Origin of the sequence: Oharaeibacter diazotrophicus (assembly GCF_004362745.1) — a bacterium.
GTDB lineage: Bacteria > Pseudomonadota > Alphaproteobacteria > Rhizobiales > Pleomorphomonadaceae > Oharaeibacter > Oharaeibacter diazotrophicus.
This window is the reverse complement of record NZ_SNXY01000012.1, coordinates 111,027-154,639: the sequence shown is the minus strand read 5'-3', so window position 1 is coordinate 154,639 and position 43,613 is coordinate 111,027. Positions and strand designations below refer to the sequence as shown.

The 43,613-nt window shown below is 73.2% G+C and carries 22 protein-coding genes and 1 pseudogene; 7 read left to right on the top strand and 16 right to left on the bottom strand.

The features are described 5' to 3' along the window. The 3 genes and pseudogenes from EDD54_RS23585 to EDD54_RS22020 form a co-directional block, all read right to left on the bottom strand. Positions 1–113 (bottom strand): annotated as a pseudogene (locus EDD54_RS23585) (ABC transporter ATP-binding protein); the annotation flags it as partial. 123 nt (positions 114–236) lie between these two features. Further along, positions 237–1,754, bottom strand: coding sequence for a glycerol-3-phosphate dehydrogenase (gene glpD / locus EDD54_RS22025; protein WP_126540729.1), 1,518 nt, complete (start codon positions 1,752–1,754; stop codon positions 237–239). Positions 1,755–2,045: 291 nt separating this feature from the next. Beyond that, entirely contained in the window at positions 2,046–3,401 is a 1,356-nt protein-coding gene (locus EDD54_RS22020) for a GH1 family beta-glucosidase (protein WP_126540728.1), read from the bottom strand. A 290-nt stretch (positions 3,402–3,691) separates the two neighbouring features. Between EDD54_RS22020 and modA the strand changes: the two genes are divergently transcribed. The 3 genes from modA (at position 3,692) to modC (ending at position 6,434) form a co-directional block, all read left to right on the top strand. Then, positions 3,692–4,471 (top strand): molybdate ABC transporter substrate-binding protein, encoded by a 780-nt coding sequence (modA, locus tag EDD54_RS22015; protein WP_126540727.1) that lies wholly within the window; start codon positions 3,692–3,694, stop codon positions 4,469–4,471. A 194-nt stretch (positions 4,472–4,665) separates the two neighbouring features. Next, entirely contained in the window at positions 4,666–5,355 is a 690-nt protein-coding gene (modB, locus tag EDD54_RS22010; RefSeq protein ID WP_126540726.1) for a molybdate ABC transporter permease subunit, read from the top strand. Further along, a complete protein-coding gene (gene modC / locus EDD54_RS22005) occupies positions 5,352–6,434 on the top strand; it encodes a molybdenum ABC transporter ATP-binding protein (RefSeq protein WP_126540725.1) in 1,083 nt (360 codons plus the stop codon). The genes modB and modC overlap by 4 nt, the downstream gene beginning before the upstream one ends. A gap of 27 nt (positions 6,435–6,461) precedes the next feature. Here the strand turns inward: modC and EDD54_RS22000 are convergent, their stop codons facing one another. From EDD54_RS22000 to EDD54_RS21980, 5 genes are all read right to left on the bottom strand, one after another. Next, positions 6,462–6,905, bottom strand: a complete 444-nt coding sequence (locus EDD54_RS22000) for a winged helix-turn-helix domain-containing protein (protein WP_126540724.1) — start codon at positions 6,903–6,905, stop codon at positions 6,462–6,464. A 23-nt stretch (positions 6,906–6,928) separates the two neighbouring features. Next, on the bottom strand, positions 6,929–7,450 hold the full coding sequence (gene mog / locus EDD54_RS21995; protein WP_126540723.1) for a molybdopterin adenylyltransferase: 522 nt from the start codon (positions 7,448–7,450) through the stop codon (positions 6,929–6,931). Positions 7,451–7,520: 70 nt separating this feature from the next. Then, on the bottom strand, positions 7,521–8,609 hold the full coding sequence (locus tag EDD54_RS21990; RefSeq protein ID WP_166653479.1) for an NAD(P)/FAD-dependent oxidoreductase: 1,089 nt from the start codon (positions 8,607–8,609) through the stop codon (positions 7,521–7,523). Next, positions 8,606–9,340: a methyltransferase domain-containing protein gene (locus EDD54_RS21985; protein ID WP_245515867.1), complete on the bottom strand. Its 735-nt coding sequence runs from the start codon at positions 9,338–9,340 to the stop codon at positions 8,606–8,608. Before EDD54_RS21985 ends, EDD54_RS21990 begins: the two co-directional genes overlap by 4 nt. After that, a complete protein-coding gene (locus tag EDD54_RS21980; protein ID WP_126540722.1) occupies positions 9,337–10,416 on the bottom strand; it encodes a type III polyketide synthase in 1,080 nt (359 codons plus the stop codon). The genes EDD54_RS21985 and EDD54_RS21980 overlap by 4 nt, the downstream gene beginning before the upstream one ends. Positions 10,417–10,635: 219 nt before the next feature. On the opposite strand from EDD54_RS21980, the gene EDD54_RS21975 reads away from it, so the two are divergent. After that, complete coding sequence (locus EDD54_RS21975) at positions 10,636–11,985, top strand: NAD(P)/FAD-dependent oxidoreductase (protein WP_126540721.1); 1,350 nt, start codon at positions 10,636–10,638, stop codon at positions 11,983–11,985. A gap of 17 nt (positions 11,986–12,002) precedes the next feature. Here the strand turns inward: EDD54_RS21975 and EDD54_RS21970 are convergent, their stop codons facing one another. Together EDD54_RS21970 and EDD54_RS21965 are read right to left on the bottom strand one after the other, a co-directional pair. Continuing rightward, entirely contained in the window at positions 12,003–16,616 is a 4,614-nt protein-coding gene (locus EDD54_RS21970) for a translocation/assembly module TamB domain-containing protein (RefSeq protein WP_126540720.1), read from the bottom strand. Between the two features lie 10 nt (positions 16,617–16,626). Then, entirely contained in the window at positions 16,627–18,561 is a 1,935-nt protein-coding gene (locus tag EDD54_RS21965) for an autotransporter assembly complex protein TamA (RefSeq protein WP_165644773.1), read from the bottom strand. 205 nt (positions 18,562–18,766) lie between these two features. On the opposite strand from EDD54_RS21965, the gene EDD54_RS21960 reads away from it, so the two are divergent. Together EDD54_RS21960 and EDD54_RS21955 are read left to right on the top strand one after the other, a co-directional pair. Next, positions 18,767–20,494 (top strand): alpha/beta hydrolase family protein, encoded by a 1,728-nt coding sequence (locus EDD54_RS21960; protein WP_126540718.1) that lies wholly within the window; start codon positions 18,767–18,769, stop codon positions 20,492–20,494. A 201-nt stretch (positions 20,495–20,695) separates the two neighbouring features. Further along, the gene (locus EDD54_RS21955) at positions 20,696–21,973 is read left to right on the top strand and encodes a vWA domain-containing protein (protein WP_165645088.1); all 1,278 of its coding nucleotides are present in this window, start codon (positions 20,696–20,698) and stop codon (positions 21,971–21,973) included. 16 nt (positions 21,974–21,989) lie between these two features. On the opposite strand, the gene EDD54_RS21950 is transcribed toward EDD54_RS21955, so the two are convergent. The 3 genes from EDD54_RS21950 to EDD54_RS21940 are packed head-to-tail and all read right to left on the bottom strand — an operon-like array spanning position 21,990 to position 26,918. After that, positions 21,990–23,429 carry a tetratricopeptide repeat protein gene (locus tag EDD54_RS21950; protein ID WP_126540716.1) on the bottom strand — a complete coding sequence of 480 codons (1,440 nt, stop codon included), beginning with the start codon at positions 23,427–23,429 and terminating at the stop codon, positions 21,990–21,992. Continuing rightward, positions 23,426–24,775, bottom strand: a complete 1,350-nt coding sequence (locus EDD54_RS21945; protein WP_126540715.1) for an HlyD family type I secretion periplasmic adaptor subunit — start codon at positions 24,773–24,775, stop codon at positions 23,426–23,428. Before EDD54_RS21945 ends, EDD54_RS21950 begins: the two co-directional genes overlap by 4 nt. Continuing rightward, the gene (locus EDD54_RS21940; protein ID WP_245515865.1) at positions 24,738–26,918 is read right to left on the bottom strand and encodes a peptidase domain-containing ABC transporter; all 2,181 of its coding nucleotides are present in this window, start codon (positions 26,916–26,918) and stop codon (positions 24,738–24,740) included. Before EDD54_RS21940 ends, EDD54_RS21945 begins: the two co-directional genes overlap by 38 nt. A 245-nt stretch (positions 26,919–27,163) precedes the next feature. Here EDD54_RS21940 and EDD54_RS21935 point away from each other — a divergent pair, with 245 nt between their 5' ends. After that, complete coding sequence (locus EDD54_RS21935) at positions 27,164–28,348, top strand: glycosyltransferase family 4 protein (protein WP_126540713.1); 1,185 nt, start codon at positions 27,164–27,166, stop codon at positions 28,346–28,348. 9 nt (positions 28,349–28,357) lie between these two features. Here EDD54_RS21935 and EDD54_RS21930 read toward each other — a convergent pair whose 3' ends face one another. The 3 genes from EDD54_RS21930 to EDD54_RS21920 form a co-directional block, all read right to left on the bottom strand. Then, positions 28,358–29,836 (bottom strand): tetratricopeptide repeat protein, encoded by a 1,479-nt coding sequence (locus EDD54_RS21930; RefSeq protein ID WP_126540712.1) that lies wholly within the window; start codon positions 29,834–29,836, stop codon positions 28,358–28,360. Positions 29,837–29,885: 49 nt separating this feature from the next. Then, on the bottom strand, positions 29,886–34,922 hold the full coding sequence (locus EDD54_RS21925; protein ID WP_166653478.1) for a tetratricopeptide repeat protein: 5,037 nt from the start codon (positions 34,920–34,922) through the stop codon (positions 29,886–29,888). A 184-nt stretch (positions 34,923–35,106) separates the two neighbouring features. After that, on the bottom strand, positions 35,107–43,386 hold the full coding sequence (locus tag EDD54_RS21920; RefSeq protein WP_126540710.1) for a M10 family metallopeptidase C-terminal domain-containing protein: 8,280 nt from the start codon (positions 43,384–43,386) through the stop codon (positions 35,107–35,109). Positions 43,387–43,613 lie beyond the last annotated feature (227 nt).

Here is a 43,613-nt window from a genome sequence, read left to right as displayed (position 1 = left end):
GACAGCGTCGGACCCAGCAGCACGTTGAGGCTCCCCGCCCGGAGCGTCATCGACACCCCCGATACGTGATCCTCTCCACCCACCGTCCGTCCGACTTCGATCAGCTCGAGCATATAGGTCTCCTCCATGCCGGAACGCCCCGCGTCCTGCGCGGGCCCGCTCCGACCGTCCGCCCGGACTCCTCCCCGGCGGCCTGCCATCCCCTCGGCGACTTAACCCCAGCCGCCCGTCGTATTCTACTGCGCCGCCACGCCGAGACGGGCGTCGCCCAGGAATTCCTCCAGCGCCGCCCGCCCCTCGGCCGGCAGCGTCAGGCCGAGCTTGGAGCGGCGCCACAGCACGTCGTCCGCCGTGCGCGCCCATTCGCGCTCGACGAGATGGCGCACCTCCGCCTCCGTCAGGCCGGCGCCGAAGCCGCGGCCGAGGTCGGCGTCGGCGCGCGCGCCGGCGAGGATGCGGCGGGCCTCGGTACCGTAGGCCCGCGCCAGCCGACGCACCAGCGCCGGCGTCACGCCCGGATGGGCCGCGCCGAGTTCGGCCACCAGCGCCTCGAAACCCTCGACCAGGAAGTCGCCGCCGGGCAGCGCGGCGCCGCCGGTCCAGGATCCCTTGCCGCGGCGCCCGAGCGCCTCCTCGATCTTCTCCAGCACGCTCTCGGCGAGCCGGCGATAGGTGGTGATCTTGCCGCCGAAAACGTTGACGAGACGCGGCGCGCCGTCGGCGCCGTCGACCTTCAGCACGTAGTCGCGCGTCGCCTCCTGCGCCTTCGAGGCGCCGTCGTCGTAGAGCGGCCGCACGCCGGAATAGGACCAGACGATGTCGGACCGGCCGATCGGCTTGGCGAAATATTCACCGGCCGCCGCGAGCAGATAGTCGATCTCGCCGTCGGTGATCGCGACGTCGGCGGGGTCGCCGGTCCAGTCGCGGTCGGTGGTGCCGATCAGCGTGAAGCTGCCCTCGTAGGGGATCGCGAAGATGATGCGACCGTCGGCGTTCTGGAAGATGTAGGCGCGGTCGTGATCGAACACGCGCTTCACCACGATGTGCGAGCCCTGGACGAGGCGCACGTTGCGGGCGTCGTTGCGGCCGAGCGGACCGCGCAACACCTCGTCGACCCACGGTCCGGCGGCGTTGACCACCATCTTCGCGGTCACGACGCGGCGGGCACCGGTGGCGCGGTCCTCGAGCACGGCGCGCCAGACGTCGCCTTCGCGCGCCAGCGTGGCGACGCGGGTGCGGGTCAGGATGGTCGCGCCGCGGTCGGCCGCGTCGCGGGCGTTGAGCACCACGAGTCGGGTGTCCTCGACCCAGCAGTCGGAGTATTCGAAGCCCCGGGTGAAGAAGCCCGGCTTCAGCGGCCGGCCGGTCTCGTCGCGCGAAAGGTCGAGCGTGCGCGTCGGCGGCAGCAGCTTGCGACCGCCGAGGTGGTCGTAGAGGAAGAGGCCGAGGCGCAGCAGCCAGGCCGGCCGAAGGCCGCGGTGGTGCGGCAGCACGAAACGCAGGGGACGGATGATGTGCGGGGCGAGCCGCCACAGCACCTCGCGCTCCTGCAGCGCCTCGCGCACCAGACGGAACTCGTAGTGCTCGAGGTAGCGCAGGCCGCCGTGGATCAGCTTGGTCGACCACGACGAGGTGCCGGAGGCGAGGTCGTTCTGCTCGGCCAGCAGCACGCTGTAGCCGCGGCCGACGGCGTCGCGCGCGACGCCGCATCCGTTGATCCCGCCCCCGACGATGAGAACGTCCACGTCCGCCATCGGCGCCCGACTCCCCACCTTTCGCAATGCAGCAAAAGGATTTCGTTTTTCTGTTGAAGCGCAGGCTAAACGAATGTTGACGCCGGTCAAGCGAAAATTCAATCGAATGAACCGCACGCGGCGGCGACGCCCGGCGCGGGTCGCCGCGGCGTGCGAAAATCGGCGGGGACGATGTCGGGAGACGGCGGGGCGGCGCCCAGCCGACGCGAACGCATGCGGCGCGCGGGGACGCGAGGGGCCGGCTCGGACGGTAGGGAGCGGGCGTCCGGCCGGGGCGCCGGACGCCGCGGATCAGCCGCGACGGGCGCGGACCGCGTTCGCGAGGTCACGGAACCAGAGCGCGCTCGCCTTCGGCGTGCGGACCTGGGTGTCGTAGTCGACGTGGACGATGCCGAAGCGCTTGGCGTAGCCCTCGGCCCACTCGTAGTTGTCCATCAGGCTCCACGCGAAGTAGCCGCGGACGTCGACCCCGGCGTCGATCGCGTCGGCGAGGGTGTGGAGATGGGCCTCGACATAGGCGAGCCGGTCCGGGTCGTCGACGCGGCCGTCGACCACCGCGTCGTCGAAGGCGGCGCCGTTCTCGGTGACGTAGACCGGCGGCAGCCGCCAGCGCCGCGCCATGTCGGCGAGGAGATGGGTCAGGCCCTCGGGCGCGATCTCCCAGCCCATCGCGGTACGCGGCACCTTGGGCGGATGCCACTGCGCCGCCGCCGGGAAGGCCAGCGTCGGGTCGGCGTGGACGCGGTCGGGCGTGTAGTAGTTGATGCCGAGGAAGTCGAGCGGCGCGGCGATCGCGGCGAGGTCGCCGTCGCGGATCTCCGGCATCGCCGGCCCGAGCGCCTCGACCACCGCCGCCGGGTAGCGGCCGGCGAAGATCGGTTCGGCGAAGACGCCGTTGTGGAAGGCGTCGTAGCGCTCGGCCGCGGCCCGGTCGGCCTCGGTGTCGCTCGAGGGGTAGATCGACTTGGCGTTCAGCACGATGCCGACCGGCACGCCCGGGGCCGCCGCGCGCACGGCGGCGGTGGCGAGGCCGTGGGCGAGGTTCAGCGTGTGGACGGCGGCGAGCGTCGCCGGCAGGCTGCGCTCGCCCGGGGCGTGGACGCCGTAGAGATGGCCGAGGAAGGCGGCGCACCACGGCTCGTTCAGCGTCATCACGCCGGCGAGCCGGTCGCCGAGCCGGCGCGCGACCACGTCGGCGTAGTCGGCGAAGGCGTGGGCGGTGTCGCGGGCGCACCAGCCGCCGCGGCCGAACTGCGCGATCGGCAGGTCCCAGTGGTAGAGCGTGGCGTAGGGACGGACGCCCTTCTCGAGCAGGGCGTCGACCAGCCGGTCGTAGAAGGCGAGCCCGGCCTCGGCGACGGCGCCGCGACCGTCCGGCACCACCCGCGGCCACGCGACCGAGAAGCGGTAGGCGTCGACGCCGAGCGAGGCGATCAGGTCGACGTCGCCGCGCCAGCGTCGGTAGTGGTCGCAGGCGACGTCGCCGGTGTCGCCGTTCACGACGCGCCCGGGGATCCGCGAGAAGGCGTCCCAGATCGACGGCGCACGGCCGTCGGCGTCGACGGATCCCTCGATCTGATAGGCCGCGGTGGCGACGCCGAACACGAAGTCGGCGGGCAGGCGGGCGGCGAGGTCGGGTCGGGTCATCGGATCGTCCTCGGCTCGTGAGGTTTCCGGCGCGCGCAGGCGGTTTCTGCAATCGATTACAGATCGGATGCTAGCATGTTGAACCGATACAAGACAATCGTGAAACGATCCAATCGGACATCGTCCCTGCTCGCCGGAGGCGCCGCCTACGGTCCGACTGGGACTTTCGCCCTTCGCCGCTCCGGCGACGTGGTTGCACCGCCCCCGTATTCGCTATATCCGTTCGGACATAGCGCCGAGACCGTCACGCCCGGCGCCGTTCCATCCGATCGATGCCCGGGGGTGTCCGCATGCTGTTCCGCCGCCAGTTCCTCGCCGTCGCCGCCGCCTCGCTCACGCTCGTCGGGGCGGTGAACGCCGCCCTCGCCGAGGGCACCGTCACCGTCTTCGCCGCGGCGTCGCTGAAGAACGTGCTCGACGCCGCCAAGCCCGGCTTCGAGCAGGAGAGCGGCAAGACGCTGGTGATCAGCTACGCCGCCTCCGGCCCGCTCGCCAAGCAGATCGAATCGGGCGCGCCGGCGGACGTCTTCGTCTCGGCGGACCTGAAGTGGATGGACTACCTGGACAAGGCCGGCCAGATCGACCCGGCGAGCCGCACCGTGCTCGCCGGCAATTCCCTCGTCCTGATCGCTCCGGTCGATTCGACCGCCGCGATCGACCTCGCCGAGGGCGCCGACCTCGCCGGCCTCCTCGGCGACGGCCGCCTCGCCGTCGGCGAGCCGAAGTCGGTGCCGGCCGGCGCCTATGCCGTCGAGGCGCTGACCGCGCTCGGCATCCTCGGCACGGTCGAGGCGAAGTTCGCGCCGGTCGAGAGCGTGCGCGCCGCCCTCGCCCTGGTCGCCACCGGCGAGGCCGCCGCCGGCATCGTCTACGCCACCGACGCGAAGGTCGAGCCGAAGGTGAAGGTGCTCGCCACCTTCCCCGCGGACAGCCACAAGCCGATCGTCTACCCGGCCGCGGTGACGAAGTCGTCCGCCGACCCGGCCGGCGCGGCCGCGTTCCTCGCCTACGTCGAGACCGGCCCGGGCCACGCGATCCTGCTCGACCAGGGCTTCACGGACGCGAAGTGACGGCCCCGTCGATCGCGGTTTCACAGGCGGCGGGCGGTGTTCCGGAGCATTATCCGACCACTTTGCACGATCTGGTCGGAGAATGCTCCGGCTTTTGAAGCTGGAGCGGTTTCCCATCGACCTGACGATTCCATCAGGTCGGAAAGCGCTCTAGGCTCGACGCCTGACCTCGCCCGCCGGATCCCGCCCGCCCGATGACCGCCCTCTCGCCAGAAGCCTGGACCGCGATCGCGCTGTCCTTCCGGATCGCCGCCGTGTCGACGCTGGTCAGCCTGCCGGTGGCGATCGCGGTGGCCTTCGCGCTGTCGCGCGGGACCTTCCGCGGCCGGACGCTGGTCGAGGGGCTGGTCCAGCTGCCGTTGGTGCTGCCGCCGGTGGTGACCGGCTACGTCCTTCTGCTGCTGTTCGGCCGGCGCGGCCCGATCGGCGGCTTCCTGGAGAGCGCCTTCGGCGTCGTGCTCGCCTTCCGCTGGACCGGCGCCGTGCTCGCCGCCGCGGTGATGGCCTTCCCGCTGATGGTGCGCGCGATCCGCCTCTCGATGGAGGCGGTCGACGTCCGCCTCGAGCGCGCCGCCGGCACGCTCGGCGCCGGCCCGCTCGCCACCTTCGCGCTCGTCACCCTGCCGCTGTCGCTGCCGGGCATCCTGGTCGGTGCCACCCTCGCCTTCGCCAAGGCGCTCGGCGAATTCGGCGCCACCATCACCTTCGTCTCCAACATCCCCGGCGAGACCCGCACCATCGCCGCCGCGATCTACACCGCCACCCAGACGCCGGACGGCGACGGCGAGGCGATGGCGTTGACGCTGGTGGCCGTACTGATCGGCCTGTCCGCCCTGGTCGTCTCCGAATGGATCGCCCGCCGCGCCCCGGGGGGCGGCCGGTGATCGCGGTCGACGTCGCGCACGCCCAGGGCGACTTCCGCCTCGAGGCCGCCTTCGCCGGCGGCGCCGGCATCACCGCGCTGTTCGGACCGTCCGGCTCGGGCAAGTCGACGGTGATCGGCCTTGTCGCCGGCCTCGTCCGGCCCGACCGCGGCCGGATCGCCCTCGGCGAGCGCGTGCTGGTCGACACCGCGGCCGGCATCCACGTCCCGCGCCACCGCCGCCGGGTCGGCGTGGTGTTCCAGGATTCGCTGCTGTTCCCGCATTTCAGCGTCCGGTCGAACCTCCTGTTCGGCCGCTGGTTCGCGCCGCCCGCCGAACGCCGGGTCGAACTCGGCCCAGTCGTGGACACCCTCGGCATCGGCGCCCTGCTGGGCCGCCGCCCGGCGACGCTGTCCGGCGGCGAGCGCCAGCGCGTCGCGATCGGCCGCGCCCTGATGGCCTCGCCGCGGCTGCTCCTGATGGACGAGCCGCTCGCCGCCCTCGACCTCGAGCGCCGCCTCGAGATCCTGCCGCTGATCGAGCGCCTGCGCGACGAATTCGCGATCCCGATCCTCTACGTCTCCCACGCCGTCGAGGAGGTCGCCCGTCTCGCCGACCGCGTCGTCGTGCTCGACCGCGGCCGCGTCGCCGCCGTCGGCGCGCCGGACGACGTGCTGAAGCCGAGCCGCGGCGTCGCCGGCGACCGCTTCGCCGTCGCTTCGGTGCTGACCGGCCGGATCGGCGAGGTCGACGCCGCCTACGGCCTCACGCCGGTCCGCCACCCCGCCGGCACGATCTGGCTGTCGGGCGCCATCGACGCCCCCGGCCGCGCCGTCCGCGTCGTCGTCCGCGGCACCGACGTCGCGCTCGCCACCAGCCTGCCGCGCAACGTCACCATCCGCACCGCCCTCGCCGGCACGGTCGACGCGGTCGCGACCGGCGCCGGACCGAACGCCACCGTCGACGTCCGCCTCGACGGCGGCGACGTGCTCACCGCCGTCGTCACCCGCAAAGCGGTCGACGACCTAGGCCTCGACGCCGGCGACCGCGTCCACGCCCTGGTCAAGGCCGTCGCCCTCGACGAGCGCTTTCAGGTCTGACGGGGGCGTGCCGGCGCGCGCGGGTCGTCAATCCCCGCCGAGGGCGTCGGTCGTGGGCGCGTCCGGCGCGAGGCGGGCCGCGTAGACGCCGAAGCGCGCCGCCGCCAGCGCGGCGCAGTCGGCCTGGAGCGCGCGATAGGCCGCGATCAACTCGAGGCCGAAGGGCGTGACCTCGGCGCCGCCGCCGCCCGCCCCGCCGGCGGCGGTCGCGACGACCGGGGTGTCGAAGGTGCGGTTCAGCGCGTCGAGCAGCAGCCAGGCGCGGCGGTAGGACATGCCGAGCGCACGGCCCGCCGCCGTGATCGAGCCGGTGCGCGCCACCGCCTCCAGGAGGTCGATCTTGCCCGGCCCGATACGCGCGCCGCCGGCAAAGTCGATCCGGAGCTTGAGGCCGGGCGCGTCCAAGGGGCCGGCCGCGTCCGCGCCGTCACGGGCCTCCGCCGTCGCCGTCCGTCGCGCCTCGCGGGTCATCGGCGGTCGATCTCCCGTTGGAATCAGGCCGGCCGGAAGGCGGCACAGACCGACGGATCGGTCTCGATCCGGCCGGCGCCGATCAGGTCGAGGCAGTAGGGCACGGCCGGGAACACCGCGTCGAGGCAGACCCGGATCGAGCCCGGCTTGCCCGGCAGGTTGACGATCAGCGTGCTGCCGCGGATCCCGGCGGTCTGCCGCGACAGGATCGCGGTCGGCACCTTCTCGAGGCTGATCCGCCGCATCAGCTCGCCGAAGCCCGGCAGTTCCTTCTCGACCACCGCCGCCATCGCCTCCGGCGTCAGGTCGCGCGGCGACGGACCGGTGCCGCCGGTGGTCAGCACGAGGTCGCAGCCGTCCTCGTCGGCGAGGGCCACCAGCGTGTCGCCGACGCTGGCGACGCCGTCCGGCACCACCCGCACCAGCGTCTCGTAGGGGCTCGTCACCGCCCGCGCGAGCCAGGCCGCGATCGCCGGGCCGCTCTCGTCGGCGTACTCGCCGCGGCTCGCCCGATCCGACACCGTGACGATCCCGATCCTGACCATGGCGATCCTCCGCTCCCGCGCGCACCGTCGAGCCATAGGCCGGGGACCCCGCCGAGGCAAGCGGCGGCGCTCACACCGCCACCGGCAGGCGCGTGGTCCGTGCCAGCGCCCGAGCGAGACCCGGAAGCCGGGCGGCGGCGGTCGCGGCCAGCGTCTGGAACCACGGCCGCACCATCAGCCGCGACACCGCGGCGGCGCGGCCGACCTGCCCGGCGAGCGTCGCCGCCACCCGGGCCTGGAAAGCGTCGGTGGTCTCGCCGGCGAGGATCGAGGCCGCCGCCTCGGTGCCGGTCCAGAGCGCGATCGCCATGCCGTCACCGGTGAAGCTCGGGATCACCGCCGCCTGATCGCCGACCCAGCGGACCCCGTCGGCCCGGCGGCGGACGAAGCCGTAGGGCAGCCGCGCGATCGCCAGCGGTCGCGGCAGCACCGGCCGTGCCAGGAGCCCGGCCAGCGCTGGCGTCCGCCGGACGAGGTCGGCGACGACGCCGTCGAAGCCGCCGGCGGCGGCGAGCCGGTCGCGGCCGACCAGCAGGCAGAGGTTGACCAGCCCGTCCTCGATCCGCTGCAGCCCGGCGTAGCCGCCGGGAAGTCCGAGGAGATCGACACGGCCGTCGAGCGCCGACGGATCGGCGGGTGCGTAGTGCATCTTGAAGCCGACGAGGTCGCCCTGCGGCCCCTGCGGCCGGTGGTGGTCGCGCAGGTCGTGCTTGCCGGTGGCGACCACCAGCCGCCGCGCCGCCAGCACCCGGCCGCCGTCGAGCGTCACCGTGGCGCCGTCCGCGTCGACGGCGAAGCCGCGCACCGCGCCGCCGCGCAGGATCTCCGCTCCCGCGGCCGCGGCGCGGGCGAGCAGCGCCTCGTCGAGGCGCCGGCGCGACAGCCCGGCGGCCGCGAAGGGCAGCGCGACCGAGCGCACCGCCGCCCCGCCGGGCACGCCGACCCGGCCGATCGGCCGCGCCCCGAGGCCGGCGACGTCGACGCCGAGCCGGGCGGCGAGCGTCATGGTCTCCCCGCTCAGGAACTCGCCGCAGACCTTGTCCTCGGGCCCCGTGCTCCGCTCGACCACGACGACCCGGCACCCCGCGGCGGCGAGGCCGATCGCCGCCGCCGCCCCGGCCGGCCCCCCGCCGGCGACGATCACGTCGGCCGCGCTCACGGATTCACCCGGGAGACGCAGAGCCGGAACGGCATCCACCAGGTCACCGACGCACCCTCGACGCCGGCGGCGGCGAGGAGGCGGTGCCAGTCGGCGGCGACGAAGCCGCGGGCGATCGACACGGTGCCGTCGTGGACGACGAAGCGGTGCATGCGCAAGAGCCGCGAGAGCAGTGCGAAGCCGTGGTAGCTGACCGCGTGGCGGTGGAGGTCGTTGACGAACCAGCCGAGCGCCGCGTGCCGCTCCATCGCCGCCAGGAAACGCACCAGCGCGGCGTCGTCGAGGTGATGGGTGAAGAGGCCGGACACCACCACGTCCGGCGGCTCGGCCATCGCCGCCATGTGGGCGAAGGCGTCGGCGGTGACGAAGTCGATCCCTTCCCCGGCCGGATCGGCGGCGGCCGCCTCCCGAGCAGCCCTGGTCGACCAGGGACTGAGGTCGACGCCGGTGAGCCGCACCGCCACCCCGCGCCGGGCCGCCCAGCGCGCGATCGCCCGGAGGCCGTCGCCGCGGCCCGAACCGATGTCGAGCACCGCGAGCGGCCGGCCGGCCGGCAGCCTGCCGGCGCGGGCGAGGCGGTCGAGGAAAGCGAGCGTCGGCCGGTAGCCGAGGCTCAGCCGGTTGACGCGCTCGAGGTCGGCGAGGAGGGCGCGGAACACCTCGTAGGGCACCGTGCCGTCGTCCATCCACTCCGGCTCGTTCGAGCGCGCCGCCGCGGAGAAGCCGGTCATGCGTGCCCTCCCGCGACGCGGAAGTGCATCGTCTCGGCGGTGAGGCCCGGCCCGAAGGCGCAGGCGAAGCCAGCCTCCCCCGCCGCCGGGCGCGCCGCGAGCACGTCGGCGAGCACGAACAGCACGCTCGCCGACGACATGTTGCCGTAGCGCCGGAGCACCCCGCGCGAGGCGGCGAGCCGGTCCGCCGGCAGCGCGAAGGCGGCCTCGACGGCGTCGAGCACCGAGCGTCCGCCCGGGTGGACGGCCCACAGCGGCACGTCCTCCGGCGCGGCATTGCCGAAGAGGTCGCGGCCGTGGGCGGCGAGCGCCCGCGACACCGCCGCCGGCACCTTGCCGGACAGCACCATCTCGAAGCCGCCGTCGCCGATCGTCCAGGTGATCAGACCGGGGTCCTCGGGCGACAGCAGGGTGCGGAAGCGGTCGAGCGCGATGCCGGTCGGCTCCGCCGAGACCAGCGCGGCGGCGCAGCCGTCGCCGAAGACGAGGAAGGACAGCACCTGCTCGAGGTCGTCGGTCTCCTGGAGATGCAGCGTGCAGAGCTCGAGGCAGACCACCAACACCCGCGCGGCCGCGTCGGACCGGACGATGTGGCGGGCGAGCCGGAGCGCGTTGATCCCGGCGTAGCAGCCCATGAAGCCGACGATGGTGCGCTCGACGCCGGGATCGAGCCCGAGCCGGGCGACCAGTTCGAGATCCAGCCCCGGCGCGGTGAAGCCGGTGCAGCTGACGACGATCAGGTGGGTGACGCCGGAAAGGTCCTCCTCGGGCCCGAGCGCCGCGACCGCCTCGACGGCGAGGTCCGGCGCAGACGCGGCGTAGAGGCGCATCCGTTCGCCCGTCGAGGGAAAGGAGCCGCGGCGGTAGAACGCCTCGGCCTCGATGGCGGCACCGGCCGCGCCGGTCGGCTTCAGCGGCGAGCGCCGGTGTTCGATGCCGGATCGCTCGGCCATGCGGGCGAACACGGCCTGCTTGCGCGGCTCGCCGAGCAGGCCTGCGGCGAAGTCGACGAAGGTGCCGTGGACGTCGTGGGACGGGACCGCGGTCCCGATCCGGTTGAGGTGGGCGGTGGTCATGACGCGAACTCCTCGCGGCCCGGGGGGGGAGGGACGGCCGCGGTCTCCGAGCGAGACCGGCGGACGCTAGACCCGCGAAGCTGACGCGGTGCTGATGCGGCGGCGCCGACGACACGGCCCCGATGCGGTCCCCTTGTCCGCGACCGGTTCCGTCGGCGCTGTTACCCGGGTAATACGTGCGAACCGCCGCAAGGTTTCGCCCGCGCAAAGGTATCGCCCGTGACCACCGTCTACCACCCGGACGTCCATCGTACCGACCGCACGCCGCGTTCCTGGTGGCAGGCGAGCGCGTCGGTGCGGCCGGCGCCGGCCCTCGCCGGCGACGTCGAGGCCGACGTCGCGATCGTCGGCGGCGGTTACGCCGGCCTTTCCGCCGCGCTCCACCTCGCCCGCGACCACGGCATCGGCGCCGTTGTGCTCGACGCCGGCGCGATCGGTTGGGGCGCCTCGGGCCGCAGCGGCGGCTTCGCCACCTATCCCGCCGCCAAGATCGGCGCCGGCGCGATGATCCGCCGCTGGGGCGAGGCCGAGACGCTGGCGTGGTACGCCAGCCAGCGCGAGGGCGTCGACCTCGTCCGCGCCCTGCTCGCCGAGGAGGCGATCGCCGCCGACCCGCAGGGCGACGCCACCTTCGAGGTCGCCCACCACCCGGCCTATGTCGAGGAGCTGCGCGAGGCCGCCGCCTTCTGGCGCGAGCGGCTGCACCAGCCGGCGAGCTTCCTGTCGCGCGAGGCCTTCGCCGAGGTCGGCCACGGCGGCACCGAGCAGTTCGGCGCCATGCGCATCGACGGCCCGTTCGGCCTGCACCCGCTGAAATACGTCGCCGGCCTGCGCGAGGCCGCCGAGCGCCACGGCGCCCGCATCCACGGCGACAGCCGCGTCGTCGCCTGGGAGAAGGACGGCGGCCGCCACCGCCTCGTCACGACCGGCGGCACCGTCCGCGCCCGCGACGTGATCCTCGCCACCAACGGCTACACGCCCGACGACCTCCGCGCCGAGTTCGCCAACCGCACCCTGCCGGCACTGTCGAACATCGTCGTCACCCGGCCGCTGACGGCGGAGGAACTCGCGGCCTGCGGCTGGCGCACCGAATGCGTGCTCTCCAACGCCCGCGACCTCCTGTTCTACTACCGCCTGCTGCCGGACCGTCGCTTCCTGTTCGGCGCCCGCGGCGGCACCTCCGGCTCGCCGACCGAGGACATGCGGATGAAGTCCTGGCTGGTGCGCCGGCTCGGCGAGGTCTTCCCGGCCTGGCGCGACGTCGACGTCGAGTATTTCTGGAACGGCCTCGTCTGCCTGACCGGCCGCCTGACCCCGGCGATCGGCCGGCTGCCCGACGACGCCAGCGTCTCCTACGGCTTCGGCTGGCACGGCAGCGGCGTCGCCGCCGCCACCTGGGCCGGCCGCGCCCTCGCCGACGGCGTCGCCCGCGGCGGCACCGGCCCGCTCGCCGTACCCGCCCCGGTCGCCGGCCTGCCGCCGTCGCTGCTGCACCCGCTGGTGCGCCGCTTCGGCCTGAAGGCCGCCTACGTCTGGTACGGCATCCGCGAGCGGATCCGGGAGCGCTGAACGCCCGGGGCGGGTCCTCAATACTCCCGCTCGTAGAACACGCCGACCTTGCCGCCCGACTGGGGCCCGACCTCGGCGCGGGCCTTGAGATTGTCGGTGATGTCGAGGTTGACCGAGACGTTGGACTGCCCGTTCGCGCCGGCGGTGACGCCGAGATAGACGTTGTCCGAGATGTAGCGCCCCGCCTGCACCGCGGCGTTGCCCTTGGAATCGGTGACGACGTCGAGGTCGTCGAGACCGACCGCGTTCCTGAGCTGGCCGAGCACGTCGGTGCCGCCACCCCCGCCGGCGAGCTGCGCCGCCGCCACCGCCAGCCGCGCGATCTGCACCGGCGACAGGTCGGACAGCGAGCGCCCGAACAGGAAGTGGGCGAGCACCTCGTCCTGCGGCAGTTCCGGCACCGACGACAGCGTCAGCTTCGGGTCCGACGCCTGCCCCGAGATCGACGCCGTCACCGTGATCGTCGACGACGAGGTGGTGGCGACGAGGTCGATGTAGGGGTCGAGGTCGCCGACCAGCGTCACCTCGCCGGAGGTGAAGGTGATGCGCTGGCCGATCACGTCGAGCCGGCCGCGAATCAGCGTCAGGCTGCCGACCGGCTGGATCGCCGCAACCGGCCCGGTCACCGTCACACGTCCGCCGAGTTCGGCGTCGATGCCGCGGCCGCGCACGAACACCGCCCGCGGCGCGTTCACCGTGACGTTCACCGTGATGCCACCGGACGACGCGGCCGCGCCGCCGCCCGCGGCCTTGCCGGACACCGCGATCTGCGCGCGCTCCAGCGTCCGCCGCACGTTGATCGGCGGCAGGCGGTGGCGGACGTCGAGCAGCGTCGCGGCCGAGCCGAGCCGTTCGGGCACCGTGATCTCGGCGCGCACCACGTCGATGCCGCCGCCGACGGCGAGCGCGCCGGCCGCCTGTCCGGACGTGGTCAGCCGGCCGTTCAGCACGGCCGTGACGACCTGCCCGTCGGTGACGCGGGCGCGGTCGAGCGAGACGGTCACGTCGACCGGGAAGCCCGAGCCCGGCCGGATCCCGACGCTGCCCGAGGCCGAAACCGAGCCGCCGCCGACCCGCGCCGACAGCCGCTCGATCACCGCCCGGTCGCCGGCGAGGGCGAGGCGGAGCTCGATGCCGGTGATTTTCATGGTCGTCGCGGGGTCCGAGATGCTCGCCCCCGACACGGTCACCGCGCCGGTGACGCGGGGATCGGTCACGGGCCCGCCGATTCGGAGATCCACCGCCGCGGTGCCGGACACCCGCGTGCCGCGCACCGCCAGCGTCCGGTCGGCGAGCGACAGCGGCACCTGACCGCGCACGCCGACGTCGAGCGCGCCGGCGCCGGTCGGCACCCGCCCGGAGGCGGTGAGCGCGAGGCCGGACGGCCCGGTCACCTTCACGGTCGAAAGGTCGACCGTCTCGCCGGCGAAGCGGCCCTCGGCCGCGACCGCCAGCGCGCCGACGCCGGCCTCGCGCGAGGCCGCCACCGAGATGCCGCTGCCGCGGACCGTGAAGGTCGCCTGCGGCGCCGCCGGCGTGCCGGTCACCTTGGCGGTGGCGTCGACCCGGCCCTGGGCGCCGAGGCCCGGCGAGGCCGCGTCGGCCAGCGCCAGCGGCAGGCCGTCGACGCGCAGATCGACGTCGAGCGCCGATCCCGCCGAGCCGGTGACGCGGACGCGGCCACCGCCGAGGTCGGTGTCGGCGGTGAAACGTGCCGTGCCCTTGTCGTAAGTGCCGTTCGCCGTGACCTTCAGCGCGGCGACGCCCGCGCGTTTCAGCGCCGCCGCGGTGACGCCGTCGCCGCGGACGTCGAAGCGCGCCGACGGGTCGCCCGCGGGGCCGGTCACCGCGACGCTGCCCGACAGCGTGCCGCCGAGGCCGAGGTCGGGTGCCACCGCGTCGGCGAGCGCCAGCGGCAGCCGCGTCACGGTGGCGGCGAGGTCGAGCGTGTCGGCGACCCGCCCGCCGACCACCACCCGGCCGTCGCCGACGGTCAGCGTCGCCTGCGGGATCGTCACGGTCGAGCCGCGCACCGCCACCGTCACCGGCGCCGCGAGCGCGGCCTTGAGCTTCGGTGCCCGGGCCGCGTCGAGGCGGGAAAGGGTGAGGTCGTAGCCGCCCTCGACCGCCGCCAGCGCTCCCGTCACGGCCGCGGTGCCCTCCGCGAGGTCGGCGGAGACGTCGAAGTCGGTGCCGCCGCCGGCCCGCGAGGCCGCCGTGCCGGTGACGCGGTCGACCGCGACCCCGCCGGCGGCGACGTCGCGCACCTCGAAGCGGCCCTGGATCGTCGGCACGCCGAAGAGGTCGCCGATCGCGGCGGAGAGCTCGGCCGAGCGGACCGCGTTGCCCTCGACCGTCAGGCCCGAGGCGGTCGCCGACACCGTCGCGGACTGCTTCGCCTCGGCGGCGGCGAGCGTGACCTCGGCGGCGAGCCGGCCGCTCGCCTCGGTCAGGAACAGCGGCGCCACCACGGCGAGGTCGGGCGCGTCGAGCGAGAGGCCGCCCTCGAACAGGCCGTCCGGCCGGGCCGTCACTGCGCCCGTGAGCCGGTTCGGCCCGGCGGTGACCGCGAGACCCTCGATGCGGCGGCTGCCGTCGGCGGGCGAGGCGACCGTCGCCTTGCCGTCGATCGCGACCTCGTCGAGCCGGCCCGACAGCGTCAGGGCGCCGTCGACGGCCGAACCGGCGATCCGTCCCTGGAAGCGGGCGAGGCCCTGTCGCAGCGTCTTGCCGTCGAGCACCAGCCGATCGGCCGAGAGCGACGCCGTCACCGCCGGCGCGGTGCCCTCGCCGGTGATCGACGCCGACACCGACAGCGGTCCCGCCGCGCCCGCCGCGACCACCGCGAGGTCGGCGAGTTCGGCGCCGAGCGAGAGGTCGGCCCTGTCGAGGTCGTAGGCGCCGTCGAGCCGGGCCTTCAGCCGCGGGTTCTCGATCCTGAGGTCGGAGAAGCGCAGACCGTCGACGCTGCGCGAGGCGCCGCCGGCGATCGTGGTGCGGCCGGCGAGCAGCGCGTCCGCCTGCGGCGACCCGAGCTTCAGGTCGACCGTCTCGGAGGCGATCGTCAGCGCGAAGGCGCCGGTCGCCGCGCCGATCGTGCCGCTGGCGTCGAGGGTCGCCGCGCCCGACACCTCGGCGCCGGCGAGGCCGCCGAAGGGCGCGATGTCGCCGGCGTTGAGCCAGTAGCGGCCGTCGAGGGTGGCGCCGTCGATCCGGCCGGCGAAATGCACGGCGGCGTTGGGATTCTTGACCTCGGCGATCTCCACCGTCACCGGCGCGCCGGCGGTCCAGTCGCCGCGGGCGGTCAGCTCGAAGCCGCCGCCGAGCGCGCGCGACAGGTTCGGGTCTGCGGCGACGAGATCGCGCAGCGCGCCGGCGACCTCGAAGGAGACGTGGCGCCTGGCCGGATCCTGCAGATTCTCCGCCGCGCCGGCCGCGGTCAGCGTGGTGCGCGCGGTCCGGAGCGTGCCGGTGTCGAGGCCGGCGAGGTCGAAGGAGGCCGTCCAACGATCGCTGCCGCCGCCGAAGGCGAGCGTGACATCGGCGCGGTCGACCTTGCCGCCGCCGGGCAGCAGCACCGGCCCGTCCGGATCGGCGAAGCTGCCGGTCAGACCGAGCGCGGTCGGGAAGCCGTCGGCGGCGAAGGCGCCGCTCGCCGTCAGCGCCGCCACGGCGGAGCGGATGTCCGCCTTGTCGAGCCGGACCGTGCCGTCGGCGCCGTAGGTGGCGTCGATCGCCAGCGTCGACGCGCCCTCGACATAGGGCCGGAACGCGTCGTCGACGAGCGGCGCCAGCGTGGCGTCGACATCGGCGAGGAAGCGGTAGGCGCCGGCGCTCTCGGTGATGGTCGCCCGCCCCGAGACCCGGCGCTCGCCCGCCGCCGACAGCGCGACGTCGGCGCCGAAGTCGGTGAGCGGGCCGGACCCGGCGATCGAGAAGGCCACCGCCGGCCGGCCGGGGATGCCGATCAGGCTGGCGACGACGCCGTTCTCCGGCTCCTCGAGCTTCAGGTCGAGGTCGAGCCGGCGGCTCTCGTTCTCGAACTTGGCGACCAGCGCCAGCCGGCCCGGCTTGGCGTCGGTGCGCTGCACCTGCACGTTGGAATCGAGCGTGCCGCCGGCGAGCGACACCGCGCCGTCCACCGACAGCGTCACCGCTTCGCCGATCACCGGCTGGGCGAGCGCGATCACGGGCACCGCGAGCTTGCCGATCCGGACCTCGACCGGCAGCTCCGGCAGCGCGAAGCCCGGGCTGGCCGCCGGATCGACCGTGGTCGACGGCAGCGGCGGCCGCGTCACCGTGATGCTCTCGGCCTCGAGCGATTCGACGTCGAGCCGGCCGCGCAGCAGCGCCAGCCGGCTCCAGACGAGGTGCGGCCGCTCGATCGTCAGCCAGACGCCGTCGCGGTCGGCGATCGTGATCCGGCTGATCGTGACGTCCGACGACAGCGCACCGTCGATGGAGCCGAGCGAGATCTTGCGGTCCGGCGTCGAGATGGTGTCCTCGACGAAGCGCACGAAGGCGCCCTTCTCCGCGCTGTCGTCCTCCTGCGCGCCGGCGACGGCGAACACGGCGAAGGCGGCGGACACGAGCGAGACGAGGCCGAGGAGGACGGCGAGGGGACGGCGCATCGGGATCTCCTCAGAACGACTGGCCGAGGCCGACGTAGACGGCGAAGGCCGGATCGCCCGGACCCGGGTTGAGCGGCACCGCGCCGTCGACGCGGATCGCGCCGAGGCCGGTGTAGTAGCGCAGGCCGATGCCGGCCCCGAGCGCGAGGTCCTCGGAGAAGTCCGGCAGCGAGGAGGCGAAGGCCTGCCCGGCGTCGAGGAAGGGCACGACGCCGATCGTGTCGGTCACCTTGGCGCGCAGTTCCACAGAGGCTTCGACGTAGGACCGTCCGCCGATCGGGTCGCCGGTGGCGTCGCGGGGGCCGACGTTGCGGTAGTCGTAGCCGCGCACCGAACCGCCGCCGCCGACGAAGAACATCCGGCTCGCCGGGAACTCGTCCTGCGGCACCCCCGCGATCGAGCCGACCGCGGCGCGGCCGGCCAGCACGAAGCGGGCGTCGGCGTCGAGGGCGAGATAGGTCGTGCCCTCGAGCTCGGTGACGGCGCCGGTGTTGCCGTAGGAGAATTCGTGGAACGGCTCGAGCTTGCCGGTGAGGGTGAAGCCCTCGGTCGGCTCCAGCGCGTCGTCGCGGGTGTCCCAGGTCAGCGAGGCCGGCAGGCTGGCGATCAGGAAGTCGTCCTCGACGGCGGCATCCTCGATGCGGACCGCCTCGAGATTGGCGGCGACCTCGCCCTTCAGACCCTCGAAGAACGCGTGCGCGAGGCCGACCCGGCCGCGGACGGTGTTCTGGGTGTAGGCGTCGAGCACCTCGCGCTCGCCGTTCACCGCGGCGGTGAGGTCGGTCCAGGGCGTCAGGATGCCCGGCTTCACGAAGCTGGTGCCGAGGAAATAGGAGAAGTCGGTCGGGTCGGTCGAGGCGATGCCGGCGACCCGGCCCTCGAAGCGCAGCCGCTCGGCCTCGCCGAACAGGTTGCGGTGCTCCCAGTAGCCCTCGACGCCGGCGCCCTCGGTGGTCGAGAACGAGCCACCGGCGCCGAACACCCGCGGCAGCCGCTCGGCCACCTTGACGTCGATCGGCAGCGTTCCGTCCGGCCCGACCGCGTCGGCCTCGACGAGGCGCTGCGAGGCGAACACCTGGAGCCGGCGGAGGTTCGCCGCGGCGCGTTCGAGGTCGCGCGGATCGTAGCGGGCGCCGGGCTTCAGGCCGGTCATCCAGGCGGTGAAGGCCGGATCCATCCGCTCCGTGCCGGAGGCCGTCACCGGCCCGTAGACCGCCGCCGGCCCCGACTTCACGTCGATGCCGACGTCGAGCGTCGAGGACGGATGGTCGGCGACCGCGTCGCGCTTCGCGATCTCCGCCTTGGGGAAGCCCTGGCGCCGCCACTCGTCGACCAGCACGCGCTCGGAGCCGAGCACCGCGGTCGAGCGCGCCGTCGCGCCCGGCACCAGACCGAGGCTCTCCGGGGTCGGGGTCTTGCGATCGGCGAGGTCCGGCCGCGGCGGCGCGCGGCCGTCGATGGCGACCTTGCCGAAGGTGAAGCGCGGGCCGGTCGAGACGGAGACCGCGACCTTCACCGGCTTCGGCAGCACGGCATCGGGTTCGATCGTCGCGGGGTCGCGGCCGTCGACGGTGATCGTCACCGCCCCGCCGTAGTAGCCCTCGGCGTAGAGCGCGCCGACGAGACGGGCGTATTCCGCCGACACCCTGGACAGGAAGGCCGCGGTGGAGGGCGGCGGCGTGTCGTCGCGGTCCGCGTAGAGGGCCGAGGCGTCGCGGATCCGTGTCGCGAGGTCGTCGTCGCCGGTGTCGACCGAGACGTCGATCGCGTAGGGCTGCGCGTCCGGCGAGGCCTCCGGGTCAGGCGCCTTCTCGCCGAACAGGTGGACGCCGAAGAGCTCGAACGCCCGCGCCGGGCCGGCGGCCGTCGTCGCGCCGAGGCAGACGGCGAGCGCCGCCACGCCCGCGGAGAGGCCGCGCGCCCTGTCGTTCCGACCCTGTCCCATCCCGTTCGACCCTCGACGCCCGTACACTCGCGAGCCGCCCCACGGGCGCATCCTATCGGATACCGACGCGCCCAGGAACCCGGCCGGGACCGATCCCGGCGATCCCGCGTTCGGACAACGCACGGGATCCCCCGATGGTCTCAACCTCCGGGAAAGGATGTCGGCATACCCTTTCGGAAACCATACCGGCAGGACCTGCGGACCCTTGAATCTCACCGATCAGATCCTGTCCGGCGCCCCGCGGCCCGGCCCGTCCGGCACCGTCGGCCGTCCCGTCGCCTTCGCCGGCTGCGCCGGCCTCTATCATCCGGCCCCCGGCGCCACCGCCGTGCTGATGGTCGGCACCTGGGGCTACGAGGCGTTCTGCCAGGCCAGGGCGCGTCGGATACTCGCCGAACGGCTCGCCGCCGCCGGCTACCCGGTGCTGCGCTACGACCACCCCGGCACCGGCGACAGCCTCGACGACGGCGCCGCCGACCTCGCCGGCTGGAGCGCCGCGCTCGCCGCCGCCCGCGTCCGGCTGGAGGAACTGAGCGGCGCCGAACGGATCGTCGTCGTGGCGGAAGGCGTCGGCGCCGCGCTGGTGCTCGCCGGCCTCGATCCCGATGCGCCCTGGCTCGCCGGCTTCGCGGCGCTGGCGCCCGTGGTCTCCGGCCGTACCCACCTGCGCGAGATCCAGGCGCTCGGCGCCATGGTCGGCGGCACCCTGCCGGACGCCGTGGCCGTCGCGGGCTTCCGCCTGCCGCCCGGCGTCGCCGCCGATCTCGGCCGGATCGACCTCCGGAGCGCCGAGTTCCACGTGCCCGCGGCCTTCGTCGCGGCCCGCCCCGCCCGCAACACCGAGGAGGCGCTCGCCGGCCGGCTGCACACGCCGTCCGGGCCGGCGGAACTCGTCGCCTACGCCGACTACGAGGCCTCGGTCGGCGACCCCACCCGCGCCGAGCCGCCGCGCGCCACCCACGACGCGCTGCTCTCATGGCTCGCCGCCGCGGTGCCCGCCGGCCATGCCCGGCCGCGCCCCGTCGCCGCCGCGCCCGCCTCCGACGAACTCGTCGGCCCCGGCTTCGTGGAGGTCGGCGTCCGTTTCGCCGAGGCCGGCCGGCTCTACGGCGTCCTGACAAGCCCCGCCGCACGCGCGGCACGTACGGCGGTGGTGATCGCCAACGCCGGCCGCGACCCGCACGTCGGCTGGGCCCGATTCGGCGTCGACCTCGCCCGCGGTCTCGCCGCACACGGCGTCGCCGCGCTCCGCGTCGACCTCTCGGCCGTCGGCGAGGGCCTGCCGCCCGCCGGCGCCGAGGACGCGGAACTGCTCTATTCCGTCATTCACCAGGACGACGTCGTCGCCGCCGCCGACTTCCTCGTCGGCGAGGGCTTCGGCGACCTCGTCCTGACCGGTCGCTGCAGCGGCGCCTACGCCGTCCTGCACGCCGCGCCGCGGATCGCGGCGGCGCGCGCGGTGGTGCCGGTCAACATCCTGCGTCTCGTCTGGGACCCCCGCGAATCGGTCGCGGCCGCCATCGCCGGCGACGTCCGCCCGATCGGCGCGGTGGCGAAGCAGGCGCTCGATCCCCGGATCGTGCTGCGCATCCTCAAGGGCGAGGTCGACCCGCGGAACCTCCTGCGCCGCCTCGCCGGCCGAGTGGCGGCGCGGCTGCCGGCCGCCCGGGCGGCGGAACGGGCGCGTCGGCGCGCCGCCCGCGACCTCGTCGCCGGCCTCGCCGCCCGCGGCACCACGGTCGCCTTCGTCTCGGGCAAGACCGACGGCGGCGTCGGCCTGATCGAGGACGCCTTCGGCCCCGGCGGCGCCGAACTCTCGGCCTTCTCCGGCGCCTCGCTCAGACTCGTCGCGGACACCGACCACAATTTGACGCCTGCCGCCGCGCGCGCGAGCGTCGCCGGCATCCTCGCCGCGATCGCCGGCGCGTCCTGATCCCCGATCCGCCCGCTCGGCGCGGATGGCCCCCGGGGAGTCCGCGATCTCGGAAACCTGTCGTCCACCAAGCCGGAACACCGCGGCGGAGATCGATTCAATTTGCATCAATCGCTTTAAGGCCCGGGCATTCTTCCTACCGTATCGTCTATTTTGACAGACGCGGGTCGGAAGCAAGAAATGTTGGATCGCCTGCAATCCATGGTACGCACCGCGCGACGCCTCGTTGCGCACCGGAGCGGCAACGTCGCGGTGACCTTCGCGCTGGCGGTGATGCCCATCGTCCTCGCCTCGGGCGCCGCGGTGGATTTCAGCCGCATGGCCGCGGGCAAGGCGCGCCTTCAGAACGCCTCGGACACCGTGGCCCTGGTCGTCGCCAAGGATATCGAGCGCGGCAAGACCTCGGCGCAGATCACCGCCGACATGAACGCGGTGTTCTCCAACGAGATGAGGACCTCCGACCTCAAGTCCTGGAGCGCGTCCTACGCCTACAACAGCGACACCGGCGTGGTCACCGTCAACGCCAGTGCGACCGTGGACAGCGCGGTGATGGGCATCGTGCGGGTCGACACCCTCGCCTTCAAGGCCAAGTCGACCGCGACCTTCGGCACCGATTACGTCGAGATCGCCTTCGTGCTCGACAACACCGGATCGATGAACGACAACGGCAAGCTGACGGCCCTCAAGACCGCGGCGACGTCGATGATCGACAAGCTGGCCGCCACCCAGGCCGGCAAGGCGGGCCGCGCCTCGGTCGCGATCGTGCCGTTCGGCGTCACGGTCAACGTCGGCACGGGCTACGATACGGCCACTTGGCTCGGGCCGAAGAAGACCTATCAGAACTGCTATTACAGGTGGATATCGACCAGCCGTTGGGGCGGATACTACCAGTACACCTGCGACACTTACACTTATACGTGGACCGGCTGCGTCAGCGACCGCGTCTCGCCCTATACGACCACCAACGAAGCCCCGGTGACCACCAAGCCCGCGTCGCTCTACCCGCGCGACTACGACTACTGCTACAACTCGCAGATGATGCCGCTGACCACCGACTTCACCGCGGCCAAGGCCCGGATCAACGCCCTCGTCGCCAACGGCGCCACCAACATCCCGGTCGGCGCGATGTGGGGCTGGAACATGCTGACGCCCGGCGGCATCGCCTCCAACGCCCAGGTCGCCAGCGGCACCAAGAAGATCTCGCGTTACGCCATCGTCCTGACCGACGGCCTCAACACCGGCAACGTGCTCGGACAGACGTCGAGCCAGATCGACACCAACACGACGACCATCTGCACGGGCATGAAGAGCGCGGGGATAACGGTCTTCACCGTCCGCGTCATCGACGGCAACGAGACCCTGCTCCAGAACTGCGCCACCAGCTCCGACTACTACTACGACGTTTCGAACCCGTCGGCGCTGACCAGCGTGTTCGCCAAGATCCTCAGCAACATCACCAAGCTGCGGCTGTCGTCCTGACCGCGCGGGTGAGGGATCACCCCGTCCGGGCGTCGAGTTCCCCGAGCAGGCCGCGGGCGCGCTCGTCGCCGGTGGCGGCGGCGACCGCGAGGTGGTCGCGGGCACGGGCGAGGTCGCGCGGTTCGGCGAACCAGGCCCAGTATTCCCCGAGTGCGACCGCCGCGGCGGTGTCGCCGGCCGAAAGCGCCCGTTCGAGCAGCGCCACCGCACGGCCGTGGTCGCGCTCGACGCCGAGGCCGCGGATCAGGAAGCGGCCGAGATTGATCATCGACTGGGTGTGGCCGGCCTCGGCGGCGCGCTGCCACCACGACACCGCGGCGGCGGCGTCGGACGTCCGGCCGTTGCCGGTGGCGAAGGCGACGCCGAGTTCGGCCTGGGCCGCGACCTCGCCGGCGGCGGCGCGCTCCTCGAGCGTGCGCGGCGGCGGCGGCGCGGTCTCGCGCGGCTCGCCGCGGCGGACCTTGCCGATCTGGTCGAGCCGGGCACGGGCGCCGGAATGGCCCTTCTCGGCCGCCGCCCGGTACCAACGCGCGGCCTCCTCCTCGTCGATCGGCCGGCCGTTGCCGCGCGAGTGGAGGTCGCCGAGGCTCGCCATCGCGTCGGCGTCGCCGCGCAGCGCGGCCCGGCGCAAGAGCCGCTCGGCGGCGACGAGGTCCTTGCCGACGCCGAAACCCTCGACGAGCAGTTGGCCGAGATGGCGCATCGCCTGGGCGTTGCCGCGCTCGGCCGCGCGGGTCAGCCAGTGCGCCGCCTCCTCGAGGTCGATCGGACAGCCGAGGCCGTAGAGGTGGAGCGCACCGATCGACATGAACGCGGTCGGGTTGCCGGCCGCGGCCGCCTTCTCGAACCACTGCCGGGCCGCGCCGTGGTCGGGCGCGCCGAGATGGCCGCCGGCGAGCAGGGTGCCGAGCCCGAGCGCGGCCTCGACGTGGCCGGCCTCCGCGGCCTTGCGGTACCACGTCGCCGCGCCGGCGGGATCGGCGGGACCGCCGAGACCGGAGGCGAGCACGAAGCCGAGCGTGGCGGCGCCGTCGATGCTGCCCGCCTCCGCCGCCATTCCGGCGTAGCGCCGCGCATCCTCGTGGTCGGGCGCGAGCCCACCGCCGCCGGGGAACAGCTTGGCGATCGAGGGCGGACGGCGCTCGAGACCGGCCGGCGCCGGCGCGCCGGTCACCAGCAGCGCGGCGAGACGGGCCTGGGCGCCGGCGTGGCCGGCATCGGCGGCCCTGCGGTGCCAGGCCGCGGCGTCGGCGGGATTGGTGATCACGCCTTCGCCGGCCTCGTAGGCGCGACCGAGGGCGTGGGCGGCCTCGGCGTCGCCGGCCTCGGCCGCGGCGGCGTAGGCCTTGGCCGCCTCTCCGAAGCGACCGGCGGCGCGGGCGGCGTCGCCGCGCAGGCGCGCCTTGCGGCCGCGGTCGCGCGTGAACAGGCCGGCGAGGACGTCACCGAGGCTCATGGCTCCGAAAAGCCTCCGTCGAGGGTCTTGAAGGTGCTGCCGACGATGGCGCGCAGCAGCGTGTGGGTGCCGACGTCGATGTCCGCGGTCAGCGGCATGCCGGGCACCAGCCGGAAGTCCGCGGGCACGTCGCGCAGTGTCTCGTCGACGATGTCGATCTTGGCGAGGAAGAAGCTGCGGCCGTCGCCTTCCTTCGGCGTGAAGCTGTCGGCGCTGATCGAGCGGACGATGCCGCGCGCCGAACCGTGCTCGGCGAAGGACCACGCGTCGAACTTGACCGCGACCTCGTCGCCGACCCTGACCACGCCCTGATCGTCGGCGGCGAGGTTGGCGTCGATCTCGAGCGTGGTGCCGAGCGGCATCATGGTGATCAGCTTCTCGGCCGGCTGCACCACCGAGCCCACCGAGAAGGTGCCGACCTGCAGCACCACCGCGTCCTCGACGGCGCGCAGCTCGACGAGGTCGCGCCGGCGCGCCGCCTTGGCGCTCTCCTCGGTGGCACGGTCGAGCGCGATGCGCTTGTCGGCGAGGTCGCGGGCGATCTCCGCGATCCGGCCCTTCTCGTAGACCACCCGCTCGGAGCGCAGCGATTCCATCTCGTGGCGGGAGGCCTCGATCACGCCGGCGGCGTCGGCGACGTTGCGCTCCATCTCGAGCCGGCTGTCGGTGGCGATCAGGCTCTGCAGCCGCGAGCCGACCTTCTTCTCCTCGAGCGTCGTGCGCATCGCCTCGACCTCGTTGAAGAGGCCGAGCCGCTCGCGGTAGTAGCCGAGTTCCTTCTCCGTCTTGGCGATGCTGTGGCCGACCGCGGCGAGCTTCTCGTCGTAGCGGGCCAGCGCGGCGCGGTGCTCGGCGGCGCGGGCGTCGTAGAGCGCCCGCTGCACCGCCGCCCAGGCGTCGTCGGTGGCGGGGGTGTAGGCAGCGCCGGCGAGTTCGGCCTCGAGCCGGGCCACCTCGGCGGAGAGATGGGCGCGCTCCTGGAACAGGCGCTGGACGTCGGCGGCCTGGAAGGTCGGATCGAGGGCGGCGAGCAGCTGGCCCTTGCGCACGACCTCGCCGTCGCGCACCAGGATCGAGCGCACGGTGGCGAGCTCGAGCGGCTGCACCACGATGGTCGGCGACGTCGGGACGATCCGTCCGCGCGCCCTGACCACCCGTTCGATCGGCACCACGGTGGCGAGCGCGATCGCGGTCGCCACCATCAGCGCGATCACGTGCAGGGTGATCCGCGTGACGAGCGGCACCTTCTCCGCGATGATCTCGGCGGTATCGGACTGGAAGTCGGTGATGGCCGCGAGCGCGGCGGCGTCAGCCGCGCGCGTGCGCGGTCGCGTGACCGTGGTCATCGGCGTCGTCCCGGGAAAGGTGACGGTTCTGCTGGAACCACAGGTGACGATAGACGTCGGAGCGGGCGAGGAGGTCGCCGTGGCGGCCGGCGTCGATCACCCGCCCCTTGTCCATCACCAGGATCTGGTCGCAGTCGACCAGCGAGGTCAGGCGGTGCGAGATCACGATCACCGTGCGTCCGTGCGCGATCCGGCGCAGGTTGGCGTTGACGATCGCCTCGCTCTCCGGATCGAGCGCGCTGGTCGCCTCGTCGAACACCAGGATCGGCGGATCGGTGACGAGGGCGCGGGCGATCGCGAGGCGCTGGCGCTGGCCGCCGGAGAGGTTGGAGCCGTTCTCCTCGATCGGCGTGTCGTAGCTGCGCGGCAGCCGCTCGACGAACTCCTCGGCGCCGGCGAGCCGGGCCGCGTCGATCATCGCCTGCACCCCGGCGTCGGGGGCGGCGGCGAGGATGTTGTCGCGGATCGAGCCCTGGAACAGGAAGCTCTCCTGGAGGACGACACCCATCTTGGAGCGCAGGTGGTCGAGGTCGATCTCGCGCAGCTCGACGCCGTCGAACTTGACGAGACCCTCGTAGCCCTGGTGCAGGCCCTGCAGCAGCCGCGTCACCGTGGTCTTGCCCGAGCCGGAGCGGCCCATGATGCCGACCACCGTGCCCGGCTCGATCGCGAAGGAGACGCCGTCGAGCGCCGGCGTGCGGGCGTCGGGGTAGAAGAAGCGCACGTCCGTGAACGAGATCTCGCCCGACATCTCGGGCCGCGCCCCGCCGGACCGGCGCGGCTCGGGCGCGACGTTGACTACCGAGGCGACCTGGGCGACCGCGCCGCGGACCTCCTGGACCTGCTGCATCAGCGCGGCGATCTGCACGATCGGCTGGGTCGCGCGGGTCGCGATCATCGTGAAGGCGACCAACGTGCCGGCGAACATCGCCTTGTCGTCGTGGATCGCCATCCAGCCGCCGAGGGCGAGCGAGCCGGCGTAGATCAGCCGTTCGAGCGGGGCGAGCAGGGTCTGCGGCTGGTTGGCGAGGTTCTGCAGCGCCGTCTGCGCCCGCACCGAGGCGGCGACGCGGACGTCCCATTCGCGCCGCTTGCGGGTCTCGAGCGCCAGCGACTTGACCGTGCGGGCGCCGTGGATCGCCTCGATCAGGAAGGCGTTCTTCTTGTGCTCGGTCTCGAGCACGCGCTGGTAGGCCCCCGCCATCGGGCGGATGTAGAGGAACACGATCACCGCCATCACCAGCGACACCGCGATCACGAAGGCGGCGAGCGTGGCGTCGAGCAGGATCATCGCCGGAATCAGCACCACGAGCGTGGTGGCGTCGAGCAGCGTGGTGAACAGCTGGCCGGTGAGGAAGCCGCGGATCCGGCGGACCTCGCCGAGCTTGTAGGCGACGAGGCCGGTGGCGGTGCGGTCGAAGAAGTCGATCGGCAGGCCGACCAAACGATCGAACATCTGCACCTGGATGCGGGCGTCGATCCGCTGGGTCGCGGTCGCCACCATGGCCCGGCGCAGGTAGCCGAGCACCGTCTCGAAGCCGAGCACCACCAGCACGACGCCGAAGGTGGCGAGCAGCGTCTCGGTGCGGTGGTGCACCAGCACCTTGTCGATCACGATCATGTAGAGGAACGGCGGCACCAGCGTCAGCACCGACAGCACCAGCGCCGCGATCGCGACGTCGCGGAACAGCCGGCGCTCGCGCAGCACCATCCCGGCCATCCAGCCGAGGCCGAACGGCCGGTCCTCGGCGGTGACGTCGTGGCGCCGGCGCAAGAACACCGTCTCGCCGTCCCAGAGCGCGCCGAGACGCACCGCGTCGACCGCCACCATCGGCGCGGTCGGCGCGGCGGGGTCGCGCACCATCACCGCCTCGACGCGGTCGTTGCGCACGAAGCCCTCGGCGATCAGCGTCGAGCCGTCGGTGAGGCGCAGCAGCACGGGATAGGCCTCGCCGAGCCCGGCGAGATGGGCGAAGTCGAGCTTGGCGGCGCGCGCCCGAAAGCCCTCGGCCTCCGCGATGCGGACGAGACGGTCGGTCGCGACCGGTCCGTCGACGCCGTGCCGGACCGCCAATCGGGCCGCCGACAGCGCCGCGCCCTGGCGCTCCGCGATCACCGCGAAGGCGGCCAGCGCGGCGTCCACCGACGCACCACCTTCCACGGACCCCTCGAGAGGGTCGCCGTCACGCATGTCCGAACCGCCCCCGCCGTCTTGCACGGATCGCCTCTTGTCGACCGCGAGTGTCCACCCGCTTGGTTAACCGTGCGTTACCGCGGGTTTACGAATCGACCGGCGAAAGGCTGCGCGTTAACGCGGGTTTAACCATGATCGCGGGAACGTCGGCGTGATCGGCTCCCGCGGCGGTGCCGCTCGGGGGAGAAGGTCGGATGCGGCGGCGCGCGGTGATCCACTGGGGCATCTCCAGCTTCTTCGGCTGGGGCATCTACGGCCTCAACCTCGCCCTGAACTGGTCGGCAGATCCGGCGATCGAGCCGCTGTGCTCCTTTCCGATCGACGAGAACCAGGTGGTGGTGGACGCCCTGAAGCGGCGCCAGCTCGCGCCCTTCCTCGCCGGCTCCGCCAGCCTGCAGACCCAGATCGCGCGCTACGCCGGCGGCGAGGTCGCGGTCGACGTGCCGCTGCTCGCCGCTCTCGGCAACGACTTCGCCGTGCCGAAGGCCGCCGGCGACGTCCGCCTGAACGGCCGACCGACCGTCGGCGTCGTGTTCTTCGAGATCCCGCAGCTGTCGGAACAGGCGCGCGCCAACGCCCGCGCGCTGCCGCTGATCGTCACCGGCTCGACCTGGAACGAGCGCATCCTGCGCGAATGGGGCGTCGACCACGTCCGCACCGTGATCCAGGGCGTCGACCCCACGGTGTTCCACCCGGCCCCGCGCGCCGGCATCCTCGGCGACCGCTTCAAGGTGTTCTCCGGCGGCAAGCTCGAGCTGCGCAAGGGTCAGGACCTCGTGCTCGCCGCCTTCCGGATCTTCGCCGAGCGCCACCCGGACGCCCTGCTGGTCACCGCGTGGCACAGCCCGTGGTACCAGTTCGCCAAGGCGATCGACCTGTCGCGCCGGGTCGCGCCGGTGGTCTACGCCGGCGACAAGGTCGACGTCCCCGGCTGGGCGCGCGCCTGCGGCATCCGCGACGACCAGTTCGTCGACCTCGGCGCCGTGCCGAACGCCTTCGTGCCGCCGATCCTGCGCGAGATGGACGTGGCGCTGTTCCCGAACCGCTCGGAGGGCGGCACCAACCTCGTCGCCATGGAGGCGATGGCCTGCGGCGTGCCGACCATCCTGTCGGCCAACACCGGCCACCTCGACCTGATCGAGCCCGGCAACTGCTTCGCGCTCGAGCGGCAGAACCCGGTGAGCGGCCCGGGCGCAGGCGTCGGCGCCACGCCCGGCTGGGGCGACAGCGACCTCGACGAGATCGTCGCCGCCCTCGAGACGGCCTATTCCGACCGCGAGGACGCCCGCCGCCGCGGCGCCGCCGGCGCCGAGACCATGCACCGCTTCACCTGGGCCGACACCGCCCGCGGCATGCGCGACATCGTGCTCTCGCTCTGAACGCCTTCCCTACGACCCTTCCGCCAGCAGCCGCGCCACGACGTCGACCACGCCGGCCCAGTCGCCGGCGGTCTCCTGGCGCACGAGGCGCATGGTCGGGTACCACGGCGAATCGGTCCGCCCGAGCATCCAGCGCCAGTCCGGGTTGGTCTTGACCATCAGGATGGTCGGCCGGCCGAGCGCGCCGGCGAGGTGGGCGAGCGAGGTGTCGGTGGTCACCACGCCGTCGCAGAGCGCCATCATCGCGGCGGTGTCGAGGAAGGCGTCGGGGCCGGCGTCGAAGCCGGGGCCGGGATGCTCCAACGCCATCTCCGCCGCGAGCCGGGTGACACCGCCGACCTCCACGGTCTCGGCCGGGTCGAGCTTGTTGACCGCGATCAGCCGCACCCCCGGCACGGCCGCGAGCGGGGCGAGCAGCGCCGGATCGGAGAGACTGCGGCCGCGGTCGATCGAGCCGGCGGGATTGCCGCGGAAGCCGACCGCGACCAGCCGCTCGCCGGCCCGCGGGTGCAGCCGGTCGCGCCAGCGCGCCACCCGTTCGAGGTCGGCGAACAGGTAGGGCACCCGCGCCGGGATCGACCCGAGCGTCAGGCCTAGCAGGTGCGGCAGGCTCATCATCGGCGCGACGAGGTCCTGGCCCGGCACCTCGGCGCCCTCCCCGACCACGGCGTCCGCGCCCTTGAGCCCGTCGAGCAGACGGACGAGGCCCGACTGCACTTGCAGCGTCAGCGTGCCGCCGAGCGAGCGCACCAGCGGCGCGAAGCGGACGAATTGCAGCGTGTCGCCGAGGCCCTGCTCGGCGTGGACCACCAACCGGCGGCCCTGGAACGGCGCACCGGTCCAGGTCGGCAGCCGGCGGTAGAAGCGCCGACCGGTGAAGCCCGGCGCGTCCCAGCGCGATTCGTAGAGCCGGAAGCCGGTGGCGTAGTCGCCGAGCCGGAGCAGCGCGATGGCGAGGTTGTAGCGCGCCTCGGCGAGGTCCGGCCGCGCCGCCGCGACCCGGCGCAGGTGCGCCGCGCCCTCGTGCGGCCGGCCGAGGTCGGGCAAAAGGTTGCCGAGGTTGTGGCGGGCGACGGCGTGCTCCGGATCGACCGCGAGCGCGCGCTCGTAGGCCGCCGCCGCGCCCGCGAGGTCGCCGACCTCGGCGAGCGTGACGCCGAGCGAGGCGTGGGCGGCGGCGCGCTCCGGCTCCAGCGCCACGACCCGCCGGTAGGCGTTGGCGGCGCCGCCGTGCTCGCCTGCGGCGGCGAGCGCGTTGCCATAGTTGTACCAGGCGTCGACGAAACCGGGCTTGACCGTGACCGCCCGGGCGAGCAGCCCGATCGCCTCGCCGACCGCCCCCTGCGCACGCCGGGCGACGGCGAGCAGGTTGAGCGCGTCGGCGTCGCGCGGATCGTCGGCGAGCACGGCGCGGTAGCCGGCGACGGCGGCGTCGAGGCGGCCGGCGCGGTGCTCGGCGAAGGCGGCTTCCAGCACGGCCCGGCTCAAGGCGCCCTCCCCCCGGCGATCCCGGTCACGGGCCTGATCACGGCCTCGCTCATGGCGTCGCCACCGCCGCGAGCGCCGCCGCGACCGCCCGGCCGACCGACGCCCAGTCGCCGCGCGCCGGCTGGCGGACGAGGCGCATCGTCGGATACCACGGGCTGGTCTCGCCGGCGGCGAGCCAGCGCCAGTCCGGCGAGTGCTTCAGCATCAGGAAGGTCGGCCGCGCCAGGGCGCCGGCGAGATGGGCGAGCGCGGTGTCGGAGGTGACGACGAGGTCGGCGACCGCCATCACCGCGGCGCTGTCGAGGAAGGCGTCGGGGCCCGCGTCGAACTCCGGCGGCGGCCGCAGGATCGGCGCGCCGGTAAAGGCGCCGAGCTGGTCGAGGCCGTGCTCCTTCTGCAAGGCGACGAAGCGCACGCCCGGCACCTGGAACAGAGGCGCCAGCGCCGCCAGCGGCGGCGAGCGGCCCTTGTCGGCCCGCGCCTTCGGGTTGCCCTGCCAGGCGAGGCCGACGGTGAGCCCGTCGAAGCGGCCGAGCCAGTCGCGCCAGCGGGCGATCCGTGCCACCTCGGCGAAGAGATAGGGCGCGTCCATGCCGAGGCCGTCGCGGCCGAGGCCGAGCACGTGCGGCAGCGACAGGATCGCCACCTCGGCGTCGAACGGCGGCAGATCGCCGCCCTGTTCGACCACCGTGACGTTCGGGTGCAGGTGGCCGAACAGGCCCATCAGCGGCCGGCGCACCTCGAGCAGCACCCGGTCGCAACGCTCCGCCGCCATCCGCACGAAGCGGACGAACTGGATGTGGTCGCCGAGGCCCTGCTCGCCGTGCACCAGCAGCGTGCCGGGGAAGGGATAGCCGTCCCAGCGCGGCACCGCGAAGCTGCGCCGGCCCATCTCGAGGCCGCCGAAGCGCCATTCGTAGTCGGCGAAGCCGCCGGCGTAGTCGCCGAGGATCAGCCGAGCGTGGGCGCGGTCGATCCGCGCCTCGGCGTCGTCGGGGGCGAGCGTCACCGCCTGCTCGAGTTCGGCCAGCGCCGGCTCGTAGCGCCCGGCCTCGCGGAGCGCGTTGCCGAGGTTGCGCCGGAACAGGGCATTGCGCGGGTCGAGCGTCACCGCCCGCTCGAGATGCGGCAGCGCCTCGGCGAAGCGGCCGTCGTCGGCGAGGATGCCGCCGAGCGTGGCGTGGGCCTCGGCGCGCGGCTCCTCGGCGATCAGCGCCCTGAGGAGGGTCGCGGCCTCCTCGGTCCGGCCGGTCCGGCGCAGCGCGACGGCGAGGTTGGCGCGCCATTCCGCGCTGGCGAGGCCCATCCGGCCCGCCTCGCGCAGGAGGATCAGGGCGCGGCGCCAGTCCTGCGTCTGCAGCGCCATGGCGCCCAGCATGTGCACGGCCTCGACGTGACCGGGCTCGTCGGCGAGCACGGCGGCGTAGAGCCCGCGCGCCCGCTCGGTCTGCCCGGCCCGGTGCAGGGCCAGCGCCGCCGCGAAGCGCTCGGCGACCGGCCGTGCCGGCACCGGGGCGAGGGTGCCGGCCGGCCGGGGCAGGAGCGCCATGCGGTCGCCGCGCACCACCGCGGCCAGCGCCTCGGCGGCACGGCGGATCGGCCCGGCGAAGGGCGCCGGCGTGTCGGCCTCGGCGTCGGTCTGGCGGAACAGCCGAACGGTCGGATACCAGGGCGTGTCCTCGCGCTCGCGCATGAAGCGCCACTCGGCGTGGCGCTTCAACAGCGCGAAGGTCGGCCGGCCGAGCGCGCCGGCGAGGTGCAGCACCGAGGTGTCGGTGGTGACGACGAGGTCGAGGTTGGCCATCACCGCGGCGGTGTCGAGGAAGGCGGCCGGGCCCTCGTCGAAGTCGGGGCCGAGGCTCTCGACGGCGAAGCGGTCGCCGAGCGCGGCGACCTGCTCCGAGCCGGGGCCCTTCTGGAGCGCGATCAGCCGCACCCCGGGCACCGCCGCCAGCGGCTCCAGCATGGCGAGCGGCAGCGAGCGGCCGCGGTCGACGCCGGGGTCGGGATTGCCCTGCCAGACGATGCCGACCCGCAAGCCCGGCCGCGCCGCCAGCCGCTCGGCCCAGGCGGTGACCCGCTCGGGATCGGCGGCGAGATAGGGCACCGGCGCCGGCACGCTGTCGAGGGTGGTGCCGCAGAGATGCGGCAGGCTCATCGCGAAAACGTGGAAGTCCACCTTCGGCACCGGCCCGCCCTCGACCGCGACGGCGTCGACGCCGGCGGCGGTCGCGAGCAGTGGCCCGAGCCGGGCGCGGCAGCCGACCACGACGCGGCTCGCCCCCATCGCCTTCAGGACGGTGGCGTAGCGGACGAATTGCAGGATGTCGCCGAAGCCCTGCTCGGCGATCACCAGCACCGACCGGCCCGCGATCGGCTCGCCCTGCCAGCGCGGCACGCCCTTGGGCGTCCCGGTCAGGAGGCCGAGGCGCTCCGATCGGATCCGGCCCTCGTATTCGCGGAAGCCCTCCTCGTAGCGTCCGGCGGCGAGCAGCGTCATGCCGAGCGCCATCCGCGCCTCGGGATGCTCGGGGCGGAGCTGGAGGGCGGCGCGGAAGACGTCGCCGGCGAGGTCCCAGCGGCCCATCTCCACCAGGGCGCTGCCGAGGTTGGCGCGGGCGTCGACGTTGCGCGGGTTGCGGGCGAGCGCCCGGTGGTAGAACCAGATCGCCAGTTCCGGCCCGGCGAGCCGCTTCTCGACCACGCCGAGGTTGGAGAAGCCGTCGACGTCGTCGGGCGCGCGCTCCAGCACCTCCTCGAAGGCGGTGCGCGCGCCGGCCTCGTCGCCGGCCTCCACCAGCACGCTGCCGAGGGTGTTGCGCGAGACGACGTCGTCGGGGGTCTGCGCCAGCGCGAGACGGAGCGCCGCGGCCGCCTCGGCCGGGCGCTTGACGGCGCGCAGCGCGGCGGCGAGCGACTTCAGGATCGTCGGCTCGCGTGGCGTCCGGCCGGCGGCCGTATTGGCGACGCGCACCGCCTCGCCGGCGTCGCCCTTGGCGATCAGGAGGTTGACGAGGTTCTGCACCGACGGCGGATGGGCCGGGTCGGCGGCGAGCACGCGCCTCAGCAGCGCCTCGGCCTCGTCGGCGCGCCCGAGCGACTTCAGCACCACCGCGGCGTTGCTGACGATGTCGCGGTCGCCGCCGGCGAGCGCGGCCGAGGTCCGCGCCAGCGACGCCGCTTCGGCGGCGGCCGCGGGGTCGCCGCGGCCGGTCTCGAGCAGGGCGAGGCCGAGGAAGTTCATCGCCCGGGCGTCGTCGGGGGCGGCGACGAGGCGGCGGCGGTAATCGGGGATGGCGAGGTCGGGACGGCCGCCGCGGTGACGCTCGATCGCGGCGTCGAAGGCGCGGGCGAGCGCGGCGTCGTCGCGCCCGCCGGTGGCCGCGGCGGCGCGCAGCGCCTCGGCGACACGGGAAGCGAGTTCGGCCCAGTCGCCGCGGCGCGCCTGCCGGAACAGCCGCATGGTCGGATACCACGGCGTCGTCTCGCCGGTGGTACCCCAGCGCCAGTCCGGCACCGCGCGCAGCATCAGCCAGACCGGCCGGCCCGCCGCCGCCAGCACGTGGGCGGTCGAGGTACACGAGGTGACGACGAGGTCGAGCGAGGCGCCGACGGCGACGGTGTCGAGGAAGGCGTCGGACCCGGCGTCGAAGTCGTCGCCGAGGCCGTGGACCGGGAACGGCGCCGCCGCGACCTGCTCGGCGCCGACGCCCTTCTGCAACGATATCAGCTGGACGCCCGGCACCGCGGCGAGCGGGGCGAGGACCGAGAGCGGAAAGGAGCGGCCGCGCTCCACCGGTGCCTTCGGGTTGCCCTGCCAGACGACGCCGACCCGGAACGGCCGCCCCGCGCCGCGCGGCGGCGGCAGGGCGTCGAGCCGCGCCCGCCAGCGCGCCACCCGGGCGGGATCGGCGACCACGTAGGGCCGGGCGGCGACCGTCTCCGGCAGGAGACCCAGCCGGTGCGGCAGCGACAGCAGCGCCACCCAGGCGTCCGAGGCCGGCGGCGGATCGCCGTCGGCGACCACGACCACCCGCTCGCCGGCCGCCCGGATCGGCACCATGCCCGAGATCAGCGCCTTCAGCGGGCGCTGGCAGACGAGGACGACGCGCTGGACGCGGTCGAGCAGACGCGGCACCAGACAGGCGAACTGCACCGTGTCGCCGAGGCCCTGCTCGTGGTGGACCAGCAGCGTGCCGACCGGTCCCGCGCCGGTCCAGAGCGGCAGGCCGGCGACCTTGGCCGGGACCGGCTCCACCGGCACGTCCCAGCGCCGCTCGTAGCCGCGCCAGCCGGCGGCCCAGTCGCCGGCGAGCAGTCGGGCGCAGCCGAGATTGTAGTCGATCACCGGCGAGCGCGGCCCGTCGGCCCAGGCGGCGACGGCGCCGGCGACGTCGCCGGCGGCGCGCAGCGCCGCGCCTAGATGGGTGCGCGCCGGCACGTCGGCGGGATCGCGCTCGACGAGGCCGCGCCAGATCACCGCCGCCTCGTTCGGCCGGTCGGTCTCCTCGAGCGCCGAGGCGAGCCCGAACAGCGCGTCGTGTCGGCCGGGGCCGATCGCGAGCGAGCGGCGGAAGTGGCGCTCGGCGATGTCGGCGCGACCCTGGCGCAGCCTTGCGTTGCCGAGGTGCTCCCAGGCGACCGCCTGCGCCGGATCGAGCGCGATCGAGACCTCGGCGGCCTCGGCGGCGAGCGCGGGATTCTCGGCGACCAGCGCCGCCAGCGCACGGTTGGTCCAGGCGCCGGCGGAGTCGGGCGCGCGCCGCACCGCCTCGGCGGAGGCGCGCAGCGCGTCCTCGCCACGGCCGAGCACGGCGAGCGGCAGCACGATGTTCTGCCACGCGGCGGAAAGGTCCGGGGCGCGCTGCAGCGCCGCCTCGATCAGCTCGACCGCCTCGGCCGGCCGGCCGCGCTGGTGCCGGACGACGCCGAGCAAGTGCAGCACCCCGGCGTCGTCGGGACGGGCGGCGAGCAGGGCCCGGTAGATCGTCTCGGCCCCCGGCAGGTCGCCCGCGCCGTGGCGCCGCCGGCCCTCGGCGAGGTCTATGGCGGCATAGGGGCTCTGGGGGACGGACGTCGGTTCCAATGCGGTCGGGGCCTCGGCTCCGGACGGCCGGGCGCGGCCCGCGGCCTCGACGTCCGAATCACCCGCGAGGCTGCCCGATCCGCCGATTCGCGTCCAGGCGAGCGGGCGGAAAATCCCGGAAAAAGCGAAGCGGCGGCATCGTTTCCGATGCCGCCGCCTCCGGTTTCGCATCCCGTCCCGGAGATCAGGACCAGATGAAGTCGCCGGCGCTCAAGAGGCTGGCGGTGTAGCCGCTCAGCTTGATCTCGATGTCCACCGTGCCGTCGCCGTTGACGTCGACCTGCAGCTTGCCGGTCGCGTCGTCGAACCGGGCCTGGCTGTTGCCGCCACCGGCCGACAGGGCCGCGCTGCCCTTCCACTGGAAGGTACCGGTCAGCAGGCCGGCGAAGTTCAGCTTGTCGGTTCCCGAGACGAAGTCGGTGATCGTGTCGGCGCTGCCCGTCGGCGAGATCGTCGTCGACGTGAAGTTGAACACGTCGGCACCGGCGCCGCCCGTGATGGTCTCCACCGACGAACTGCCGGTGAAGGTGTCGTTGCCGTCGCCGAGGTTGATCGTGATCGAGCCGGAGGCGTTGACGATCTTGTCGTTGCCGCTCGACCCGGTCAGCTTCTCGACACCCGAGACGGTGATCGTCGAGGCCGCGCTGAGCACGATCATGTCGGTGCCGGACGAGCCCGTGACGGTCTCGACGTTGACGACGGTCGCGGTCTGGGCCGCGCCGAGCACCAGCGTGTCGTTGCCGCCGCCGAGGTCGAGGTCGCGCGCCCCGCCGGTCAGCGTGATCACGTCGGCGCCGCCACCGGACACCAGGGTCTCGACGTTGAGCACGGTCGCCGTGTTGGCCGACGAACTCGCCAGCGTCAGGGTGTCGCTGCCCGACCCGAGGTCGATCCGGACGCCCTGGGCCTGGGTGCTGAACGTCACCGTGTCGCCGAAGGTGCCGCCGGTGATCGTCTCGGCGTTGGCGACGGTCACGGTGTTGGCGAAGGCGCCGAGCACCAGGACGTCGCTGCCGCCGCCGAGGTCGATGACCGAGCCGGTCGCGATCGAGGAGAACACCACGCGGTCCGCGGCGGAACCACCGACGATCGACTCGACGTTGGCGACCGTGACCGAGTTGGCGAAGTCGCCGAGGGTCAGCTTGTCGACGCCGTCACCGAGGTCGACGCGCCCGTTCAACAGCGTCGTCAGGGTGACGAGGTCGATCGCCGAGCCGCCGGTGATCGTCTCCACGTTGGCCACCGTGACCGTGTTGGCGGAGTTGCCGAGGGCGAGGCGGTCGTTGCCGGCGCCGAGGTCGACCGTGCCGCCGGTGATCTGCGAGCCGATCGTCACGAAGTCCGCCGCAGACCCGCCGACCACCGTTTCCACGTTGGTCACCGTCGCGGTGGCGCCGGTAGTGATCGTCAGCTTGTCGTTGCCGAGGCCGAGATCGACGACGCCGCCGGTGATGGTGCCGTTCAGCGTCACGATGTCGGACGAGGCACCGCCGGTGATCGTCTCGACGTTGGTCATCGTCAGCGTGTTGTTCGACGAGCCGTCGAGGATCAGCTTGTCGCCGCCGGCGCCGAGGTCGATCGAGCCGCCGGTGAACTGGAAGCCCAGCGTCACCGTGTCGTTGGTGCTGCCGCCGGTGATCGTCTCGACGTTCGACACCGTGACGGTGTTGACGAAGTTGCCGAGCACCAGGGTGTCGGTGCCGCCGCCGAGGTCGATCGCCGCGCCGGCCGCCTGGGTACCGAGCCGGACGAGGTCCGCACCGGCGCCGCCGGTGATGGTCTCGACGTTGAGCACGGTCACCGTGTTGCCGGCCGCCGCCAGCGTCAGGCTGTCGGCGCCCGCGCCGAGGTCGACGGTGCCCACGCTCGCCGAGGCGCCGAGGGTGACGACGTCGGCACCGGAGCCACCGACGATAGTCTCGACGTTGGCGATCGTGATGGTGTTGCCGCCGGCCGCCAGCGTCACCTTGTCGGAGCCGCCGGCGAGGTCGAGGGTGCCCGCCGTGATCGCGTTGCCGAGCGTGATCACGTTGATGCCGGAGCCGCCGACCAGGGTCTCGACGCCGGTGATCGTCGCGGTGACGCCGCCCGAGCCCAGCGTCAACTGGTCGTTGCCGGCGCCGAGGTTGATCTGCGCGCCGGTCAGGCTGCCGGACAGCGTGACGACGTCCGACGAGGTCCCGCCGGTGATCGTCTCGACGTTGACGACGGTCAGCGTGTTGTTGGTGCCGTCGAGCAGGGTCACCGTGTCGTTGCCGGCACCGAGGTCGATCAGGCCGCCGGCCATCTGCGCCTGGAGCAGGATCGTGTCGGCCGAGGCGCCGCCGACGATCGTCTCGGCCCCCGAGACGCTGACGGTGTTGACGAAGTTGCCGAGCGTCAGGGTGTCGTTGCCGGCACCGAGGTCGATCGAACCGCTCGTCACCTGGGTGGTGATCCTGATCGTGTCGGCCGAGGTGCCGCCGACGATGGTCTCGACGTTCGACAGCGTCACCGAGTTGACGAAGTTGCCGAGCGTCAGCGTGTCGTTGCCGGCGCCGAGGTCGACCGTGCCGGTCATCGCCGCGCCGATCGTGACGACGTCCGCACCGGAGCCGCCGACGATGGTCTCGACGTTGGCGACCGTGATGGTGTTGCCGCCGGCCGCCAGCGTCAGCTTGTCGTTGCCGCCGGCGAGGTTGATCGTCCCGGCGGTCACCGACGCGCCGAGGGTGATCACGTTGACGCCGGAGCCGCCGACGATCGTCTCGACGTTGGTCACGGTGGCGGTGACGCCGCCGTTGCCGAGCGAGAGCTGGTCGCTGCCGGCGTCGAGGTCGATCCGCCCGCCGGTGAGGGCACCGGAGAGGGTCACGATGTCGGACGAGGCGCCGCCGGTGATCGTCTCGACGTTCGCCACGGTCAGCGTGTTGTTCGACGAACCGTCGAGGGTCAGCTTGTCGCCGCCGGCGCCGAGGTCGACCGAGCCGCCGGTGATCTGGACACCGAGGGTGACCGTGTCGCTCGACGTGCCGCCGACCAGGGTCTCGACGTTGGTGACGGTCAGCGTGTTCACGAAGTTGCCGAGCGTCAGGGTGTCGGAGCCGCCCATCAGGTCGACGGTGCCGCTGGTGATCGCCGTGCCGAGCTTGACCACGTCCACGGACGAGCCGCCGACGATGGTCTCGACGTTGGTGATCGTCACCGTGTTGCGGGCGTCGGCCAGCGTCAGCTTGTCGGCACCGGCGCCGAGGTCGATCGTGCCGGCGTAGGCGCTGCCGACCGTGACCACGTCGGCGCCGGAGCCGCCGACGATGGTCTCGACGTTGGTGATCGTGATGGTGTTGCCGCCCGCCGCGAGCGTCAGCTTGTCGCTGCCGGCCGCGAGGTCGATCGTGCCCGCCGTGATCGAGTTGGCGAGCGTGATCACGTTGACGCCCGACCCGCCGACGATGGTCTCGACGTTGAAGATCGTCGCGGTGATGCCGCCCGAGCCGAGGTTGAGCTGGTCGTTGCCGCCCTCGAGGTCGATGATCCCGCGGGTGAGGCTGCCGGACAGCGTGACGATGTCGGAGGACTCGCCGCCGGCGATCGTCTCGGCGTTGGCGATGGTCACCGTGTTGTTGCTGTTCAAGTAGAGCATCACCCAGTCGCCGCCGGCACCGAGGTCGATCAGACCGCCGGTCATCTGGGTGTCGACCAGGACGACGTCGTTCGACGACCCGCCGATGATCGTCTCGACGTTGAAGACGTCGATGCTGTTGGCGAAGTTGCCGAGCGTCAGGGTGTCCGTGCCGGCCCCGAGGTCGATCGTGCCGCCGGAGTTCTGCGAGCCGAGCTTGACCACGTCGGTCGAGGTGCCGCCGAGGATGGTCTCGACGTTGGTGATCGTCACGGTGTTGCGGCCGTTGGCGAGCAACAGCGCGTCGTTGCCGGCGCCCAGGTCGATCGAGCCGGCGCCGAGGCCCGCGCCGATGGTGATCACGTCGGCGCCGGTGGTGCCGACGATGGTCTCGACGTTGGTGATCGTCAGCGTGTTGCCCCCGGACGCCAGCGTGACCTTGTCGTTGCCGGCACCGAGGTCGATCGAGCCCTCGGTGATCGAGGCCCCGAGGGTGATCACGTTGACGCCGGAGCCGCCGACGATGGTCTCGACGTTGGTGACCGTCGCGGTGACCGCGCCGGCGCCGAGGTTGAGCGAGTCGACGCCCGCGCCGAGGTCGACACGGCCGCCGGTGAGCGCGCCGGTCAGGGTGACGACGTCGGAGGACGCGCCGCCGGTGATCGTCTCGACGTTGCCGACCGTCAGCGTGTTGTTGGACGCGCCGTCGAGCGTCAGCTTGTCGCCGCCGGTGCCGAGGTCGATCAGGCCGCCGGTGATCTGCGCGGTCAGCGTGACGGTGTCGGCCGAGGCGCCGCCGATCAGGGTCTCGACGTTCGCCACCGAGAGCGTGTTTACGAAGTTGCCGAGGGTGAGCGAGTCCGAACCGCCCATCAGGTCGACGGTTCCGGCGGTGATCGCCGTGCCGAGCTTGACCACGTCGACGGACGAGCCGCCGGTGATGGTCTCGACGTTGGTGATCGTCACGGTGTTGCGCGCGTCGGCCAGCGTCAGGCCGTCGGCGCCGCCGCCGAGGTCGATCGAACCGACCAGGGCGCTGCCGAGGGTGACGACGTCGGCGCCGGCGCCGGCGACGATGGTCTCGACGTTGGTGACCGTGATCGTGTTGCCGGCGGCCGCCAGGGTCAGCTTGTCGCCGCCGGCACCGAGGTCGATCGTGCCGGCCGTGATCGAGTTGCCGAGCGTGATGACGTTGACGCCGGTGCCGCCGACGATGGTCTCGACGTTGACCACCGTGAGGGTGCCGCCGCCGGTGCCAAGCGAAAGCTGGTCGTTGCCGTCGCCGAGGTCGACACGGCCGCCGGTGACGTTGCCGGCCAGCGTGACGATGTCGGAGGACGCGCCGCCGGTGATCGTCTCGACGTTGGTGACCGTCAGCGTGTTGTTGGACGCGCCGTCGAGCGTCAGCTTGTCGGCGCCCGTGCCGAGGTCGACCGAGCCGCCGGTGATCTGGCCGCCGAGGGTGACCGTGTCGGCGGTGGAGCCGCCCACGATGGTCTCGACGTTGGTGACCGTCAGCGTGTTGGCGAAGTTGCCGAGCGTCAGCTTGTCGGAGCCGCCGCCGAGGTCGACCGTGCCGGCCGTGATCTGGGTGGCGATCGTGACGATGTCGGAGGACGCGCCGCCGGTGATCGTCTCGACGTTGGTGACGGTCACGGTGTTGCGGGCGTCGGCGAGCGTCAGGCCGTCGGCGCCGGCGCCGAGGTCGATCGAGCCGACGAGGCCGCTGCCGAGGGTGACGACGTCGGCGCCCGAGCCGCCGACGATGGTCTCGACGTTGGTGACGGTCACGGTGTTGCCGCCCGCCGCCAGCGTGAGCTTGTCGTTGCCGGCCGCGAGGTCGATCGTGCCCGTGGTGATCGAGGAGCCGAGGGTGATCACGTTGACGCCGGAGCCGCCGACGATCGTCTCGACGTTGGTCACCGTGGCGGTCACGCCGCCGGTGCCGAGCGAGAGCTGGTCGTTGCCGGCGTCGAGGTCGATGCGACCGCCGGTGAGGCTGCCGGTCAGGGTGACGATGTCGGAGGACGCGCCGCCGGTGATTGTCTCGACGTTGCCGACGGTCAGCGTGTTGTTGGAGGCGCCGTCCAGCGTCAGCTTGTCGCCGCCGGCACCGAGGTCGACCACACCGCCGGTGATCTGGACCATCAGGACGACGGTGTCGTTGGTCGAGCCGCCGATCAGCGTCTCGACGTTGCCGACCGACACCGTGTTGACGAAGTTGGCGAGGGTGAGCGTGTCGGCGCCGCCGGCGAGGTTGATCTGACCGGCGGTGAGCTGCGTTCCGATCTTGACCACGTCGGACGACGCGCCGCCGATGAGGCTCTCCACGTTGGAGATCGTCACGGTGTTGCGCGCGTCGGCCAGTATCAGGCCGTCGGTGCCGGCGCCGAGGTCGATCGAGCCGACGATCGCGCTGCCGAGCGTGACGACGTCGGAGCCGGAGCCGCCGACGATGGTCTCGACGTTGGTGATGGTGATCGTGTTGCCGCCGGCCGCGAGGGTCAGCTTGTCGCTGCCCGCCGCCAGGTCGATCGTGCCCGTGGTGATCGAGCCGCCGAGGGTGATCACGTTGACGCCAGTGCCGCCGACGATCGTCTCGACGTTGGTCACCGTCGCGGTGACGCCGCCGGTGCCGAGCGAGAGCTGGTCGTCCCCGGCGCCGAGGTCGATCCGGCCGCCCGTCAGGTTGCCGGTGAGGGTGACGAGGTCGGACGACGCGCCGCCGGTGATCGTCTCGACGTTGGTGACGGTCAGCGTGTTGTTGGACGCGCCGTCGAGGGTCAGCTTGTCGCCGCCGTTGCCGAGATCGACCGAACCGCCGGTGATCTGGGCGCCGAGCGTCACGGTGTCGTTGGTCGAACCGCCGACCAGCGTCTCGACGTTGGTCACCGTCAGCGTGTTGACGAAATTGCCGAGCGTCAGCTTGTCGGAGCCGCCGGCGAGGTCGACCGTGCCCGCGGTGATCTGGGTGCCGAGCGTGACGATGTCGGAGGACGCGCCGCCGGTGATCGTCTCGACGTTGGCGATCGTCACCGTGTTGCGGGCATCGGCGAAGGTCAGCCCGTCGGCGCCGGCGCCGAGGTCGACCGTGCCGACGAGGCCGCTGCCAAGGGTGACGACGTCGGCGCCCGAGCCGCCGATCACGGTCTCGACGTTGGTCACGGTGATGGTGTTGCCGCCGGCCGCCAGCGTCAGCTTGTCGTTGCCGGCCGCGAGGTCGATCGAGCCCGCGGTGATCGAATTGCCGAGGGTGATCGCGTTGACGCCGGTACCGCCGACGATCGTCTCGACGTTGGTGACGGTCGCGGTGACGCCGCCGGTGCCGAGCGAGAGCCGGTCGCTGCCGTCGCCGAGATCGACGCGGCCGCCGGTGACGCTGCCCGAGAGCGTGACGAGATCCGAGGACGCACCGCCGGTGATGGTCTCGACGTTGACGACGGTCAGCGTGTTGTTGGACGCGCCGTCGAGCGTGAGCTTGTCGAGGCCGGCGCCGAGGTCGATCGAGCCGCCGGTGATCTGGCTGCCGAGGGTGACGGTGTCGTTGGTGGTGCCGCCCACCAGGGTCTCGACGTTGGTCACCGTCAGCGTGTTGACGAAGTTGCCGAGGGTGAGCGAATCCGAGCCGCCCATCAGGTCGATGGTGCCGCCGGTGAACTGCGAGCCCAGCTTGACCACGTCGTTCGACGCGCCGCCGGTGATCGTCTCGACGTTGGTGACCGTCAGCGTGTTGCGCAGGTCGCCGAGCGTCAGGCTGTCCGCACCGGCGCCGAGGTCGACGGTGCCCGTCACGGGCGCGTCGAGCGAGACGACGTCGGCACCCGAACCGCCGACGATCGTCTCGACGTTGCCGATGGTGATGGTGTTGCCACCGGCCGCGAGGGTCAGCTTGTCGCTGCCGGCGCCGAGGTCGAACACGCCGGTGGTGACCGACCCGCCGAGGGTGATCACGTTGACGCCCGAGCCGCCGACCACCGTCTCGACGTTGGTCACGGTCGCGGTGACGCCGCCGGCGCCGAGCGCGAGCATGTCGTTGCCGGCGTCGAGATCGAAACGGCCGCCGGTGATCGCGCCCGAGAGGGTGACCAGGTCGGACGAGGCGCCGCCGGTGATCGACTCGACGTTGGCGGCGGTGAGCGTGTTGTTCGACGTGCCGTCGAGCACCAGCCGGTCGAGGCCGGCGCCGAGGTCGATCGTGCCGCCGGTGAACTGGGTGGCGAGGGTGACGAGGTCGGTGCTCGATCCGCCGACGATGGTCTCGACGTTGGAGAGCGTGACCGTGTTGAGCGCGTTGGCGAGGGTCAGGCTGTCGGAGCCGCCGCCGAGATCGATCGAACCGGCGTAGCGCGTGCCGAGCTTGACCACATCCGCCCCGGAGCCGCCCGCGAGCGTCTCGACGTTGGTGACGGTGAGGGTGTTGCCGCCGTCGGCGAGGGTCAGGCTGTCGTTGCCGGCACCGAGGTCGATCGGGCCGCGGGTCGTGGCGGTGCCGAGGGTGACGACGTCGGCGCCGGAGCCGCCGATCAGGGTCTCGACGTTGACGACGGTGAGGGTGTTGCCGCCGGCAGCGAGGGTCAGCTGGTCGTTGCCACCCTTGAGGTCGATCGAGCCGGAGGTCACGGCCGTACCGAGGGTGATCACGTCGGTGCTGGAACCGCCGACCAGGGTCTCGACGTTGGTCACGGTGGCCGTGTTGCCGCCGCTGCCGAGGGTCAGACTGTCGTCGCCCGCACCGAGGTCGATCCGGCCGCCGGTGACGGCGCCCGTCAACGTGATCACGTCGGATCCGGTGCCCGCCGTCAGCGTGTCGACGTTGCTGAAGGTACCCGTGCTGCCGCTGTCGCCGAGATTGATCGTGGTCACGCCCCAACCCTCCGAAGGAAATGGCCGAGCGCGCCGCCGCCGACGCGCATCGGGACGCGGCGACCTCTCCGCATCCACCATCCCAGCGGGAGACTAGGGACCCATGGTTTAAATGGCCGTTAACAGCCGGCGACAGCGGAAACAAATCGGCGAAAAACGGCCGAGATCCTGGATTTCCGACAGGTTGCTTAAGTGACCGTCAACGACGGCGCATCGTCGGATGCCGC

Coding starts and splice junctions, on each gene's coding strand:
- glpD (WP_126540729.1), bottom strand. CDS start 1,754: ATGGCGGACGTGGACGTTCTCATCGTCGGGGGCGGGATCAACGGATGC.
- EDD54_RS22020 (WP_126540728.1), bottom strand. CDS start 3,401: ATGACCCGACCCGACCTCGCCGCCCGCCTGCCCGCCGACTTCGTGTTC.
- modA (WP_126540727.1), top strand. CDS start 3,692: ATGCTGTTCCGCCGCCAGTTCCTCGCCGTCGCCGCCGCCTCGCTCACG.
- modB (WP_126540726.1), top strand. CDS start 4,666: ATGACCGCCCTCTCGCCAGAAGCCTGGACCGCGATCGCGCTGTCCTTC.
- EDD54_RS22000 (WP_126540724.1), bottom strand. CDS start 6,905: ATGACCCGCGAGGCGCGACGGACGGCGACGGCGGAGGCCCGTGACGGC.
- mog (WP_126540723.1), bottom strand. CDS start 7,450: ATGGTCAGGATCGGGATCGTCACGGTGTCGGATCGGGCGAGCCGCGGC.
- EDD54_RS21985 (WP_245515867.1), bottom strand. CDS start 9,340: ATGACCGGCTTCTCCGCGGCGGCGCGCTCGAACGAGCCGGAGTGGATG.
- EDD54_RS21980 (WP_126540722.1), bottom strand. CDS start 10,416: ATGACCACCGCCCACCTCAACCGGATCGGGACCGCGGTCCCGTCCCAC.
- EDD54_RS21970 (WP_126540720.1), bottom strand. CDS start 16,616: ATGCGCCGTCCCCTCGCCGTCCTCCTCGGCCTCGTCTCGCTCGTGTCC.
- EDD54_RS21965 (WP_165644773.1), bottom strand. CDS start 18,561: ATGGGACAGGGTCGGAACGACAGGGCGCGCGGCCTCTCCGCGGGCGTG.
- EDD54_RS21955 (WP_165645088.1), top strand. CDS start 20,696: ATGGTACGCACCGCGCGACGCCTCGTTGCGCACCGGAGCGGCAACGTC.
- EDD54_RS21950 (WP_126540716.1), bottom strand. CDS start 23,429: ATGAGCCTCGGTGACGTCCTCGCCGGCCTGTTCACGCGCGACCGCGGC.
- EDD54_RS21945 (WP_126540715.1), bottom strand. CDS start 24,775: ATGACCACGGTCACGCGACCGCGCACGCGCGCGGCTGACGCCGCCGCG.
- EDD54_RS21935 (WP_126540713.1), top strand. CDS start 27,164: ATGCGGCGGCGCGCGGTGATCCACTGGGGCATCTCCAGCTTCTTCGGC.